The organism is Teichococcus aestuarii (assembly GCF_042651065.1).
Classification (GTDB): domain Bacteria; phylum Pseudomonadota; class Alphaproteobacteria; order Acetobacterales; family Acetobacteraceae; genus Pseudoroseomonas; species Pseudoroseomonas aestuarii.
Map to the genome: position 1 here is coordinate 1 of NZ_JBHSCH010000008.1, position 56,338 is coordinate 56,338.

Genomic DNA, 56,338 nt, shown 5'->3' on the forward strand with positions numbered 1-56,338 from the left:
CGGCGCGGGCGAGGCGGCGGGCGGCCTGCTCGGCAGCCTCACCGGCGCGGGCGTCAGCGAGGCGGATGCGCCCGTCTATGCCGAAAGCGTGCGCCGCGGCGGCAGCATGGTGACGGTGCGCACCGACGACATGCGCGCCGTGGAGGCCGAGACCATCCTCGACCGCCACAGCCCGGTGGATGTGCGCAAGCGCGAGGCGGATTACCGCGCCGGCGGCTGGCAGGGCTACGACCCCGACGCCCCGGTGACCGACATTCCGGGCACGCCCTCCAGCCGCCATGTGGGCGGCGGCACGGCTTCCGGCATGACCGGCGCCGATCCGGCGGACCGCCGGATCTGAAGCATGGCGGGCCTGCCGGCGGCCGGCCCACCGTGCTAGAAGACGCAGCAGAGCCGGGGGAGGTCTTCCCCCGGCTTTCGGCGTTTCAGGCCCAGCCCGCCAGCTCCTGCCCGATGATGGCGCGCAGCAGATGGATGGCGTCCGGCGTGTCGTTCAGGCAGGGGATGAGGGTGAATTCCTCGCCGCCCGCGGCCATGAACTCCTCCCGCAATTCCTGGCCGATCTCGTCCAGCGTCTCGATGCAGTCCGCCAGGAAGCCCGGCGTGATGACGGCGATGCGGCGGATGCCGCGCCGCGGCAGGGCGGTGACGCGTTCATCCGTGTAGGGCTCCAGCCAGCGCTCCCGCCCGAAGCGGGACTGGAAGGTCATCGGGAATTCGCGGGCCGTCATCCCCAACCGCCGGCGCAGCGCGAGCATGGTGCGGTTGCATTCCGCCGGATAGGGATCGCCCGCCTTCACGTAGCGGCGCGGCAGGCCATGGAAGGAAGCGAGCAGCAGCTCCGGCGGCCGCTCCAGCCCGGCCAGGCCGGCGCGGATGGAGCGTGCCAGCCCCTCGATGTAGAGCGGATGGTCGGGGAAGGAAGGCGCGATGCGGAGGGCGGGCTGCCGCCGCATCGTCATCAGCGCGCGGAAGGCGGCGTCGTTCACCGTGGCGGTGGTGGTGGCGCTGTACTGCGGGTAGAGCGGCACCACCAGGATGCGGTCGCACCCCTCGGCCTGCAAGGCCTCCAGCCTGCTGGCGATGGAAGGGCGGCCGTAGCGCATGGCCCAGTCGATGCGCGGCCCATCGGCCGGCAGGGCCTGGCGCAGCAGCTCCGCCTGGGCGCGGGTGTAGGTGCGCAGCGGCGATTCATCGGCCGCCTCGTTCCAGATGCGCCGGTAGGCGGCGCCGCTGCGGAAGGGCCGCGTCGTCAGGATCACGCCCTGGAGCAGCGGCTGCCACAGCCAGGGGTTCACCTCGATCACCCGCCGGTCGGAGAGGAACTCCGAGAGGTAGCGGCGCACATCGCCGTATCGGGTCGAGTCCGGCGTGCCGAGATTGACCAGCAGCACGCCAACCTGCCCGGCCGCGCGGGAGTGACCGGCCGGCGCCGGGCGGAGGGAGAGGGGATGGCGGGTCATGCGAAGAGATCCGCCGGGCTGTCCGCCCGCAGGGAGGCGCCGAGCGCCGCGCCGAGCCGTTCCGCATCGGCCGGGGCGCCGCGCAGCGCGCGGCGCAGCAGGAAGGAGCCATCCTCCCGCGCCACCAGCGCCTCGAGATGCAGGGCGCCATCCGGGATGAGGCTGGCATGTGCGCCGATGGGGGTGCGGCAGGAGCCACCCAGCGCCGCCAGCACGGCGCGCTCGGCCCGGGCGGCGAGATGGGTGGGGCTGTGGTCGATGCCGGCCAGCCGGGCGCGGGTGGCGCTGTCGCCCGCGCGGGCGGTGACGGCGATGATGCCCTGGCCGGCGGCGGGCAGCATCTCCATGGTCGAGAGCGGGCGGGCGGCGTGGGCCTCGAGCCCCAGCCGCTGCAGCCCGGCCATGGCCAGCACCGTGGCGGCGTGGTCGCCCTCCTCCAGCCGGCGCAGGCGGGTCTGCACATTGCCGCGCAGCAGGCCGAAGCGGAGGTCAGGCCGCAGGTGCCGCAGCTGCGCCATCCGCCGGGCCGAGGCGGTGCCGATGCGCGCCCCCGACGGCAGGCCCGGCAGCGGGCCGCGCCGCTCCTCGGGCGGGCAGCCGGGGGCCAGCACCAGCGCGTCCCGCGCATCGGCACGCGGCAGCACGGCGGCGATGATGAGGCCCGGCGGCAGCTCGGTCTCCAGGTCCTTCAGGCTGTGGACGGCGAAGGCCACGCGGCCGTCGAGCAGCGCCTCGTGGATCTCCTTGGCGAAGAGACCCTTGCCGCCCAGATCGGCCAGGCGGCGTCGCTGCTCGGCGTCGCCGCTGGTCTGCATCGGCACGGGCTGCGCCTCGCCGGGCGCGGCGCCGAGGGCCGCCAGCACGCGGCGGGTCTGCGCCAGGGCCAGCGGCGAGGCGCGGGTGCCGGCACGCAGCGGGGCCCCTGGGAAGGAGCGGGCGGGAACCAGGGAGGGGCGCGCCAGCGCCGGGGCGGCCTGGAGGGCAGCGGACATCGGCAGGGATCCAGCAGCGAGGGGGAAAGAAGGGCCGGCCTGCCCGATGAGGCCGGCCGGCCCGCCCCCATGGTGGGCGGCAGGGGGTAGGCGCCGCCCGCGCCATGAGGCTTAGGCGGGAAGGGCACGGGCACGGACGGCCCGGGGGAAGGCCCTTCCCGCGGTCCGGCGCGCCCTATCCGGCGGCGACCTGGCCACCGACATCGGCCGCCGTGGTCGGCGCCGAGGCGGGCGCGGTGTGGATGCGCGCGATCGCCGCCGCCACGCCTTCCGCATAGGCCGGGTCGGCCCGGCGGAAGTGTTCCAGCTGCCGGTCGATGATGAAGCGCGGCACGCCCTGCATGGCGCCTGCGATGTTCTCGAAGAGCTGGCGCTGCTGGTCCGCCGTCATCATCCGGAACAGCGTGCCGGGCTGGGCATAGTCGTCATTGCCCTCGCGGTGGCTGTAGTGGTCGGCGTCGCCGCTGATGCGCAGCGGCGGTTCCTTGGCGGCGGGCGCTTCGGCCGGGCCGCCGAAGGAGTTCGGCTCGTAGTAGTGGTCCGTGCCGCGCGGCGCGTCGAAGCGCATGGCGCCGTCGGCGTGGTAGGTGTTCACGGCCGTGCGCGGGCGGTTCACCGGCAGCGCCTCGTAATGGGTGCCGACGCGGTAGCGGTGCGCGTCCGCATAGGCGAAGATCCGGCCCTGCAGCATCTTGTCCGGCGAGAAGCCGATGCCGGGGACGATGTTGGAGGGCGAGAAGGAGGATTGCTCGATCTCCGCGAAGTAGTGCGCCGCGTTGCGGTTCAGCTCCAGCACGCCGACATCGATCAGCGGATAATCCGCGTGCGGCCAGACCTTGGTGAGGTCGAACGGGTTGTAGGGCGTCTTCTCCGCATCCGCCTCGGGCATGATCTGCACCTGCATTTTCCAGCGCGGGAAGTCGCCGCGCTCGATCGCCTCGTACAGGTCGCGCTGCGCGCTCTCGCGGTCCTCGGCGATGACCGCGTTCGCCTCGCGGTTGGTCCAGGTGCGGATGCCCTGCATCGTCTTGAAGTGGAACTTCACCCAGTAGCGCTCGCCGGCATCGTTCCACAGCGAGAAGGTGTGGCTGCCATAGCCGTTGACGTGGCGGTAGCTCTGCGGCAGCCCGCGGTCGCTGAACAGGATGGTCACCTGGTGCAGGCTCTCGGGCGAGAGCGACCAGAAATCCCACATCGCGGTGGGCGAGCGCAGATTGGTGGCCGGGTGGCGCTTCTGGGTGCGGATGAAGTCCGGGAACTTCAGCGGATCGCGGATGAAGAAGACGGGCGTGTTGTTGCCCACCAAATCCCAGTTGCCTTCCTCGGTGTAGAACTTGATGGCGAGGCCGCGCACGTCGCGCTCCGCATCGGCCGCGCCGCGCTCGCCAGCCACGGTGGAGAAGCGCAGCAGCAGCTCGGTCTGGCTGCCGGGGCGGAACACCTTGGCGCGGGTGTATTTCGAGATGTCGCCGGTGACGGTCAGCGTGCCATAGGCGCCGGAGCCCTTGGCGTGCACCACGCGCTCGGGGATGCGCTCGCGGTTCTGGTGCGCCAGCTTCTCGATCAGCTGGTAGTCCTGGAGCAGCAGCGGGCCGCGCGGCCCGGCGGAGAGGCTGTTCTGGTTGTCGGCGATGGGGGCGCCGGCGGTGGTCGTCAGGACGGGGCGTCGCGTCGGGTCGGACATTCTGGAATTCCTCTCGGCAGGGTCCAGACTGTCTAGCTCGAGGGTATTGATCGGTTAAATCGATCTTCTATGTTGTTGCGATAGGCATGACCGAACGATAATAACCCTCATGACCCTGCACAACATGGCCGGCCTGTCGCTGCGCGACCTGGAATACGCCGTCGCCGTGGCCGATCTGCGCCATTTCGGCCGCGCCGCCGAGCGCTGCCATGTCAGCCAGCCCACCCTCAGCGAGCAGATCCGCAAGCTGGAGGCCCTGCTCGGCGTCGTCCTGTTCGAGCGCCTGCCGCGCCGGGTGGCGGTGACACCGCAGGGCGCGCCGCTGATCGAGCGGGCGCGCGCGATCCTGCGCGAGGCGCGCGGGCTGCTGGACCTGGCGCAGCAGCAGCAGGCCGAGCCGATGAAGGGGCGGCTGCGCATCGGCGTCATCGCCACGCTCGGCCCCTACTACCTGCCCGCCCTGCTGCGGGATGTGCGGGCGCGCTTCCCGCAGCTGGTGCTGCGGCTGCAGGAAGGCCGCACCGACGCGCTGGTGGAGGCGCTGGAGCAGGGCGAGCTGGACGCGGCGCTGATCGCGCTGCCGGCGCCTTCCGCGGCGCTGGAGAGCGCCGAGCTGTTCTTCGAGCCCTTCCTCCTGGCCTTCCCGCAAGGCCATGCCCTGCGGGCGCAGCGCCGCATCTCGCTGGACGCGCTGCAATCGGGAGAGCTGCTGCTGCTGGAGGAGGGCCATTGCCTGCGCGACCAGGCGCTCTCCCTCTGTCCGCTGCCGCGCGAGGGGCGGGAGGAGCGCTTCGCCAGCAGCCTGGAGATGCTGCGCCACATGATCGCCGCCGGCGAGGGCTTCTCCCTGCTGCCGCAGCTGGCGGTGCAGGGCCGCACCGATCTCGGCGGCCTCATCGGCCTGCGGCGGCTGGCGGAGCCGGGGGTGGGGCGGCGGATCGGCCTCGTCTGGCGCGGCACCGACCCCCGGCGGGAGAGCTTCTCCGAACTGGCGGCCTTCCTGCGGCAGATGTCGCCGGTTGGCCAGCCAGAGGACGGAGGCGGCGCTCAGCCGGCGATGGCGTAGGCCGGCCGGCGCGGGTCGGCCGCCGCCAGGCGCAGGCCGCTGGCCGGGTCGGTCATCACCAGCTCGACGCTGCCGGCGAGCCAGGTGGTGCCGGGCCACTCCTTCACCTCGTGACCGCGCGCTGCCAGCGCCTCCCGCACCGGCTGGGGGATGCGGGATTCCACGGCCAGGCGGCGCGGGTAGTATTCGTAGGGCGCGAAGGAGGAGGGGAAGGCGTAGGAGGCGATGCGCGGCGCCTCGACCGCCGCCTGCGGCTCCATGCCGAAATGCAGGATGTTCAGCAGCACCTGCAGCATGGCCTGGATCTGCACGTCGCCGCCCGGCGTGCCGAAGGGCATCACGCCGCCCTCGCGCGTCACGGCCATGGCCGGGTTGGGCGTCAGGCGCGGCCGCCTGCCGGGGCCGACGCCGCTCGGATGCGCCGGGTCCGGGCGCGACTGCGAGCCGCGGCAGGAGGGCACGATGCCGAGCCCCGGCACCACCGGCGCATTCCAGGAGCCGTCGGAGGGCGTGGCGGAGAAGGCGTTGCCCCAGCGGTCCACCACCGCGACATAGGAGGTGTCCGGCTCGATGCCGGGCAGCCCGCCATGGCCCTGGGCCTGCGGCCCGGTGCCCTGGCCCAGCAGCGGCGGCGGCATGTCCGGATGCGCCGCCTCCTCGCGGAAGGCGCGGGCGCGGGCGGCGAGATGCGCCTCGGAGAGCAAGGCATCCACCGGCACCTCCGCGAAGGCGGGGTCGGCGAAATGGTACTCGCGGTCGGCCATGGCCACCTTCAGCGCCTCGGTCAGGCGGTGCAGGTAGTCGGTGCCGTTGTGCGCCAGCCCGTCCAGGCCGAGCTTCTCCAGCAGCAGCAGCGCCTCGATCAGCGCCGGCCCCTGGCACCACGGGCCGCAGGCGATGATCTCGTGCCCGCGCCAGCGGCGGCGCACCACCGGCTCGATGCGGGAGCGGAAATCCGCCAGGTCCTCGCGCGAGAGGTAGCCGCCCTCGCGCTGCTGGAAGGCGACGATCTCGCGGGCGATGTCGCCCTTGTAGAAGGCGTCCCGCGCGGCGGCGAGGCCGGCCATGCGGCCGCCGGCGGCGTCCGCCCGCCGCGCCTCGTCCGCCATGTAGGTGAGGGTTCGGGCGAGGTCGGACTGCACGAAGAGCGAGCCCACCGCCGGCGGCGCGCCGCCGGGCAGGTAGATGGCGGCGTTCTGCGGCCAGCGGGCATATTCGTCGCGGTGCGCGGCGATGGTGTGCGCCAGCAGCGAATTGGTCTGGAAGCCCTCGGCGGCGTAGCGGATGGCGAAGGCGGCGATGTCGGGGAAGGACATCGTGCCGTGCCGCTCCAGCGCGGTGATCCAGGCATCGGGCGCCGCCGGCACCACGGTGCGCAGGATGCCCTCCGGCATCCGCCCGCCATGCTCGCGCATGAAGAGGTCGGGCGGCAGGGACATCGGCCAGTGGCCGAGGCCGGCGATGCTCTCCACCGTGCCGTCCGCCAGCCGGATCAGGATCGGCGCCACGCCGGCCACGTTCACCAGGTCGGGCTGCAGCACGCCGAGGGCGATGCCGGCGGCGCAGCCGGCGTCGATGGCATTGCCCCCCGCCTCCAGGATGGCGATGCCGGCCGTCGCCGCCAGGTAGTGCCCGGCCGAGACGGCGTGGCGTGTGCCGGCGATGGTGGGGCGTCCGGTCGGGGGTGTCTCGGTCATCGGGCGGGCTCCGTGGGGCGGGCGTGGGTGGCCACCAGTTGCTCGTCCATCCGCGGGCTGTAGGCAATCCCCCGCCGCGCGGCGGTGATCGTCACCTGGTTGTAGAGCGGGATGATGGGCAACGCCGCGATGGCTTCGCGCATGGTCTCGCGCAGCGCCGCCTCCCGCCCCGCATCCATCCGGCTGATGCTCGCGGCGATGCGGGCATCGAGCGCCGCGTCGCTGAACTGGCCGCGATTGCCCTGGCCGAAGCCGCGCGCCGGGTCGCGCGTGTGCACGGCGGTGGAGAGGATGTAGCTGGCATCGCGCGAGGAGGAGAGGGAGAGGCCGAACAGCATCAGCGGCAGGTCGTTCCGCCCCACGGCGGTGCGGGGGAAGAACACGGTGCCCGGCTGCGTCTCCACCTTCGCCTGGAAGCCGGCGCGCGTCAGCATCTGCCCCACCGCCTGGCAGACGCGGGCATCGTTGGTGTAGCGGTTGTTGGAGCAGCCGATCGTCAGGCCGAAGCCCTGGGGAAAGCCCGCCTCGGCCAGCAGGCGGCGCGCCGCCTCGGGGTCGGGGCGTGGCGCGGGCAGGTCCGCGTCCCAGCCGCCGAAGCCCTCCGGCACCATCTGGACCGTGGCGATGGCCTGGCCGTCCAGCCCGCGCGCTGCCAGCGCCTCGCGGTCGATGGCGAGGGAGAGGGCGCGGCGCACCCGCGCATCGGCCATCGGGTTGGCGGGGAGGGGGGTGCCGTCCGGCCCCACCAGCAGCGGCAGCGCGCCGGCGCCGAGATGCGGGATCAGGTACATGATCCGGTCCGAGTTGCGCTTGAACACGCTGACCCGCGCATCCTTCTCCAGCCGCGCCACATCGGCCGGCGGCACCTGCTCGATCAGGTCCACGTCGCCGGAGAGCAGGGCGGCGAGGCGCGCCGCGTCATTGCCCATCACCTTCATCTCGACCCGGGCGAAGGCGGCGGGCGTGCCCCAGTAGCCTTCGTTGCGGGAGAGGCTCATCCCTTCCGAGCCGCGGAAGCGCTCCAGCCGGAAGGGGCCGGTGCCGATGGCGGCGCGGCCGCTGGCGAACTCGGCGGTGGAGGCGCCCCACGGGTCCGGCCCGCCCGCCGCCCGCGCCGAGACGATGAAGACGTTGGTGAGCTGCCCCGGCAGGGTGGGGTTGGGCTGGTCCGTGTGCAGGCGGATGGTGTGCGCATCCACCACCTCCACCCGGCTGATGGTGCGCAGGTTGGAGGTGTAGGGGCCCGGGTTGTTCGGCAGGGCCGGGATGCGGGCGAGGGAGAAGGCCACGTCCTCGGCCGTGAAAGGGCTGCCATCCTGGAAGGTGACGCCGCGCCGGAGGGAGAATTCCCAGGTCTGCGCGTCCAGCGCCCGCCAGGCTTCCGCCAGGGCGGGGGTGAAGCGGCTCTCCTCGTCCCGCCCCACCAGGGAATCGTAGATGTGCCGGGACGCCGCCATGTTGGGGCCGAGGAAGAGGAAATGGGGGTCCACGCCGAAGCTGGCCTCCACCCCCATGGTCAGCGTGGCATCGCCGGACGGGGCGGGCGCCTGCCCCCTGGCGGGGCCCGCCCCGGGCAGCAGGGCAAGCGCCAGCGCGGCGGCGGCGAGGGGGTGGCTGCGGCGCATGGCGCGTCTCTCCCGGTCGTTGCGGCGCGGGGAGGGTCCGGCGCGGGGCCGGGCCTGTCAATGCGGGGCGGCGTCAGGCGGATGAATCCGCCATCGCGCTCAATGCCAGGAACGCAGGATCTCGTCGGTCGAGGCGGTCTCGATCTGCTGGCTGAAGCGCTCGTTGTAGAGGGTCAGCAGCGCGTCATGCGTCCGGTCGGAGCCGGAGCAGATGGCGTCGGTCGGGATGACGACGCGGTAGCCGCGGTCCACCGCCCCCAGCACGGCCGCCAGCACGCAGACATCCGTCTCCGCCCCGCTGATCACCAGCGTGTCGATGCCGCGCGAATAGAGATGGTCGTCCAGCGCCGGGTGCAGCCAGGGGGAATAGACCATCTTGTCGATGACCGTGGCGGGCGGGACGAAGCGCTGCAGGGGCTCAAGCAGCTCCAGCATGCCCGTGGGCAGCACATCCTGCGTCACGGAGGACCAGCGCTCGTAGTATTCGCGCCACATGCCGGGTGCGTCCTGCGGCCGCTGGGCGGGGATGAAGCGGGTGAAGATCGTGCGGTCCGGGAAGACGCCGGCCAGCTGGACCACCAGCGGCAGGACGCGCTGCATCCACGGCGTCTCCCACTCCGAGCCGGGCCCGAACAGGTTCTGCATGTCCACGCAGAGATGCGCGCAGCGCGCCGTCAGGGGGCCGCGCTGCAACCCGTTCTTCCAAGCCATGTCGTCATCTCTCCTGCTGCGTGGCCGTGCCGTTCCTGCATAAGCGGCCAGGGGAGCGGCGGTTCCCGGATGGCTCAGCCCTGCGGCACGTTGCGGCGCAGTTCCTCCAGCCAGGCGTTGGCATTGCCATCCGAAGGCGCGCGCCAGTCGCCGCGCGGCGAGAGCGAGCCGCCGGCGGCCACCTTCGGCCCGTTCGGCATGGCGCTGCGCTTGAACTGGGCGAAGCCGAAGAAGCGCTGCAGGAACACCTCCAGCCAGTGGCGGATGGTGGGCAGGTCGTAGGCGCCGCGCTTCCCCTCCGGGAAGCCGGGCGGCCAGCGGCCAGCGGCCGCGTCGCCCCAGGCCATCAGCGCCAGGAAGGCGATCTTGGACGGGCGGAAGCCGTAGCGCAGCGTGTAGAACAGGTGGAAATCCTGCAGCGCGTAGGGGCCGATCTTGGCCTCGGTGCTCTGCAGCTGCTGGTCCTCGCCGGCCGGCACCAGCTCGGGCGAGATCTCGGTGTCCAGCACCGATTGCAGCGTGGCGCCCACCGCCGCATCGAACTGCCCGGAGCCGATGACCCAGCGGATGAGGTGCTGGATCAGCGTCTTCGGCACGCCCGCATTGACGTTGTAGTGCGACATCTGGTCGCCCACGCCATAGGTGCACCAGCCCAGCGCCAGCTCCGAGAGGTCGCCCGTGCCGAGCACCATGCCGCCATGGTGGTTGGCGGCGCGGAACAGGTAGTCGGTGCGCAGCCCGGCCTGGACGTTCTCGAAGGTGACGTCATAGACCGGCTCGCCACGGCCGAAGGGGTGGCCGAGATCGGTCAGCATCTGCTTCGCCGCCGGCCGGATGTCCAGCTCCAGCGCGGTGATGCCGAGCGCCTGCATCAGCGCGTGGGCGTTGGTCTTGGTGCCGGCCGAGGTGCCGAAGCCGGGCAGGGTGTAGCCGATGATGTCGGTGCGCGGCTTGCCCATCCGGTCCATCGCCCGGGCGGCGACGATCAGCGCCTGGGTGGAATCGAGGCCGCCCGAGACGCCGATGACGATCTTGCCGCCGCGCGTGGCGGTGAGCCGCTGCACCAGGCCGGAGACCTGGATGTTGTAGGCCTCGTAGCAATCCTGCTCCAGCCGCGCCGGGTCGGCCGGCACGAAGGGGAAGCGCTCCAGCGCGCGGTGGAAGCCGATGTCGCCCTCCGGCGGCTCCAGCCGGAAGGCCTGGCGGCGGAAGGCGGGGGCATGGCGGCGGCGGTTGTCGTCGAAGGTGCCCTGCCGCGCCCGCTCCTGCCGCAGCAGGTCGAGGTCGATATCGGCCAGCACGATCTGGTCGGCGTCCGGGAAGCGCTCGCTCTCGCGCAGGATGGCGCCGTTCTCGAAGATCGAGACCTGCCCGTCCCAGGCGAGGTCGGTGGTGGACTCGCCCACCCCCGCCGCGGCGTAGAGATAGGCCGCGAGGCAGCGCGCCGATTGCGACTGGCAGAGCAGCCGCCGCGTCTCCGCCTTGCCCACCGTGATGTTGCTGGCCGAGAGGTTGGCCAGGACCAGCGCGCCGGCCAGCGCGCCCTCGGCGCTGGGGGGGAAGGGCACCCAGAGGTCCTCGCACACCTCGGCGTGGATCACGAGGCCCGGCACGTCCTCGGCGTCGAACAGCAGGTCGGGGCCGAAGGGCGCCTCCTGGCCCGCCAGGCGGATCATGCCGCCCTCCGTGCCGTGGCCGGAGGCGAACCAGCGGTGCTCGTAGAACTCCCGGTAGTTGGGCAAATGCTGCTTCGGCACCACGCCGAGCAGCCGGCCGCGCTGGATGGCCAGCGCCGTGTTGTACACCCGCCCCGCATGCCGCACCGGCGCCCCCACCAGCAGCAGCGGCCGCAGCGTGGCGCTGGCCTCCAGCAGCGTGGCGACCGCCGCCTCCACCGCGTCCAGCAGCGTGTCCTGCAGATGCAGGTCGTCGATCGCGTAGCCGGAGAGGCCGAGCTCCGGGAACACCGCGAGCGCGGCACCCTCGGCGTCGCAATGCCGCGCCGCGGCCAGGATCGCCTGCGCGTTGGCGGCAGGGTCGGCCAGGGTGCAGCGGGTGGTGCAGGCGGCCACGCGGGCGAAGCCGTGGCGGTAGATCGACAGGAAGCTCATGCGCCCCAGCCTGCCCCCGCCGCGCCCGCGCGTCCAGCGGGGCGGCGATCAGCAATGGGTCAGCCGGCGGCCGGCCGGACCCTTGCCGCCCGGCGCAACGACCTATATCAAGATTTCAGAAAATACTGAAATTTCCGAATCGGCAGGAATGCATGAACCTCCCTCCCGTCGCCCAGGCCTTCGTGCTGCATTTCGGCGAGATGGGCAGCCGCTGGGGCATCAACCGCACGGTGGGGCAGATCTACGCCCTGCTCTACGTCTCGCCCGTGCCGCTCAACGCCGAGCAGATCGTCGAGGCGCTCGGCGTCTCGCGCTCCAACGTCTCGATGGGGCTGCGCGAGCTGCAGGCCTGGAACCTGATCATCCCCAAGCACATCCCGGATGACCGGCGGGACCACTACACCACCCCCGACGATGTCTGGCAGATCCTGCGAACGCTGGCCGAGGAGCGGAAGAAGCGCGAGGTGGACCCCACCCTCTCGGTGCTGCGCGAGCTGCTGATGCAATCCCCCGGCAGCGAGGCCGAGCGCCACGCCCAGGAGCGCATCGCCGAGATGCACACGCTGATCGAGCGGCTGACCACCTGGTACGACGACGTGAAGCGGCTGGAGACGGAGCGCCTGGCGGCGCTGCTGGCGCTCGGCGCGCGCGTCACGCGCCTGCTGGAGGCCAAGGACAAGATCGTCTCGCTGGCGCGCCCGGCGGCGCGCAACCGGCGCCCGACCCCCACGGAGTAGCCCTCCCATGGACCCGACCCTCCTCGCCCGCATCCAGTTCGCGGCGAACATCTCCTTCCACATCCTGTTCCCGACCGTGACCATCGCGCTCGGCTGGGTGCTGCTCTACTTCAAGCTGCGCTACAGCCGCAGCCGCGACATGGCCTGGATGGAGGCCTACCGCTTCTGGGTGAAGGTGTTCGCCCTCTCCTTCGCGCTCGGCGTGGTCTCGGGCATCACCATGAGCTTCCAGTTCGGCACCAACTGGCCGGGCTTCATGCAGCATGTGGGCAACATCGCCGGCCCCCTGCTGGCCTACGAGATCCTGACGGCCTTCTTCCTGGAGGCCACCTTCCTCGGCATCATGCTGTTCGGCTTCCGCCGCGTGCCGGGCTGGCTGCACACCCTGGCCACCTTCCTCGTCGCCTTCGGCACGACGATGAGCGCCTTCTGGATCATCGTGCTGAACTCCTGGATGCACACGCCGCAGGGCTTCGAGCTGCGCGACGGCGTGGCGCACGCGACGGACTGGGCGGCGATCATCCTCAACCCCTCCATGCCCTACCGGCTGACCCACATGCTGGTGGCCTCGGCGCTGACGGTGGCCTTCCTGATGGCCGGCCTCTCCGCCTGGCGCTGGCTGCGCGGCGACACGGCGCCGGGCGTGCGCAACGCGCTCCGCACCGGCGTGGTGATGGCCGCCCTCCTGGCCCCCACCCAGGCGCTGATCGGCGACATGCACGGGCTGAACACGCTGGAGCACCAGCCGGCCAAGGTGGCGGCGATGGAGGGCAACTGGCGCACCGGAAGCCATGTGCCGCTGCTGCTCTTCGCCGTGCCGGACGAGGTAGCGCGCGAGAACCGCCTGGAGATCGGCATCCCCTCGATGGCCAGCATCATCCTCAGGCACAGCCCCGCGGGCGTGGTGCCGGGGCTGGACCAGTTCGAGGGCAACCACCCGCCGGTGAAGCCGGTGTTCTATGCCTTCCGCGTCATGGTCGGCACCGGGCTGCTGATGATCGGCGCGGGGCTGGCCTCGGCCTTCTACCTCTGGCGGCGCGGCGCGCTGCCGGCGTGGCTGCTGCGCGGCCTGGTGGCGATGACCTTCGCCGGATGGGTGGCGACGCTCGCCGGCTGGTACGTCACCGAGATCGGCCGGCAGCCCTGGCTGGTCACCGGCGTGCTCTCCACCGCCCAGGCGGTGGGGCCGGTGCCGGCGGGCAATATCGGCCTGACGCTGGCCATGTACCTCACCCTCTACGCGGTGCTGCTGGCCGCCTATGTCGCCGCCCTGTTCCGCCTCGCCCGCAAGGGCCGCGCCATGCCGGAGGCGGGGCTGCCCGCCGGCGGCCTGGTCGCCCGCGCCTCCTGAGGACGCCGCCATGACCCCCTTCCTCGACCCCGAGCTGCTGCCGGTGATCTTCGCCGTGCTGATGGCGGTCTCCGTCCTCGCCTATGTGGTGCTGGACGGCTACGACCTCGGCGTCGGCCTGCTGCTGAACGCCACCACCGAGGAGGCGGAGCGCGACCGCATGGTCGCCTCCATCGGCCCCTTCTGGGACGCCAACGAGACCTGGCTGGTGCTGGGCGTCGGCCTGCTGCTGGTGGCCTTCCCCATCGCGCATGGCGCCATCCTCACCGCGCTCTACCTGCCGGTCGCGGTGATGCTGGCCGGGCTGATCCTGCGCGGCGTGGCCTTCGAGTTCCGCGCCAAGGCCGCCTCGGTGCTGGGCAAGCGGGCCTGGGACCACGCCTTCTTCGCCGGCTCCCTGCTGGCCGCGCTCTCCCAGGGCTGGATGCTCGGCCGCTACGTGCTGGGCTTCGCGGGGGGCCTCGCGCCGCAGGCCTTCGCCGCCCTCTCGGCGGTGGGGCTGGCGGCGGGCTATGCCTTCATCGGCGCCTGCTGGCTGATCTGGCGCACCGAGGGCGACCTCCAGCGCCGCGCCGTGGCCTGGGCGCGCCCTACGCTCTGGCTGGTGGGGCTCGGCATCCTCGCCGTCTCGCTGGCCACTCCGCTGGCCTCGCCCCGCATCCTGGCGCGCTGGCTGGAGATGCCGAACCTGGTGCTGCTGGCGCCGCTGCCGGCCACCACCTTCGTGCTGCTGCTCGGCCTGCACAGCCTGCTGAAGCACCTGCCGCTGCCGGACGGCGCCCTGGAGCGGCTGCCCTTCTGGGGCGCCACGGGGCTGTTCGTGCTCTCCTTCACCGGACTCGCCTGGTCTTTCTTCCCCTATATCGTGCCGGACCGGCTGACGCTGTGGCAGGCCGCGGCGTCGCCGGAGAGCCTGACCATCATCCTGGCCGGCGCGCTGTTCGTGCTGCCGGTGATCCTGGCCTACACCCTGCTGGCCTGGCGCATCTTCGGCGGCAAGGCGGGCGAGCTGCGCTACGACTGAGCGTGCCCGCGGGCGGGAGGGGAGGGGGGCGGCAACCCTCCCGCCCGCTTCGGGTTCCGTCCGTGACGGACCACGCCGCCATGGAAGGAGCCGGGCATGCCGGACACCCCCCGCGCCCCCGCCCTCGACGACACCCTGGCCCTGCTGCGCGAGGGCTACACCTTCATCGGCCGCCGCTGCGACGAGCTGGGCACCGACCTCTTCGCCACCCGGCTGATGATGACGCCCGTGCTGTGCATGCGCGGGGCGGAGGCGGCGCGGATGTTCTACGCGCCGGGCCGCTTCACCCGCCAGGGCGCCATGCCGCGCACCACGCTGTGGCTGCTGCAGGACAAGGGCAGCGTGCAGGCGCTGGACGGCGCGGCGCACCGGCACCGCAAGGCGATGTTCATGGCCATGATGTCGCCCGGCGCCATCGCCGGCGCCGCCGACCTGCTGGAGAAGCACTGGCGCGAGGCCCTGCCGCGCTGGGAGGCGGCCGGGGAGGTGGCGCTGTTCGAGGAGATGGGCCTGCTGCTGACGCGCGTGGCCTGCGACTGGGCCGGCGTGCCCCTGCGGGAGGAGGACGCCCCCACCCTGGCCGCCGAGCTCACGGCCATGATCGAGTATTCCGGCCGCGTCGGCCCCGGCACGCTGAACGCGCTGCGCCTGCGCGCCCGCACCGAGCGGCGGATGCGCGCCCTGGTGCGGGAGATCCGCGCCGGCGCGGTGCCGGTGCCCGAGGGCAGCGCGGCGGCGCTGATCGCCGCGCACCGCGCGCCGGACGGCACGCCGCTGGACGAGAAGGCGGCCGCCGTGGAACTGATCAACATCCTCCGCCCGACCGTCGCGGTGGGGCGCTTCATCGCCTTCGCCGCCCTGGCCCTGCATGAGAACCCCGCCTGGCGGGCCCGCTTCGCCGCGGGAGAGGAGGACGGCCTGGAGCCCTTCGTACAGGAGGTGCGGCGCTTCTATCCCTTCTTCCCGATGATCGGCGGGCGGGCCTGCGAGGCCTTCGAATGGCACGGCCACCGCTTCGCGGCGGGCGACTGGGTGCTGCTCGACCTCTACGGCACCAATCACGACCCGCGCCTCTGGCCGGAGCCGCACCGCTTCCGCCCCGAGCGTTTCCACGGCTGGCCGGGCGACCCGGACACCCTCGTCCCGCAGGGGGCGGGTGACCCGTACCAGGGGCACCGCTGCCCGGGCGAGTGGATCACCATCGCGCTGATGGGCCGCGCCGTGCGGCTGCTCAGCCAGGCCATGCGCTATGCCCTGCCGCCGCAGGACCTCTCCATCCGGCTGAACCGGATGCCCGCCATGGCGGAAAGCGGCGTGCGGCTGCGCGAGATCCGCCGCGCCGCCTGAGACAACCCCGGCACAAAGTTATCCCCAGATTCCGTGGAGCGATCTGGGGATAAAACCGGGAGGCCGGTGTGGAAAATCCGGCCAACCCCTTGTCCTGCCTCAGCGTGTCAGGCGGATATCCAGCCCCTTGTAGAGGGCCACGCCATAGATGCCGTGTGGCCGCACCCCCTCCACCCGCTGGGTGGAGACCACCCAGAGCGGCTGGCGCAGCAGCGGCAGCCAGACATTCGCCTCGGCGATGCGCTTCTGCAGGTCGCCCATCACCCGGGCCCGCTCGGCCGGGTCGGTCGCGCCGCGCGCCTGGCGCAGCGCCTCGTCCGTCTCGGGGTCGTTCCAGTTCATCCGGTTCGGTGTCGGGCGGTTGGTGCTCGGGAAGTAGAGCGAGAAGGCGTCGGTGGCCGACATGTAGGGGTAGGACATGACGAAGGCGTCGAATTCCTGCGTCGCCAGCTTGCCCCAGCCCACCGTGGCATCCCACAGCTGCACCCGCAGCTCGATGCCGACGCGCCGCAGATCGGCCTGGATCGCCTGCATCACCGTGCTGTTGACCGCGGTCTGCAGCGCGTAGAGCAGCAGCGAGGCGCGCTGCCCGTCCTTCACCCGCACGCCGTCGGAGCCGGGCGTCCAGCCCGCCTCGTCCAGCACCTTGCGCGCCGCGCTGGCATCGAATTGCGGCACCAGCTTGGCCGCCTCGGGGTTGAAGTCGAGGGCGGCGGGGTTGAGGTAGGCGGTGGCTGCCTCGCCCGCGCCGAAGAAGACGGCCTTGGCGATGGCCTGCTTGTCCACCGCCAGGTTCACCGCCTCGCGGATGGCAGGGTCGCCGCTCACCGGCTTGTCCACCTTGAAGCCGAGGAAGTGGTCGAAGAAGTGCACCGGCTGCTGCTGCAGCTTCAGCGTCGGGATGCGGCGCAGCCCCTCGAGCGCGAAATAGGGAATCCACTGCGTCACGTCGCCCTGGCCGGACTGCACGGCGGCGAGCCGCGTGGTGGCCTCGGGGATGATGCGCAGGATGATGCGCTCCACCTGCGGCGCGGGGTTCTTGTAGATCGGCGGGCCCCAGTTGTAGCGCGGGTGCTTCGTCAGCACCATCTCCTGCCGCGGCGTCCAGGACTGCCAGCAATAGGGGCCGGTGCCGTTGAAGCCCTGCACGCCGAAATTGTCGCCCAGCCGCTCCACCGTCGCCTGGTCGACGATGCTGCCGAAATACTGCGTCAGTTGCAGCAGCAGCTCGCTGAAGGGCTCCTTCAGCTCATAGACCAGGGTGTGGTCGTCCACCGCGCGGATGTCCTGCACCGGGCCGGCGCGCCAGCGCACCGGGCTGCGCGTCGCCGGGTCCACCCAGCGCTTCAGCGAATAGGCGGCATCCTTCGCGGTGAAGGGCTTGCCGTCGCAGAAGGTGACGCCCTGGCGCAGCTTGAAGGTGTAGGTGCGGCCATCCTCGCTGATGCTCCAGCTCTCGGCCAGGCCGGGGCGGATGGTGCGCTGGTCCCAGTCCATCGTCACCAGCGTGTCGGACAGCAGGAACAGCGCCTCGCCCGCCGCGAGGGAGGAGGTGCGGGCGGGGTCGTAGCGGTCGGCGTCGATTTCGCGCAGGACCAGCAGGGCGTCGCGCGGGGCGGATTGCGCGCCGGCCGGCGCGGCGGCGCCGAGCGCGCCTAGCAGGAGGGCGGCGCCCCCGAGCCAGCGCATCATCGGCCGGGTGGCGGTGCGGCGGGATGCCTTGAACATAGGCGGACCTCTCCTCTCCAGGCGGTTGCAAGCCGTCGACCTCGCGCCGTGTCCGGCCCGCCATCCCTGCGGGTGGCCAGCCGTTCGGGGCGGTCTTTCTCCCTGTCGCGCCGGCGGTGGGCATATCCCCTCCGCCCGCCCTTAGCCGGAAGGTCAACAGAATGGCCGCGGAACGTCAACGCCGCGCAATGAGCGGGCCGCCCCCCCGCGCTCGCGGCAGCGTTACCTGACGGCACAACCGGAGCGGGTCACATTCCGGCCGTTCCCGTCTTTCCGGGGACGCGGCGGAGTTCGATCGATGCGCTCACCCTCATCCCGCCATGGCCTGGAGGCACGTCCGGCCATGGCGCATGGCTCGCCGGCGCTGCGTGGCCTGGCCGTCGTGGCCAAGGCGCTGGCCAGCTTCGCCGTCACCTTCATCGAGCTCCTGGCGGAGCTGCTGGCGCCGCTCCTGCTGTTCGTCGGCGCGCTCTGGTGGGGGGCGCTGCGCCTGGTCGGCCAGATCTCGGCCGAGCCGGAACTTCAGGCGATGCTGCACGTTCTGCCGACGCAACTGCAACTGGGCGCCTACGATCTGACCCCCGCCGGGCTGATCCGCCAGGGGCTTTTGCTGCTGGCCGTGGTGGCCGCCTGCCGCACCGTGAACCGGCTGCTGGCCCGGGAATTGTGAGCAGCGCCACCACGCGCCACCCGATGTCTGCGCAGGCGGGCCGGCCGGACGCGGCGCCCGCGAGAGGAGATTGTGCATGAGCGACACGTCACCGGACCGGGAGGAGCGCATCCGCGCCCGTGCCTACGAGATGTGGGAAGCCGAGGGCCGGCAGGAGGGGAAGGCGGAGCACTACTGGCACCGCGCCCGGGAGGAGATGGAGCCGCCTTCCGGCAGCCTGGACGACCAGCTGGCCGATACCTTTCCCGCCAGCGACCCGCCCAGCATGACCAGCCCCAGCTATCCGGAGGAGCCGCTGCCGGCCGTGCCGCAGGACGAGGCGCTCCCCGCCCGGTCGGCCACGGTGGAGGAGCGGCCGGAACCGGCACCGGCCAAGCCCGCCAAATCCGGCAAGCCGAAGCCGCCGCCCAAATCCGCTGCCCAGCCGGCCGCTGCCCAGCCTGCAACTACCCAGCCGGCAACTACCCAGCCGGCCGCCCAGCCCACGCCCGGGCCGGCCGCCAAGCCGAAGGCCAAGCCGGCGCCGCGCGGCAAGGCCTGACAAGGCCGCGCGGAAGGATTGCTGCCACCGTTGAGGCGGGAAGGAGACCGCTCCCTCTGCCCCAGCGGGAGCGGGACGGTGCAGATTGCCGTCTCGCCTTTTCCCGCCTTCGAATTGACAAAAACATTCCTGTTGATCTTGCCTGCAAGACATGAAGCCGATCTTGTGAAAGGGTGGGCTTTACTGCCAGCCAGGAAAGAATAATCTCCGCCACGCCACTGTTTTAACCGCGAGGATCATCATCGATGCGGAACATTATTGTGGCTGCCGCGCTTGCGGCCGCGGCGGCTTCTCCCGCCCTGGCGCAGACCAGCACGACAGCTCCTTCCAGCCCGCCCGTGACCCAGGTGCGCACCGTGGCCGATCTGGCCGCCATCTGCGACCCCGCCCCCGGCCCGCTGCGGCTGGAGGCCATCGCCTACTGCCAGGGCTACATCACCGCGGCGGGCCAGTACCACGCCGCCATGTTCCCGGCCGGCAGCGGCCGCAAGCCGCTCTACTGCGTGCCCAGCCCGGCGCCCTCCGTGGCGCAGACCGGCATCGCTTTCGCCGCCTGGGCGCGGCAGAACGCGCAGTATGCCGCCGAGCCGGCGCTGGATGGGCTGCACCGCTGGGCCCAGGCCACCTATCCCTGCCCGGCCGAGACCACGCCGCCGCGCGCCGGCCGCCCGGCCAGCCGCTAAGAGGGAGCCGTCGCAATGAGCACCACCATCCTGCGTCCCGCCCGCCTCGCCCTGCCGCTGCTGGCGGCGCTGGCCCTCGGCGCCTGCGCCAACATGAACCCGACCACGCGCAACGTGGCCGGCGGCACCGCCGGGGGTGCCGCGCTGGGCGGCATCATCGGCTCCTTCACCGGCGATGCCGGCTTCGGCGCGCTGCTGGGCGCCGGCGCGGGCGCCGCGGGCGGCTATCTCTACGATCAGTCGCAGCAGCAACAGTATCAGAACCGCCGGCCGCCGCGCCGGTACTGAGCCGGCCGACCGGGCGGGGGCCTGTGCGCGGCCCCCGCCCTCCTGGCGCCCGCCGGGCCGCCACGCCTATCTTCGCCGCCCGCGCGTGAGGCCCCGCCCCATGTCCCTGGTCCCCACCTTCGCGACCCCGCCTGGCTTCCTCGGCGTCACCCGCACCGACCGTGGTGCGGATTTCGCCGTGGCCGGCATCCCGCTCGACCTCGGCACCACCAACCGTGCCGGCGCCCGCTCCGGCCCCCAGGCGATCCGCGCCGCCAGCCGCATGTTGGTCGATGGCGCGCACCCGTCGCACTGGGTGGACCCGGCCACCCTCTCGCTGGCGGATCTCGGTGAGTTCTCCATCGCGCTGGGGGACCTGCCCGGCAGCCTGGCGGCGATCGAGGCGCAGGCGGCGGACCTTTCGCACCTGATCGCGCTGGGCGGCGAGCATGGCATCACCCTGCCGCTGCTGCGCGCTCTCTCGCGCCGCCTGGGCAGCCCGCTCGCGCTGGTGCATTTCGACGCGCATGTGGACACCTGGCCGGACAATTTCGGCCAGATCTACGGGCACGGCTCGGTGTTCTACCACGCGCTGCGCGAGGGGCTGGTGGACCCGCAGCGGATGATCCAGGTGGGCATCCGCTCCCCCGTGCAGCGCGAGGTGTGGGACTGGACCCTGTCGCAGGGCGTCACCATCCTCGACGCACAGACGGTGCACGAGGCCGGCCCCGCCGCCGTGGCCGAGCGCATCCACGCGGTGGTGGGCGATGCCCCCGCCTATCTCAGCTTCGACATCGACACGCTGGACCCCGCCTTCGCCCCCGGCACCGGCACGCCGGAGATCGGCGGCCTCGCCTCCTGGCAGGCACAGGCCATCCTGCGCCGGCTCGGCGGGCTGGACTGGCGCGGCATGGACATCGTCGAGGTGGCGCCGGCCTACGACGTGTCGGAAATCACCGCGCTGGCCGCCGCGACCATCGCCTGGGAATACCTGGCGCTCGTGGCCATGCCCAAGCCCCGGGGCTGAGGCACCGAAAACGCGTCCCTGCCGGCGCGGCATGGCTTTAAATAGCTCACCGCGCTGCTTATCTGGCGCATTCGCTGACGCTATCGCACGTGCCGCGAGCCCCGCAGAGCAGGGCACAGCAACGACGTAAACGCGTCCTTCTCGCTCGTGCCGGCCATTCCCGTGGGCCGGCTTCACTGGAAGGAAGTGGCTATGTTCGGTGACCGGACCGCTGCGATGCCAGACCATCGCAACATCGCCTGACGCATCCGCCGGGGCCTGACGCCCCGGTCTGACGCCGTCGCCCGTCTTCTCTTCTCGTCCCGTTCCGCTCCGATGTTGTGGGGGTTCCGTCCATGGGCCTGATCCGCTCGCGTTCCGCCGTGGCGCCGCTGCGCCGTTCCCTGCGTTCCGAGGCGCGCCTGCCCAGCGTGGAGGCGCTGGTCGCCGCCGAGCGCCCGGCCGAGCCGGTGCTCTGCCTGCGCCCGGCTGTCATCGCCGAGGCGGCGCGGGACTTCGTCGGCGGCTTCCCCGGCACCGTGCTCTACGCCGTGAAGTGCAACCCGGAGCCCGCCGTGCTGCGCGCGCTCTGGGAAGGTGGCGTGCGGCACTTCGACTGCGCCTCGGCCGCCGAGGTGGCGCTGGTGCGCAGCCTGTTCCCCGAGGCCGCCATCCACTTCATGCATCCGGTGAAGTCCCGCCCCGCCATCCGCGAGGCGTGGGAGCACCAGGGCGTGCACGACTTCGTGTTGGACGATGCGAGCGAGCTCGCGAAGATCCTGGCGGAGACGGGCGCCGGCGCGGCCGATGGGCTGGGGCTGGTGGTGCGCATCGCGCCGCCGCCGGGGGGCGGTGCGCTGTACGACCTCTCCGGCAAGTTCGGCGCCGGGCTGGAGGAGGCCGTGGCCCTGCTGCGCGCGGCGCGCCCGCACGCGGCGCGGCTCGGCATCTCCTTCCATGTCGGCTCGCAGTGCATGGACCCGCTGGCCTACCGGCGTGCCATCGCGCTGGCGGGCCAGGCGATCCGCATGGCCGGGGTGGCGGTCGAGGTGGTCGATGTCGGCGGCGGCTTCCCCGTAGCCTATCCGGAGATCGAGCCGCTGCCGCTCGGCGCCTATTTCGCCGAGATCGAGGCGGCCTTCGAGGCGCTGGGCCTGCCGCAGGCTGAGCTGTGGGCGGAGCCGGGGCGCGCCCTGGCCGCCGCCGGCGGCTCCGTGGTGGTGCAGGTGCAGATGCGGCGCGGCGGGATGCTGTACGTGAACGATGGCGTCTATGGCAGCCTCTCCGATGCCGGCGCGCCGGGCTTCCGCTTCCCGGCGCGGCTGCTGCGGCCGGAGGGCGGCGCCTCGCCGGTGCGGCGCGGCTTCTCGCTCTTCGGCCCCACCTGCGACAGCGCCGACATCATGCGCGGCCCCTTCGAGCTGCCGGAGGATGTGCGGGAGGGCGACTGGATCGAGATCGGCCAGCTCGGGGCCTATGGCGCCTGCCTGCGCACCGGCTTCAACGGCTTCGACCGGGCCCGCCTGGCCGAGGTGGCCGACCGCGCCATGCTGGGCGACGTGGCGGAGGAACTGCCGCAGGCTGCGTGACGGACAGGAAGAAGATGATGGGGGGCGGGGAAGAAGGAATTCTTCCCCGCTTTTCTTTTTTCATGCCCGCCGCGGCACCAGCGCCCCGCCACGGTGCCGCAGCCTGTCGAGCGCCAGGAAGATGACCGGGGTGGTGTAGAGCGTCAGCAGCTGCGACACGACGAGCCCGCCGATGATGGTGATGCCGAGCGGCTGGCGCATCTCCGCCCCCGTGCCGGTGCCCACCGCCAGCGGCACCGCGCCGAGCAGCGCGGCAAGCGTGGTCATCAGGATCGGCCGGAAGCGGTCCCGGCAGGCGGCCAGGATGGCTTCCTCGCCGCCGATGCCCTTCTCCCGCTCATGCTCCAGCGCGAAATCCACCAGCATGATGGCGTTCTTCTTGACGATGCCCATCAGCAGGATGATGCCGATCAGCGCCATCACCGAGAGCGGGATGCCGGTGATCACCATGGCCAGCAGCGCGCCCAAGCCCGCCGTGGGCAGGGTGGAGATGATGGTCAGCGGGTGGATGAAGCTCTCGTAGAGCACGCCGAGCACGATGTAGATGGCCAGCACCGCGCCCAGGATCAGCAGCGGCTGCGAGCGGCTGAAATCCTGGAAGGCGGCGGCGTTGCCGCCATATTGCGCGCGCAGCGTGCCGGGCAGCATCACCTCGCGCTCGGCCTGCTGCACCAGCGCCGTGGCGTCGCCCAGCGCCAGGCCGGGGCCGAGGTTGAAGCTGATGGTGGTGGCCGGGAACTGGCCGCGATGCGTCACCCGCAGCGGCGCCACGTCGCGCTCCACCCGCGCCACGGCGGCGAGCGGCACCTGCGCGCCGTCCCGCCCGGGGACGAAGATGCGGTCGAGCTGCACCGCGCCCTGCTGCAGGGCAGGGTCGATCTCCAGCACCACCTTGTACTGGTTGCGGGCGCCGTAGAGCGTCGAGATCTGCCGCTGCGAGAAGGCGTTGTTGAAGGCGCTGCTGATGGCGGTGATGGAGACGCCGAGCCGCGCCGCCGCGTCGCGGTCGATGATGACGCGGTTGGTGAGGCCCGAGCGTTCCTGGTCGCTGGAGACATCGGCGATGCCGGGCACGGTGCGCAGCTTCTCGACCATGGTGTTGGTCCAGGTGCGGAGCTCCTCCAGGTCGGTGCCGAGCAGGATGTAGGAGTAGGCGGCATTGCCCGGCCGGCCGCCCACGAACAGATCCTGCTGCGCGCGCAGGAAGGCGTTGACGCCAGGGATGCGGCCGAGCGGGGCGCGCAGCCGCTCGATCACCTGCGCCGCCGAGGCATCCCGCTCGGCGCGCGGCTTGAGCGCGATGTAGAACTGCCCCGTGTTGGTGCCGCCGCTCCAGCTGCTGCCGCCGATCTGCGAGCCGACGCTGGCCACTGCCGGGTCGCGCAGGATGATGCGCGTCAGCTGCTCCTGGTAGCCCACCATGGTGGCGAAGGAGGTGTCCGGCGCCGCCTGGGCGTTGCCGGCCAGCAGCCCGGTGTCCTGCTCCGGGAACAGCCCTTTCGGCACGCTCATGTAGAGCCACACCGTCAGCACCAGGAAGCCGAGGCTGGCCAGCAGCGACAGCCAGCGGAAGCGCAGCACCCAGCCCAGCGACCACATGTAGCCGCGGATGATCCCGTCCATGCCCGCCTCGAAGGCGCGGCCGAAGCGGCCGGGCGGGCGCTCCTCGGCACGGCCGAGATGGGCGGCCAGCATCGGCGTCAGCGTCAGCGCCAGCACCGCCGAGATCAGCACCGCGATCGCCATGGTGGCGGAGAATTCGCGGAACAGCCGGCCGACGATGCCCTCCATCGCCAGCAGCGGGATGAACACCGCCACCAGCGAGAGGGTGATGGAGACGATGGTGAAGCCGATCTGCCGCGCGCCCTCCAGCGCCGCCTCGAAGGGCGCCATGCCGCGCTCGCGCATCCGCGCCATGTTCTCGATCATGACGATAGCGTCGTCGACGACGAAGCCCACCGAGACGATCAGCGCCATCAGCGAGAAGTTGTTGAGCGAATAGCCCATCAGCCAGATGACGAAGAGCGTGCCGAGCAGCGAGAGCGGCACGGTGACGCTGGCCGCGACAACCGGCCCGGTGCGCCGCAGGAACAGCGCCACCACCCCGATCACCAGCGCCACGGTGATCAGCAGCGTCAGCTCCACCTCCTCGACGCTGGCGCGGATGGTGCCGGAGCGGTCGCTCATCGTCTCGATGCGCACGCCGCCGGGCACCCAGCGCTCCAGCTGCGGCAGCATGGCGCGCACGCCGTCCACCACCTCCAGCACGTTGGCGTCGGCCTGCTTGAAGACCATCATCAGGATGGCCGGGCGCTCGTTGAACCAGGCGGCCTGGCGGCGGGAGCGGGTGGCGTCCGTGACGCTGGCGATCTGCGACAGGCGCAGCACGCCCCCCTCCGCGGTGCGGATGACCAGCGGCGCGTACTGCGCGGCGCGGTCCAGCCGGTCGTTCACCGCGAGGCTGGTGGCCTGCTCCGGCCCCTCGATATGCCCCACCGGCTGGGTGATGTTGGCCTGGGTGACGGCGGTGCGGATGTCCTCGAAGGAGACGCCCGCCGCCGCCGCCGCGTCCGGGTTCACCGCGATGCGCACGGCCGGCTGGTCGGCGCCGCCCACCTGCACCTGCGCGACACCCTTCACCTGCGCCAGGCGCTGCGCCACGATGCTGTCGGCCACGTCGTAGAGCGCGCTGGCGCGCAGCGTGTCGGCGGTCATGGCCAGGATCAGCACCGGCGCGTCGGCCGGGTTGATCTTGCGGATGCTGGGCGGGTTGGGCAGGCCGGAGGGCAGGTCCTCCCGCGCCGCGTTCACCGCCGCCTGCACGTCCCGCGCCGCGTCCGACTGGGTGCGGGAGAGGTCGAACTGGATGATGATGTTGCCGGTGCCGGTGCTGGCGAAGGAGGTCATCTCGGTGATGCCCGCCACCTCGCCGATGCGCCGCTCCAGCGGCGCGATGACGGTGGCCGCCAGCGTCTCCGGGTTGGCGCCGGGCTGGCTGACGCTGACGAACAGCGTCGGGATATCGACGCGCGGCATGGCCGAGACGGGCAGCTCGCGCAGTGCCACCAGCCCGGCCAGCGCCAGCCCGACGGCCAGCAGCACCGTGGCCACCGGCCGCCGCAGGAAGGGGGCGGAGATGGAGAACATCGCCTCAGGCCGCCTTTTCCCGGCCGCGCCGGGCCAGCGCGGCGCGCAGGTCCTCCAGCCCCAGATAGACCGCGGGGGTGGTGAACAACGTGACCAGCTGGCTCAGCAGCAGCCCGCCCACGATGGAGACGCCGAGCGGCAGCCGCAGCTCGGAGCCAACGCCCGATTGCAGCACCAGCGGCAGGGCGCCGAGCAGGGCGGCGGCGGTGGTCATCATGATCGGGCGGAAGCGCAGCAGCGCCGCCTCGCGGATCGCGTCGCGCGGGCTCATGCCGTGGTCGCGCTGCGCCTCCAGCGCGAAGTCGATCATCATGATGGCGTTCTTCTTGACGATGCCCATCAGCAGGATGATGCCGATCAGCCCCACCACGGAGAGATCCAGCCCCCACAGCTCCAGCGCCAGCAGCGCGCCGATGCCGGCTGAGGGCAGGGTGGAGAGGATGGTGATGGGGTGGATGAAGCTCTCGTAGAGCACGCCGAGCACGATGTAGATGACCACCACCGCGGCCAGGATCAGCCAGGGCTGCCCCTCAAGCGATGAGGCGAACTCCGCGGCGTCGCCGGCGAAGCGGCCGGCGATGCTGTCGGGCAGGCCGATCTGCTGGCCGGCGGCGGTGATGTCGGCGATCGCTTGGCCCAGCGCCATGCCCGGCGCCAGGTTGAAGCTGATGGTGACGGCGGGGAACTGGTTCTCCCGCGTCACCAGCAGCGGGCCGCTGGTGCGGGTGAAGCGGGCGATCTCGGCCAGCGGCACCTGGGCGTTGTCGGCGCCCGGCACGCGCAGCTGGCCGATGGCGGTGGGGTCCTGCCGCAGCCGGTCGGAGGCTTCCAGCACCACGCGGTACTGGTTGCTCTGGCCGTAGATGGTGGAGATCTGCCGCTGGCCGAAGGCGTTGTAGAGGGCGTTGTCGATCGCCTGCATCGAGACGCCGAGCCGCGCCGCGCGGTCGCGGTCCACCTCGATGGCCAGGCGCAGCCCCTCGTCGCGCTGGTCGGTCGCCACGTCGCGCAGGCCGGGCAGGGCGCGCAGCCGCTCCAGCACGCGCGGCGCCCAGAGGGAGAGGGTGGCGGCGTCGGAATCGGTCAGGGTGTACTGGTACTGGGTGGTGCTGATGCGCGGGCTGATCTGGATGTCCTGCACCGCCTGCGGGTAGGCGACGATGCCCGGCACCTCGGCCAGCTTCGGCTTCAGCCGCTCGATGACGCCCTGCGCATCGAGCCCGCGCTCGGCGCGCGGGCGCAGGATGGCGGTGATGCGGCCGGTGTTCTGCGCCGGGTTCAGCGCGCCGGCGCCGGCCACGGCGGTTACGGAGGCCACGGCGGGGTCGCCTCGCACCACCTCGGCCAGCTTCGCCTGCGCCTCGGCCGAGCGGGCGAAGGAGGCATCCTGCGGCACCTCGGTGGTGATGCTGATCAGCCCCGTATCCTGCACCGGCAGGAAGCCCTTGGGCATGACGACGTAGAGCCAGGCGGTGAGCGCCACGGTCAGCAGCGCCGCCAGCAGGGTCAGCCCCTGGTGGCGCATGGTGACGGCCAGCGCCCGGCCATAGCCGAGGCGCATCCGCTCGAAGCCGTTCTCGAACCAGCGCGTGCTCCAGCCCGGCTGGTGCCCGCCGCGCAGGACGAGGGCGCACATCATCGGCGTCAGCGTCAGCGAGACCACCATGGAGACCAGCACGGCGGCGGTCAGCGTCTCGGCGAATTCGCGGAACAGCCGGCCGATCACCCCCTCCATGAACAGCAGCGGGATGAACACCGCCACCAGCGAGAGGGTGAGCGAGACGATGGTGAAGGCGATCTGCCTGGATCCCTCGAAGGCGGCCTCCAGCGGGCGCATCCCCTTCTCGATCAGGCGGACGATGTTCTCGATCATGACGATGGCGTCGTCGACGACGAAGCCCGTCGCGATGGTCAGCGCCATCAGCGAGAGGTTGTCGAGCGAGTAGCCCATCACCGCCATGATGCCGAAGGTGCCGACGATGGAGAGCGGCAGCGCCACGGCGGGCACCAGCGTCGCCCGCCCGCTGCCGAGGAAGAGGTAGATCACCCCCACCACCAGCGCGATGGCCAGCACCAGGGTGAGCTGCACCTCATGCACCGAGGCGCGGATCGTCTCCGTGCGGTCGGACACCACCTGGAGGCGGGCGCCGGCGGGGATGGCGGCCTGCAACTCGGGCAGCAGGCGCTGGATGCGCTCCACCGTCTGCACGATGTTGGCGCCGGGCTGGCGCTGCACGTCGATCAGCACGGCGGGGCGGCCGTTGAACCAGGCGCCGTTGCGCTCGTTCTCCAGCGTCTCCACCGCCTCGCCCACGTCGCGCAGCCGCACCGGCGCGTTGCCCTGCCAGGCGATGATGACGTCGGCGAACTCGGCGGCCGAGTTGATCTGGTCGTTGGCGAGGATGGAGGAGGCCTGGCGCGGCCCGTCCAGCGAGCCCTTCGGGCTGTTCTGGTTGGCGGCGGTGACGGCGGTGCGCACCGTCTCCATGCTGAGGCCATAGGCCGCCAGCCGGAGCGGATCGACCCGCAGCCGCACGGCGGGGCGCATGTTGCCCTGCACCGTCACGCGCCCCACGCCGCTGGCTTGCGAGAGCTTCTGCGCGATCAGCGTGTCCGCGAGGTCGGAGAGCCGCATGATGGGCAGCGTCTCCGAGGTCAGGGCCAGGGTGATCACCGGCGGGTCGGCCGGGTTCACCTTGGCGTAGACGGGCGGGTAGGGCAGGGAGGAGGGCAGGGTGCCGCGCGCCGCGTCCAGCGCCGCCTGCACGTCCTGCGCCGCCTCGTCGATGCTCTTATCCAGCCGGAATTGCAGCGTGATGCGGCTGACCCCCGGCCCGCTGACGGAGGACATCACCTGCAGCCCCGCGATCTGCGCGAATTGCCGCTCCAGCGGCGCGGTGATCAGCACCGCCGCCGTGTCCGGCGAGGCGCCAGGCAGCTGCGTCGTCACCTCGATGGTGGGGAAGTCCACCTCCGGCAGCGAGGAGACCGGCAGCCGCATGTAGCCGAACAGCCCGGCCAGCAGCACGGCCACCGCCAGCAGCGTGGTGGCGACCGGCCGGGCGATGAAGGGGGCGGCGATGTTCATGGCGTGCCGCCGCCATTGGCCGCCTTGCGGCGCGGGCCGCGCTCGGCCCCGGCGGCGGGCGGCGCGGCACCGGCGGGCGCCTCGGCGCTGGCGGGGACGATGCGGCTGCCATTGTTCAGCCGCAGCCCGCCGGAGGTCACCACCTGCTCGCCGGGCTTCAGCCCCTCACGCACCACCGCCTCGGCCAGGGTCACGGCGCCGAGGGCGAGAGGCCGCTGCTCCACCGAGTTGTCGGGCTTCGCGACGAAGGCATAGGGCCCGTTCGGCCCCTGCTGCACCGCCACCAGCGGGATCACGATGGCGCCCGGCACCGTCTCGATCGCCAGCCGCAGGCTGACGAAGGCGCCCGGCCAGAGCCGCATGTCGTCGTTCGGGAACACGGCCTTCACCCGCACCGTGCCGGTGGTGGCCTCGATCTGGTTGTCGATGGCCAGCACCGTGCCGCGCGCCGGCTGCGCCCGCGCCATGGCGGGCGCGGCGGGCGGCGCGCCGGCCCCGCGCGTGGTGGCCTGGCCGGAGACCGGCTCGGGCAGCGTCTCCACCGTCACCGGCCCTGCCGCCATGGCACGCCGCAGCCGCGCCAGCTCGCCCTGCGGCAGGGTGAAGCTGACGGCGATCGGCCGCATCTGCGTGATGGTGACGATGCCGGTGGCATCGCCGCTGCTCACCAGGTTGCCCGCGTCCACGCCGCGCAGGCCGATGCGGCCATCGATCGGCGCGCGGATGGTGGTGTAGTCAAGCTGGGCGCGGGCGGTGTCGATGGCCGCCTGGTCCTGCGCCACCTGCGCCTCGTACATCGCCACCTGGGCACGCTGCGTGTCCACCTGCTGGCGGGTCACGCCGCTGGCCGAGAGCAGGCCCTGGTAGCGCCGCAGGTCGGCCCGGGCGTTCTCGAGCTGCGCCTGGTCGTAGGCCTTCTTCGCCTCGGCCTGGGCCAGGGCGGCGGCGTAGGTGCGGTCGTCGATGCGGGCCAGGATCTCGCCGGCCTTCACCTCCTGCCCCTCCTGGAAGCGCACCTCCATCAGTTGCCCGCTCACCTGGGAGCGGACGGTGATGCTGTTCAGCGCCTGCACCGTGCCCAGCGCGTCGAGCGTCAGCACGAGGTCCTTCTGCGCCGCCGCCGCGAGGGTGACGGGGATCGGGATGCCGCCCGCCCCCGGCCCGCGCCGGCCGCCCGGGGATCCGGGCGCGGTCTGGGCGGCGCTCTGCCCGGCCGGGGCGGCGGCCTCCTGGCGTTGCTTCCAGAGGTAGTAGCCGCCGCCACCCGCCCCGAGGACGAGCAGCAGAAGAAGGAGAAGGCGGGAGCGGGACATCATGCGTTCCAGGGCTCTATCGCCAGCCGCCGCCCAGCGCGCGGAACAGCGCGACGGCGGCCTGCAGCCGGGCGAGCCGCGCCTGCACCAGGCTGACGCGGGTGGAGAACAGGGATTGCTGCGTGTTCAGCAGGGTGATCAGGTTGATGGTGCCGGCGCGCAGCTGCGCCTCGGCGATGCCGAAGGCGCGCTCGGCGCGCGCATTGGCCTCGGCCCGCAGCGCCTCCTGCGCCGTGGTCTCGCGCAGCGCCACCAGCGCGTCCTCCGTGTCCTGCAAGGCGGCGACGATGGCGCGGCGGTACTCGATCAGCAGCTCCTCCGCCTGTGCCTGGCTCAGCGCCACCTGGCCGCGCCGGGCGCCGCCGTCGAAGATGGTCTGCGCCAGCCCGGCGACGAGGGAGAAGAACTGCGCCTCCGGCCGCAGCAGCGTGCCCAGCGCCGCCGACTGGAAGCCGCCCTGGGCGGAGAGGCTGATGCTGGGCAGCAGCGCCGCGCGGGCGGCGGCCACATTGGCGTTGGCGGCGGCCAGGCCGGCCTCGGCGGCCAGCACGTCCGGCCGGCGGGCCAGGAGGTCGGCCGGCTGGCCGGGCGCCGCCTCGGGGATGCGGAGCCGGTCGAAGGCGCCGGCGCCGATGGTGAAGCTCTGCGGCGGCTGGCCGGTCAGCAGGGCCAGGGCGTTGCGGTTCTGCGCCGCGCTCTGCCGCAGGCCGGGGATGTTGGCCTCCACCTGGGCCACCACCGTCTCCTGCTGCGCGAGGTCGAGCCCCGTGGCCACGCCGAAGTTCACCTGCTGGCGGATCACGCCCAGGGTGCGGCGCGCCGCGTCCAGGTTGGCCTCCTGCACGCGCAGCTCCTCCTCGGCGGCGAGGAGGTTGAAATAGGTGTTGGCCACCGAGGCCTCGGTGGTCAGCAGCACCGTGCCGGCGTCGAAGCGGGTGGCGCGGGCATTCTGCGCGGCGGCCTCGGCGGAGGCGCTGTTGCGGCCCCAGAAATCGATCTCGTAGCTGGCGGAGAGGGTGGCGTCGTAGCGCGTCGCGTTGCGGTTGCGGGAAAGGCCGGAGGCGGTGCTGCGGGACTGGGTGACGCCGCTGTCCACCGCCAGCGTCGGCAGCAGGGCGGCGCCGGCGATGCGCAGCTGCGCATCGGCCTGCCGCACCCGCGCGGCGGCGGCGGCGAGGTCGAAATTGCCCGCCATCGCCGCCTGCATCAGCGTGTCCAGCGCGGGGGCGTTGAAGCCGCGCCACCATTCCGGCTCCGGCCAGCGCACCGGCGCCGCGGCGGCGGGGTCGAGGAAGCGGCCGGGCAGGTCGAGGCCGGAGAGCGCCGGCTCCGGCTTCGGGCCGCAGGCGGCCAGCAGGGCCAGCAGCGCCAGGGGGTACCATGCCGTGGCGCGGCAGGCCTTCCGGCTCAGGGATATCGGCATGGTCAGTTCCGCTTCTCCCGGCCGCGCTGCTCATGCGCCGCCATGTCGGCCGCGATCAGCCGCCGCCCCTCGGGCGAGAGGGCGGCCAGGCCGTTCGCCAGGCTGTCGTCATACTGCACGCTGAACTCCTGCCAGCGCTGGCGCGAGCGGGCCATGGCGGCCCGCAGCGCCGCGGCGTCGAAGGGCTCGCGCGCCAGGGCCTCGCGCACCGCCGGGCGGCTCTCGCGCAGCGCCTGCAGCAGCGGCTCGTAGCGCGGCCGGCCGGCCTCCAGCGCCTGGCGGAACAGGGCGCGGTCCGCCTCCGGCAGGGCGCGCTCGATCTGCGCCTGCATGCGGCTGATGCTGGGGCCGCCGCCGCCCGCCGGGCGGGAGAGCAGCACGCCGCCCAGCACGAGGTTCAGCGCCAGGGAGGCGCCGAGCGCCCCCTTCAGCCAGGGCGACCAGTCGGTGGGTCTCATTCAGGCAGTTCCACCATGGCGAGCAGGGGCGGCGCGCCGAGCCAGGGCTGCGCGGCGGGGCCGGGGGCGAGGTTCAGCCAGAGCAGGCAGGCGGCCAGCGTCACCAGCGCGCCGCAGCCGGCGGGCCAGAGCGGGCGCAGCCAGGCCCAGGGGGAAGAGGCACCGGCCGGCTCGGGCGGCGGCGTGGCGGCGGCGGCCTGGGCCAGCCGCGCGCGCATCCGCGCCAGGGCCTGGGCATCCGGGCCGGGCAGGCTCTCGTCGAGCCGCGCGGCCAGGGCCTCGTCGCGGCGGTGCACGGCCCGGGCCTCGGCCGATTCCGCCAGCAGCCGCCGCGCCGCCGCGGCCTCGGCGGGCGGCCAGCGCGCGGGGTCGGCCCCGTGGGTGTCGAGCAGCCCGGAAAACGTCTCGAGGCGCATGGGCGTCACTCCAGGATGCCGCGCAGCCGGCTGGCGAGCAGGAAGCGCGCGCGGCGCAGCAGCCCCTCCAGGGCGCGGGTGGAGATGGAAAGGGCCGCGGCGGCCTCCGCCCCGCTCAGCCCCTGGTCGTGCGAGAGGGCGAGGGCGGCCCGCTGGCGGGGCGGCAATTCGCGCAGGGCGGCGCCCAGCAGGGCCTGCCGCTCGCGCGCGGCCAGCGCCGCCTCCGGGTCGGGCGCCGGGTCGGCGGTCTCGGGGGCGGCGTCCAGCGGCAGGGGGGTGGCGCGGCGGGCACGGTCGATCGCGGCGTGGCTGGCGATGCTGTACAGCCAAGTGCCCACCTGGCCCCGCGCCGGGTCGAAGCGCGCGGCGTTGCGCCAGGCGCGCAGCAATGCCTCCTGCGCCACCTCCTCCGCCTCCGCCGCGCTGCCGGTGATGCGCAGCCCGATGCGGTAGAGCGCCGGCAGGTGGCGGGTGGCGAGCTGGTCGAAGGCCAGCCGGTCGCCCGCCGCCGCCCAGCCGAGCAGCGCCGCGTCCGCGGCCGCCGCGCGGTCGCGGGCCAGCGGCGGAACCACGCCTGCCTTGGGGGCCGCGTCGGGGGAGGACCGCTCGGTGATTGGGGCCTCCCAGCCGGCGATGGAGAGAAGGGCGTTCGGCATGGGTCTCGCGTCGTGTCCCCCCTGATACGGACGGGGCGGCGCGAACCCACGCGGGAGATAGGGAATTTTTTGCGGGCGGACAGACGAAAAGAGCCCGGGGGAGTGAATTCCCCCGGGCTCTTTCCCGTTTCCGGCCGCCGAGGCGCCGGTCAGACGGTCTGGTAGGTGACCTTGATCTCGCCCACGCCCTCGCAGACGCCGTGCAGCGCATCGCCCGGCTTCACGGCGCTGACGCCGGAGGGGGTGCCGGTCATCAGCAGGTCGCCCGGCAGCAGCTCCACGTAGCGGGAGAGGTAGGCGATCGATTCCGGTACGGTCCAGATCATCTGGTTGAGGTCGCCGGTCTGCTGCACCTTGCCGTTCACCGTGACCTCGATCTTGCCCTTCTCCGGGTGGCCGATGCGGGCGGCGGGCACGATCTCGCTGATCGGGCAGGACTGGTCGAAACCCTTCGACAGCTCCCAGGGGCGGGAGAGCTTCTTGGCCTCGGCCTGGATGTCGCGCCGCGTCATGTCGAGGCCGATGGCATAGCCATAGACATGGGAGAGGGCGTCCTCCACCGCGATGTCGCGGCCGCCCTTGCCGATGGCCACGACCATCTCGATCTCGTGGTGCAGGTCCTTGGTCTGCACCGGGAAGGGCAGGGTGCCGCCGCCCGGCACCACGGCGCTCGCCGGCTTGGCGAAGAAGAAGGGCGGCTCGCGGTCCGGGTCATGGCCCATCTCGCGCGCATGGTCGGCGAAGTTGCGGCCGACGCACCAGATGCGGCGGACGGGGAACACGCCCTCCTCGCCCTGGACCGGCACCACGGCCTCCGGCGGCGGCTCGACGACGTAGCGCATGGGCGTAACCCTCCTCCTGGCGCGCCGCCCTTGCGGCGCGAAACCAATTCGCCGATTGGTTAGAAGGGTCGGGGCGGCGCGTCAACCGCCCTTGGTGCGGCCGGGCGCCGTGCCCTAAAGGCAGGGGCCATGCGGAACGAGCGTGACGAGAGCGGTGCGGCGGGGCAGGGCGGCGCGCCGGTGCTGACCCTGCTGCAGGCCTATCTGGCCAAGGCCAGCCTGCCGGCCAGCGGCCGCCTGCCGCCCGAGCGGGCCCTGGCGCAGGAGCTGGGCGTCTCCCGCGCCGAGCTGCGCCAGGCGCTGGCGGCGCTGGAGCGGGACGGGCAGCTCTGGCGGCATGTCGGCAAGGGCACCTTCCTGGGATCACGGCCGCTGGCTGCCATCGGCGGGGTGGCGGAACTGGCGGCGCGGAGCAGCCTGGAGGAGGTGCGGCAGGCCCGGCTGGTGCTGGAGCCGCAACTGGCCGCCCTGGCCGCCCGCCACGCCACCCCGCGCCAGCACGCCGCGCTGCGCGCCGCGCTGCGCGATGGCTGCGCGCCCGGCCAGTCCTGGCGCGGCTTCGAGGGGCAGGATGCGCGGCTGCACCGCGAGATCGCCGCCGCGGCCGGCAACCTGGCGCTGCTGCACCTGTTCGACCAGCTCGCCACGCTCCGCCGCACCCTGACCTGGGACCGGCAGCGCCTGCGTCCTGGCGGCCCGCCGCCCGACCACCCCTCCTTCGCCGAGCACGCCCGCATCGTCGGGGCGATCGTGGAGGGCGATGCCGAGGGCGCGTCGGCGGCGATGGCCGGGCATGTCGGCCATGTGCACCGGCTGATCGAGGCGGAGCCGCCACGCACGGCGCCTTGACGCCAGTGTGTTCGGATTTGTGAAAATTTGGTGGCGGAGCGATTTACAGCCCGGAAGGCTGTGACTATGAGGGCGGCACCGTACCGGTCATGCACAAGTTTTAACACCGCGAGGTTCCGCCATGCCGCCCAGCAACGCCTACCATGTCTGTGTCGTCGGGCTGGGCTCGATGGGGATGGGGGCGGCGCGTTCCTGCCTCGCGGCGGGGCTGCACACCTACGGGGTGGACCTGAACCCGGCCGCCACCAGCGCGCTGCGCGAGGCGGGTGCCGCCGAGGCCGGCACCAGCGCCCTGCCCTTCGCGGAGAAGCTGGACGCGGTGCTGCTGCTGGTGGTGAACGCCGCGCAGTGCAAGGCCGTGCTGTTCGGCGAGGACGGGCTGGCGGCGAAGCTGCGCCCGGGCACCGGCGTCATGGTCTCCGCCACCATCTCGGCCGAGGACGCGAAGGAGATCGCCGCCGGCCTCACGGCGCATGGCCTGCTGCCGCTCGATGCCCCGGTCTCGGGCGGCGCCGTCAAGGCGGCGGCGGGGCAGATGACGGTGATGGCCTCCGGCTCCCGCGCCGCCTTCGACCGGCTGCGCCCGGTGCTCGATGCGGTGGCCGGCAAGGTCTACGAGATCGGTGAGGAGATCGGCCTCGGCGCCACGGTGAAGATCATCCACCAGCTGCTGGCCGGCGTGCACATCGCGGCGGGGGCGGAGGCGATGGCGCTGGCCGCCCGCGCCGGCATCCCGCTCGGCACCATGTACGAGGTGGTGACCAACGCCGCCGGCAACAGCTGGATGTTCGAGAACCGCATGAAGCACGTGGTCGATGGCGACTACACGGCCAAATCGGCGGTGGACATCTTCGTCAAGGATCTCGGCCTCGTCACCAAGACGGGGCTGGCGATGAACTTCCCGCTGCCCCTCGCCACCACCGCCTACACCATGTTCGCCAACGCCTCCAACGCCGGCTACGGCAAGGAGGACGACGCGGCCGTCATCAAGACCTTCGCCGGCATCCAGCTTCCCGGCGTGAAGGGGGAGAAGTGAGCATGCGCCTCGGCGTCATCGGCGACGACTTCACCGGCTCCACCGACATCGCGGGCTTCCTGGTGGCCAACGGCCTGCGCACCGTCCAGCTCAACGACGTGCCGGACGACGCGCTGCAGGTGGAGGCCGATGCGGTGGTGATCAGCCTCAAGACCCGCTCCTGCCCGCCGGAGCAGGCGGTGGAGCAGAGCCTCGCCGCGCTGCGCTGGCTGCAGGCGCGCGGCTGCCCGCAATTCTTCTTCAAGTACTGCTCCACCTTCGACAGCACGCCCAAGGGCAATATCGGCCCGGTGACGGATGCGCTGCTCGCCGCGCTGGGCGAGGATTTCACGGTGATCTGCCCGGTGCTGCCGGTGAACGGCCGCACCATCTACAACGGCTATCTCTTCGTGAACGGCGTGCCGCTGCATGAATCCGGCATGCGCCACCACCCCGTTACGCCAATGACGGACAGCAACATCATGCGCGTGATGGAGGCGCAGTCCGAGGGCCGCGCCGGCAACGTGCCGAGCACAGTGATGGACCAGGGCCCCGAGGCGGTGTGCGCTGCCCTGGCGAAGCTGAAGGCCGAGGGCGTCCGCTACGCCGTGCTGGACGCGCTGAACGATGCCCACCTCGTCACCATGGGGCAGGCCGTGGCGGGGATGAAGCTCGTCACCGGCGGCTCCGGCCTCGCCGACGGCATGGCCCGCGCCTGGACGGAGCTGCGCGGCGACGCGGCGCAGGCGGCCGAGGCCGGCCGCCCGGTGGCCGGGCGCGCCGTGGTGCTCTCCGGCTCCTGCTCGCAGATGACCAACGCGCAGGTGGCGGCCTACCGCGCCGAGGCGCCGTCCCTGGCCGTCGATGTCGCGCGCTGCCTGGAGGATGCAGGCTATGCCGCCGAGCTGGCCGCCTGGGTGCAGGCGCAGCCGCGCGAGGGCCTGGCGCCGCTGGTCTATGCCACCATGCCGCCCGATGAACTGAAGGCGGTGCAGGAACGCTTCGGCGCCGCCCGCGCCAGCGAGGCGGTGGAGCACACCTTCGGCGCCTTGGCGAAGCTGCTGGAGGCGGCGGGCTTCGGCCTGTTCATCGTGGCGGGCGGCGAGACCTCGGGCATCGTCACGCAGTCGCTCGGCATCCGGGGCTTCGCCATCGGGCCGCAGATCGCGCCCGGCGTGCCCTGGGTGCGGGCGGTGGGCAAGCCGCTCTCGCTGGCGCTGAAGTCCGGCAATTTCGGCCAGGAGCGCTTCTTCTTCCAGGCGCAGGAGATGGTGGCGGACGCCACCTGACGCACCGCCGCGCATGATCCCCGCCGAGCGCCAGAACCTGATCGTCTCCCGGCTGGAAAGCCGCGGCGTGCTCAGCATCGCCGAGCTGACCGAGCTGCTGGGCGTGTCGCACATGACGGTGCGGCGCGACCTGCAGCAGCTGGAGCGGGCGGGGCGCGTCACCACCGTGGCGGGGGGCGTGCAGCTGCCGGAGAAGATCCTCACCGAGCCCTCGCACCTGGCCAAGGCGCGGCTGCGGCACGGGGAGAAGGTGGCCATCGGGCGGCTCGCCGCTGCCATGGTGCGCCCCGGCGCCGTGGTCTATCTGGATGCCGGCACGACGACGCTGGAGATCGCCCATGCCCTGGCCGGGCGCGACGACATCTCGGTCGTCACCAACGACTTCGTCATCGCCTCGCACCTGATGCGCAACGCCGCCTGCCGCCTCTACCACACCGGCGGCGAGGTGGAGCGCGAGAACCGCTCCTGCGTCGGCGACCCGGCGGCGGAGGCGGTGCGGCGCTTCAACTTCGACATCGCCTTCATCTCCACCTCCTCCTTCGGCATGCGCGGCGTCTCCACGCCATCCGAGAACAAGGTGGCGGTGAAGCGCGCCATCGTGCAGAGCGCGGATGAGAGCGTGCTCGTCACCGACAGCACGAAGTACGGCAAGCTCGGCACCTTCAACGCGGTTCCGCTGGAGGCGCTCTCGGCCATCGTCACCGATGCCGGCCTGCCCGACACCGTCCGGGACGCCATACGGCGCGCCGGCATCACCCTGCACATCGCCGGGTAGCCCGCGCCATGCCGGCCGCCCGCAGGACCTCCTGACAGGACAACACGCATGAAGATCATCGTCACCGGCGGTGCCGGCTTCCTGGGCACGCGGCTGATCAAGGCGCTGCTGGCGCGCACCGGCCAGGTGGAGGGGCTGCCCGCCTTCGATGCCATCGTCTCGGTGGACCTGGCGCCCTGCACGGTCGAGGACCCGCGCGTCACCTCCGTCACCGGCAATGTCTCGGACCCCGCCTTCATCCGCGCCGCGGTGACGCCGGACACGGTGGCCGTCTATCACATGGCCGCCGTGGTCAGCGGCCAGGCGGAGGCGGATTTCGACCTCGGCATGAGCGTGAACCTCGACGGCACCCGCGCCCTGCTGGAGGCCTGCCGCGCCCTCGGCACCGCGCCGCGCTTCGTCTTCGCCAGCTCCCTCGCCGTGTTCGGCGGGCCGATGCCCGAGGTGGTGCCGGAGGATCTGGCGCTGCTGCCGCAATCCTCCTACGGCGCGCAGAAGGCGATCGGCGAGCTGCTCGTCAACGACTATTCCCGCAAGGGCTTCATCGACGGCCGCGTCTGCCGCCTGCCCACCATCGTGGTGCGGCCGGGCAAGCCGAACGCGGCGGCCTCCTCCTTCGCCAGCGGCATCATCCGCGAGCCGCTGAACGGCGAGGCCTCCAACTGTCCGGTGCCGCCGGAGACCCGCATGTGGATCTCCTCGCCGGCCACCGTCATCGACAACCTCGTCCACGCCATCACCGTGCCGGGCGGGAAGTTCGAGGGGCGGCGCACGCTGAACCTGCCCGGCCTCTGCGTCACCGTGGCCGGGATGCTGGAGAGCCTGGAGCGCGTCGGCGGCGCCGCGGCGCGCGCCCGCGTCACCGCGCAGCCGGAGCAGCGCATCATCGACATCGTCTGCAGCTGGCCGGGCGATTTCGACGTGGCGCGCCCGCTGGCGCTGGGCTTCACCCGCGACACCGATTTCGACGCGGTGGTGCGCCAGTACAAGGACGAGTTCATCGGCTGAAGGGCCGGGCGGGGGAAAGGGCCGGGCTTCTTCCCCCGCGCAAGGATACGGACGCGCGGCGGGCGTGGGTCGCCCGCCGCCAATGACGAGAACGTTATCGGAGAAGAGTCCCCATGAACGGTGCGGCTAGCACAGTCGGCCCGGCGGCGATCGTCGGCCTTGTCTTCGGCATCGCCCTGCTGATCTTCCTGGTGCTCCGCACCAAGATCCACGCCATCCTGGCGCTGGTCATCGCCGCCTCCATCGCCGGCCTCTCCGCCGGCATGGCGCCGGACGCGGTGGTCGGCTCCATCACCAAGGGCTTCGGCGCCACCCTCTCCACCATCGGCCTCGTCATCGGCTTCGGCGTGATGATGGGCCGCATCCTGGAGGTGACGGGCGCGGCGGAGCGGCTGGCCATCACCTTCGTCCGCTGGCTCGGCGAGAAGAAGGAGGAATGGGCGATGATGGCCACCGGCTACATCGTCTCCATCCCGATCTTCTGCGACAGCGCCTTCGTCATCCTCAACCCGCTGGCCCGCGCCCTGGCGCGCAACTCGGGCAAGTCGGTGCTGACCATGGGCATCGCGCTGGCCGGTGGCCTGATGCTGACGCACCACGCGGTGCCGCCGACGCCGGGGCCGCTCGGCGCCGCCGGCATCTTCGGCGTCGACATCGGCATGATGATCCTGTGGGGCATCGTGCTGACCCTGCCGGCCACCTTCGTGCTGATCTGGTACGCCCGCGCCATGGGCCCGCGCATCGAGGCGATGATCCTGCGCGACACGGGCGAGCCCCTGGGCGGCAACGCGGCGGCGGCCTTCGGCCAGTTCAAGGAGGCGGCGGCGAAGCGCGAGAGCGAGCTGCCCTCCCTGACCCGCTCGGTGCTGCCGATCCTGGCGCCGATCCTGCTGATCTTCGTCAACACCGTCGTCACCGGCATCGCCAAGGCGAGCGGCGACCCGGCGATGGCGCAGTCCACCCTGGTGCAGCTCTGCGCCTTCATCGGCAATCCGGTGATCGCGGTCGGCATCGGCGTGGCGCTCGCGGCCTATGGCCTGGCCGGCCACATGACGCGCGACGAGGCGGTGGGCGAGATGGAGAAGGGCGTCGAGAGCGCCGGCATCATCATGCTCGTCACCGGTGCCGGCGGCGCGCTGGGCGGCGTGCTGCGCGACAGCGGCACCGGCCAGTACATCGGCGAATGGGTGGCCACGCTGCCGCTGCCGGCGATCCTGATCCCCTTCGTCATCGCCACGCTGGTGCGGCTGATCCAGGGCAGCGGCACGGTGGCCATCATCACCGCCGCCTCCATCTCGGCGCCGATCCTGGCGCAGATCGAAGGGGTGAACCTGGCGCTGGCGGCGCAGGCGGCCTGCATCGGCTCCATGGTGTTCGGCTACTTCAACGACAGCTACTTCTGGGTGATCAACCGCATCCTCGGCGTGAAGAACGCCAAGCACCAGTTGCTCACATGGTCGGTGCCCACCACGCTGGGCTGGGCCACGGCGCTGGTCACGCTGCTGGTGGCCAACGCCATCGTCGGCTGAGGCGGGGCGGAGAGCGGCGGCGGGCGGGCGGGGCGAAGGTCCCGCCCGCCTTTTTCATGGGCTTTCCGCTTCCGCCCCGGCTGTTACGCTGCGGCCCGACCCCATCCCCGCGCGAGGACGCCGCACCGCATGACAGACACCACCCCCTATGATGTCATCATCGTCGGCGCCGGCTCGGCGGGCGCGCCGCTGGCGGCGCGGCTCTCCGAGAACCCGGCCCGCCGGGTGCTGCTGCTGGAGGCGGGGCGGGACTGGCGGGCCGCTGAGGCGCCGCACGCGCTGCGCAGCGCCAACATCGTTCCCTTCATGCACGACCCGGCGCACCAGGCGGACTGGCAATGGCCGGGGCTGATGGCGCGCCGCACCGCCGCACAGGCGCCGCGCTTCTACTGGCGCGGCCGCGCCCTCGGCGGTTCCTCCACGGTCAACGCGCAGATCGCCATACGCGGCGTGCCCGCCGCCTTCGACGCCTGGGCCGAGGCCGGCTGCGAGGGCTGGTCCGCCGCCGAGGTGATGCCGCTCTTCGGCGCCATCGAGGACGACCCGGAGATGGGCCGCCCCGGCGGCCCGCTGCCGGTGCACCGCGCGCCGCCCGCCGAATGGGGCGCGGTGGACCGTGCCTTCCGGGATGCGGCGCTGGCCGCCGGCTACCCCTGGAAGCCTGACCAGAACGCGCCGGAGGGCGAGGGCGTCTCCTGCCATCCGATCAACAGCCGCGACGGCCGGCGCGTCACCACCAACGACGCCTATCTGGAGCCGGCGCGCGGCCGCCCCAACCTGGAGATACGCGGCGGCGCACTGGTGGACCGCGTGCTGTTCGACGACGCCCGGCGCGCCCGTGGCGTGCGGCTGCGCTTCGAGGGGGAGGGGGGCTGGCGGGAGATCGCGGCGCGGGAGGTGGTGCTCTGCGCCGGCGCCATCCACAGCCCGGCCATCCTGATGCGCTCCGGCATCGGCCCCGCCGCGGCGCTGCGCGCGCTCGGCCTGCCGGTGCTGCACGACCAGCCCTCGGTCGGCCAGAACCTGATGGACCACCCGATCCTGCGCGCCGGCTTCGCCCTCGCGCCGGAGCACGCGGCGCGCGGCGCCGATGCGCGCCACACCAACTGTGCCCTCACCTACAGCAGCGGCCTGGGTGGCGGCGGCGAGCGGGACATGATCATGGTGGCCTACAACCATCGCGGCCTGTCCGGGGCGGAGCCGGCGCCGGCCGGCGCGGTGGCCGTGGCGCTCTACGACGCCTTCTCGCGCGGCGCGCTGCGCCTCGTCTCGCCCGACCCGTCGGCGCAGCCCGAGGTGGAGGAGAACATGCTCTCCCACCCCGCCGACCGGCTGCGCCTGCGCGACGGGGTGCGGCGCCTGGCCGCGCTGCTGCGCCAGCCGGCGCTGGCCGCCCTGGCCCCCGCGCCGGAATTCGGCGAGAGCGGCCTGCCCTTCGCCGAGGCCGCTGCCCTGCCCGACGATGCGCTGGACGCGCTGATGCTGCGCGAGGCGGGCGATATCCAGCACGCCGCCGGCACCTGCCGCATGACCGCGCATGAGGACCCGCGCGGCGTGGTGGACCCCGAGCTGCGCGTGCGCGGCGCCGAGGGGCTGCGCGTGGCGGATGCCTCGATCATGCCCACCGACTGCCGCGCCAACCTGCACTTCACCTGCGTCATGATCGGCGAGGCGCTGGCGCGGCGCATGGGCTGAAAGGTTTAACGGCGGCGCGGTGGTGGCCGCCGGCTGCCTTCCCCTACACTGCCCGTCCGCCGGCCCTGCCGGCGGACGCCCGAAACCGGCTGGAGTTCCGCATGGCCCGTATCCTTCCCGTCGCCTCCTTCGACTGCGTCGTGTTCGGCGCGACCGGCGACCTGACCATGCGCAAGCTGCTGCCGGCGCTCTACCACCGCTTCCGCGACCGGCAGTTTCCGGAGACGAGCCGCATCATTGGCGCCGCCCGCACCGCCATGGACGAGGAAGCCTATCGCCGCATGGCCGAGGACGCGCTGCGCCTGCACGTGCCGGCCACCAGCCTGGACGCGGCGGTGCTGCAGGATTTCCTGCGGCTGGTGCACTACCGCCAGGTGGATGGCGCGGGCGAGGAGGGCTGGCCCGCCCTGATCGCGCTGCTGGAGGAGCGGCCGGAGCAGGTGCGCCCCTTCTACCTCGCCACCTCGCCCGACCTGTACGGCGCCATCTGCCAGCGCCTCGCCCGCCACGGGGCGCTCGGGCCGCTGTCCCGCGTGGTGCTGGAGAAGCCCATCGGGCGCGACCTGGCGACGGCGCGCGAGATCAACCAGGCCGTGGGCCAGGTGCTGCCCGAGGCGCAGATCTTCCGCATCGACCACTATCTCGGCAAGGAGACGGTGCAGAACCTGCTGGCGCTGCGCTTCGCCAACCCGATCTTCGAGCGGCTCTGGCACGCCGACATGATCGACCACGTGCAGATCACGGTGGCCGAGGAGGTGGGCGTCGGCGGCCGCGGCGGCTACTACGACCGCGCCGGCGCGCTGCGCGACATGGTGCAGAACCACATCCTCCAGCTTCTCTGCCTGCTGGCCATGGAAAGCCCCATCTCCCTCGACGCAGACGCGGTGCGCGACGAGAAGGTGAAGGTGCTGCGCGCGCTGCGCCCCATCGCCCCGCACGAGGCGCACCTGTTCAGCGTGCGCGGGCAGTACACGGCGGGCGCCATCGCCGGGCAGCCCGTGCCGGGCTACCGCACCGATCTGGGGCTGGAGGCGCCGAGCCTGACGGAATCCTTCGTCGCGCTGAAGGCGCAGGTGAATTCCTGGCGCTGGGCGGGGGTGCCCTTCTACCTCCGCACCGGCAAGCGCATGCCGCGCAAGATGTCCGAGATCGTGCTGGAGTTCCGCACCCCGCCCTTCAGCATCTTCCCGCGCGAGGCGGCGGGGATGCAGCCCAACCGCCTGCTGATCCGGCTGCAGCCGGAGGAGGGGATGCGCCTCGAGATGATGACCAAGGAGCCGGGGCCGGGCGGGCTGCACCTGCGCCCCACCGGCCTCGACATCAGCTTCGAGAAGACCTTCGGCCAGCGCTACCCGGATGCCTATGAGCGGCTGCTGATGGATGTGGTGCGCGGCAACGCCACCCTGTTCATGCGGCGCGACGAGGTGGAGACCGCCTGGCAGTGGGTGGAGCCGATCCTGCAAGGCTGGGAGGACCGCCCCGAGGCGCCGCGCCCCTATGCCGCCGGCAGCTGGGGGCCGAGCGCCGCCATCGCCATGATCGAGCGCGACGGCCGCACCTGGTACGAGAGCCTGGAGTAAGGCGGCTCAGCCGCAGCCGCGCAGCAGGCGCGAGGGCGGCGGGGCGCCGCGCAACGGCTCGGGTGCGACGGGGGGGCGGGGCGCTGTGCTGTCCAGCAGGCGCCGCAGCGCCCCGCCCAGCGCGCCGGAGGCCAGCGGCTTGCGCAGCAGCGCGGTGCGCCCCTGGCCGTCGCCCGCCGCCCAGCCGCCCGGCATCTCCCCGTAGCCGGTGACGAACAGCACCGGCACGCCGCGCCGCACCAGCAGGTCGGCCACCGGGAAGGCGGCCTGGCCACGCAGATTGACGTCCAGCACCGCGAGGTCGAGCGGCGCCTGCTCGGCCAGCTGCATCGCCTCGGACAGGCTGGCGGCCGGGCCGGACACCACGCAGCCCAGCGCCGTCAGCGTCTCGGCCAGCTCCAGCCCCACCAGCGCCTCGTCCTCGGCCAGCAGCACGCGGCGGCCATGCAGCACCGTGGCCAGTGAGGCTGCCTCCTCCACCGGCGCGGGAGGAGACAAGGGCGGGAGGGGGGCGCGCGCCTGGCGGATCGAGACGCGGTCCGGCGCCACGGTCAGCACGCAGGCCAGCCCGGTGGGGCGCCAGTCGAAGGCCAGGCTGCCGCCCAGCTGCCCGGACACCGCCACCTTGATCATGCGCGAGCCGAAGCCGCGCCGCGTAGGCTGGCCGGCGACAAGCGCCGGGCCGCCCAGCTCGGTCCATTCCAGCCGCAGCGCCCCTCCCGCGGCGCGCTCCCAGGACAGCGTCACGCGCCCCTGCGGCGTGGAGAGCGCGCCATGCCGCGCCGCGTTGGAGGCCAGCTCGTAGAGCACCATCGACATCGGCTGCACCACCTCCGGCGCCAGCCGCACCACGGGCCCGGAGAGGGCCACCCGCCCGCCCGCCGCATAGGCGGCCAGCTCCGCCTCGGCCAGCTCGCGCAGGTCGCTGCCGGCCCAGCGTTCGCGCGCCAGCAGGGTATAGGCCCGCGCCAGCGCGCCGACACGGCCCTCCACCGCATCGGCGAAATCCGCCGGATGGTCCGCCCGCGTCAGGCGGATGATGGACTGCACCAGGGCCAGCGCGTTCTTGGCGCGGTGGTCCACCTCCTGCATCAGCAGCACCTGCCGCTCCTCGCTGGCGCGGCGCTCCGTGATGTCCTCGCCCGAGGCGAGCAGGGCCAGGAAGTTCCCCTCCGGGTCGCGCAGCGCCGTGCTGCGCCAGGCGACCAGGCGCTCCTCGCCATCGGGCCGCAGCACCGGCAGCAGGTCGGGCTCCGGCGCGTCCTCGGCCCCCTCGTTGATGGCCCGGAAGGCGGCGCGGGCACGCGCCTGCCAGCGGGCCGCGACAAAGCCGGCGAACCAGTCCTGGCCCAGCACCTCCGCCTCCTCCGCCAGGCCCAGGATCTCCAGCCCATGGCGGTTGATGCCCTGCACGGCGCCTTCCGGGCTCAGCACCAGCAGCATGGTGCCGGCCGCGTCGAAGTAGAGCCGCGCCCGGTCGCGCTCGGTGCGCAGCGCGGCCATCATCTCCAGCGCGGCGGCGGCGCGCCCCTCCGCCATGGCGCGCGCCCGCATCGCCGTGGTGGCCTGGCCCATGGCCTGGCGCAGCGTCTCGAACTCGGCGACGGTGAAGGGGGAGGAGGCGGCGGGGACAGGGCGGCCGGCGGCCACCGCCTCGGCCTCGGCGGTCAGCGCGTCCAGCGGCGCCAGGAAGCGGCGCGCCCGCCATGCGGCCAGCAGCATCGCGGCCAGCAGCAGCGCCAGGCCGCCCAGCGCCAGATTCAGCAGCGGGCTCTGCCACGCCATGTCGTAGGCCTGGCGCGGCATGGTGACGGCGGCTGCCCAGGGCACGCCCTCGAGCCGCTGGAAGGCGAGGACGATGCCCGCCCCCTCGATCGAGGGCCCGGCCGTGACCCCTCCCTCTTCCCTGGCCAGGGCCTCCGCCACCCAGCGCGGCGCCACCTGGCCAACCTGGCTCTCATGCGCGACGGAGCGCGCCACGATGCGCCCGCTCTCCACCTCGATCAGCCCGGCGATCTGCCCCTCGCGGATCTGCCCCAGCAGCGTGGCCAGCCGCGCCGGCTCGAAGGCCAGGATCAGCACGGTGCGGGGGCCGGCATCCTCCCGCAGCGGTACGAACGCCGCCAGGATCGGCCGCTGCACCGTGCCGCCGGTGAACAGGCGGTCGCTGAGCACCGCCTCGCCGGTCTCCAGCGCGCGGGTGATCCAGGGCAGGCCGCGCGCCCGTGGCAGGGGCTGGCCCAGCGGATGCAGGGTGTTGAGCAGCTGGCTGCCATCGGCCTGCGCCAGCACCACCCAGCCGCCGAAGGCCTCGCCCACGGCACGGGCCTGGGCGTAGAAGCCGGAGAGGGCGGCAGGGCCGCCCGGCGAGCGGTCCAGCGAGCCGGCCAGGGTGACCGCGGCGGTGATGGCGGTGGTGAGCTGCTGGTCGATGGCGGCGGCCGTGGCGCGGGCGGTGCCGCGCAGCCCCGTCTCCGAGGCCTGCCGGTAGGCGGCGCCGAGTTGCCAGGCCGTCAGCCCTCCTGCCAGGAGGGCCGGCAGCAGAAGGGCCAGGCACATGAGCACCAGATGCAGCCGCAGGCCCAGAAGGGTGGCGCGATATCCGGGATGCGGCGCCGCGACACCGTTCGGGCCGCCCCCCTTCTGTTCATTCACGATGAGCCGGCCCCCGATGCACCATGCGCCATGCGGGCGCTGATGCACCCTGTTTCTCCGTCGGAGGATGACAAAGGAAACGTTGGGGGGGCAATGAATTCATAGTCATCAAAATGTACGAAGTATTATTTTTTTGCTGAACTTTCCGGGAGGATTTCACCTGTAATCCATATTCGCATTGCCCCTTTCGCGCTGGGAACGGGGCTGTTCCGTCACGATACTGGCGCAGGACACAAGTTCAGGGCGGACTTTCCACGGAAGGCGCCCCGGGGGGCGCTCCGCACCGCTCAGAGCAGGGTGCGATCGACGGGGTTGAACGGCGTCGGGAAGACGCCGCGCGGGGCGATCATGGCGTAGGGCCCGCGCGGCAGGAACTGCCCGTGCCCCTCGGCACCGACCAGCGCGCCGCCCTCCACCACCGGCACGCCGCGCACCAGCGTCACCTCGGGCCAGCCGGTCACCTCCATCCCCTCATAGGGGGTGTGGTCATTGTCGTGCAGCATCAGCGCGTTGGTCAGCGTCACCTTGCGGGTGGGGTCCCAGATGGCGATGTCGGCATCGGCGCCGACCGCGATGCTGCCCTTGCGCGGGTCCAGGCCGAACAGCCGCGCCGGGTTGGTGGCGGTGATGGCCACGAAGGTCTGCAGGTCGATGCGCCCCTTCGACACCCCCTCGCTGAACAGCAGCGGCATGCGCGCGGCAAGGCCCGGCAGGCCGTTCGGTATCCGGGTGAAGGGGGCGTCCTCGCCGAAGGCCGTCTTGCCGTCCGGCCCGGCATAGCGGGTCGGCGCGTGGTCGGAGGTGACGTTGGAGAGCACGCCGCGCCGCAGCGCCTCCCACAGCGCCTCCTGGTCGGCCACGGTGCGCGGCGCCGGGCTGCACAGGAACTTGGCGCCCTCGAGGCCGGGGCGGTCGAGGTCGTCGGCGGTGAGGACGAGGTATTGCGGGCAGGTCTCGGCCCACACCTTCAACCCGCGCGCCTGGGCGCGCTCGATCTCGGCCGCGCTCTCGGCGCCGCTGACGTGGAAGATCTGCACCGGCGTGTCCAGCGCCTCGGCCATGGCGCAGACGCGGTGGACGCATTCGCGCTCCACCACCATCGGCTTGGCCCAGGCATGGTGCTTCGGCAGGGTCAGCCCGGCGGCGAGCAGCGCCTCGGTGTAGAAGGCGATCATCTCGTGGTGCTCGGCATGCACGCAGACCAGCGCGCCGAGCCGGCGCCCCGCCGCCAGCACGCGCAGCGCCTGCGCGTCGGTGATGCGCGCGCCCTCATAGGTGAGGAAGATCTTCAGGCTGCGGTGCCCGGCCTCGACCAGGGCGGGGAGCTGCCGCTCCAGCACCTCCGGCGTCGGATCGGTCAGGATGATGTGGAAGGCGTAGTCGATGCGGCTGCGCCGGGCGCGCGCCATGTGCTCGGCCACCGCGTCCGTGGCGGACCTGGCGGCGCTCTGGCGTGCGAAGCAGATGACGGTGGTGGTGCCGCCCGCCGCGGCCGAGGCGCTGGCGCTGGCGAAGCTGTCGGCGCTGGCGGTGGGCGGGCTGCGCGGCTCCTCGATATGGGTGTGGGTGTCCACCCCGCCCGGCAGCACCAGCCTGCCGCCCGCCTCGATCTCCCGCGCGCCGGGGCCGAGGCCGCGCGCCAGGGCCGCCACCTGCCCGTCGCGCACGCCGATATCGGCCTGGAACACGTCGCTCGCCGTCGCCACGGTGCCGTTGCGGATGACGAGATCGAATTCGGGCATGCTTGGCCTCCCCCCAGGGTTCGCGTCCCGGGGCCGCCCCCTGGCGGCCGCGGTGACTCCAGGGCCGGCGCGGCAACCCGCATGCCGGCCCACGCGGCAGCCTGCGGGTGGCGGGGCGGGGGCGCAAGGCCGCGCCCCCCCCGCAGGGCCTCAGGGCATGGGTGGCCTCAGGGCATGAACTGCCCGCCATTCACGTTCAGCACCTGGCCGGTGATGTAGCCGCTGCAGGCGTGCGAGGCGAGGAACAGGAAGGCCGGCGCGCATTCCTCCGGCCGGCCGAAGCGCCCCATCGGGATGCCCTTCGAGATGTTCGCCTTCACCTCCTCGGACTTGTCGGCGTGGAAGGCGGTGTCGAAGGTGCCGGGCGATACGGTGTTGAAGCGGATGCCGTCGGCGGTGTGGAAGTTCACCCAGTTCTTCTGGATGTTGTGCAGGAAGGCCTTGGCGGCGCCGTAGAGGCTGGCGCCGGGGCCGCCGCCGGCATCGGCCGCGATCGAGCCGACGAGGATGACGGCGCTGGTCTGCCCGCTCTGCGCCGCCGCGGCCTTCAGGCGGGGCAGGGCGGCGCGCGTCACGGCGAGGGCCGAATAGGCGTTCACGTCCATCACCGTCTCGTAGAAGGCGCGGTCGATCTCGGCCAGCGGCTTGCGGCCGACCAGCCCGCCGGCATTGTTCACCAGCACGTCGATGCCGCCGAAGCGGGCGGCGAACGCCTCCACCATCGACTGCGCCGCGCCCTCATCGGCGGCATCGCCCTGAAAGAAGGCGGCCTCGCCCTCCAGCGCGTTCAGCCGCGCCAGCGTGGCCTCGAGGTCGGCCGGCACCTTGCGGCCGTTCAGCCCGACCTTGGCGCCGGCGCGCACGAAGGCCTCGGCCGCCGCCAGGCCGATGCCCTGGGTGGAGCCGGTGATCAGGACGCGGCGGCCCTTCAGGTCGTGGAACATGCTGCTCTCCATGCGCTGCGGCCCGGCGCGGAACGGCGGGCATCGGGTGGTGCGGCGGAACGGGCGAACCCATTTTCCTCGCCGGAACTCTCAAATAGTGGTAATAGCATAAATTATATGAGGCATAGCTAGGCGGCTGGCCAGAGGGCCGTCAAGCGCAAGCCGCGGCCCAGCCACCCCGGCGGGCTGCGGAATCAGGGAGGATGGGAGATAAACTCCCACTATTTGGAACATGTATCATCTATTTGACACAACAATCCCACTGCGCCTAAGCAGCCGGCGTCATGGCAATGGCTGAACCGGTGGACGGCACGAGGATGGAAAGCGAGGCCGGGCGGCCCCAGGCCGCCGGCACGCAGACCCTGCTGCGCGGGCTGAAGGTGCTGGAATGCGTCGCCGGCGGCATCTGCGACGTGCAGGGCATCGCCGCCGCGCTGGGCACGCCGCGCAGCACGACGCACCGCATCCTCAACAGCCTGGTGACGGCGAAGTACCTGCACCACCTGCCGCACAAGGGCTACCTGCTGGGCCCGATGCCGATCCATCTCGGCAACCGGGCGCTGGAGCAGCGGCCGCTGGTGGCGCTGGCGCAGCCGCATTGCGAGGCGCTGGCGCGGCAGACCGGAGACACGGTGCATCTCGGTGTGGCGGACGGCGCGGAGGTCGTCTACCTCGTCAAGATCACCAGCACGCGCGGCTTCGAGATGCGCTCGCGCGTCGGGCAGCGCATGCCGCTGGCCACCACGGGCATCGGCAAGGCGCTGATGCTGGGCGTGCCGCCGCAGCGCTGGCGCGCGCTCTACGACGCCGCCATCGCGCTGAACGCGCGCCACCCCGAGCGCCCCGCGCCGACCCCCTGGCCGCTCTACGAGGAGCGGATGCGCGCCTATCTGGCGCGCGACGTGGTGTTCGACCTGGAGGAGAACGAGGTGGGCATCCGCTGCGCCGGCGCGCCGGTGCGCGAGGTGGGCGGGCGCGTCAGCGCCGCCATCAGCGTCGCCAGCGCCATCCCCTTCATGCCGGAGGAGCGGCTGGAGGAGATCGCGCCGCTGGTGCGCGCCGCCGCCGATGACATTTCCCGCGAGCTGGGCTGGAGCCGCTGATGCCGCCAACCGTCGATCCCGTCCTGATCGCGCTCGACTGGGGCACGTCGAGCTTCCGCGCCTTCCTGATGGGTCAGGGCGCCACGGTGCTGGACCAGCGCGGCAGCGCCGAGGGCATCACCAACCTGCCGCGCCCCGGCGCGGAGGGCTTCGTGGACGTGTTCACCGCGCAGTGCGGCGCCTGGCTGGCGCGCTGGCCGGGCCTGCCGGTGGTGGCCGGCGGCATGGTGGGCAGCGCCCAGGGCTGGCGCGAGGCACCCTACGCCGAATGCCCCGCCGACCTCTCCGGCCTGGCCCGCGCGGCGGTGGAGGTGGCGGCGCCCGGCGCCCGCATCCTGATCGCCCCCGGCGTGCTCAGCGCCCCGGCGTACGGTGCGCCGGACGTCATCCGCGGCGAGGAGATCCAGGTGGCCGGCGCGCTGCAGGCGCATCCGGCGCTGGCGGCGCGGGCGCGCTTCCTGATGCCCGGCACCCATTCCAAATGGGTGTCGCTGGAGGCTGGCCGCATCACCGGCTTCGCCACCTACATGACGGGCGAGCTGTTCGCCGTGCTGTGCCGCCACTCCCTGCTCGGCCGGCTGATGCCGGAGGGGGAGCAGGCCGCGCCGGAGGCGGCGGCGGAAGCCTTCGCCCTCGGCCTGCGCATGGCGCGGGAGAGCGGGCCGGGCGACCTGGCGCACCAGCTCTTCGCCACCCGCACCCTCGGCCTGACGAAGCGCCTGCCCCCCGCCGCCCTGGCCGATTTCCTCTCCGGCCTGCTGATCGGGCACGAGGTCGTCTCCGGCCTCGCCCATACCGGCGCGGCCGAGGCGGGGCTGCCGCTGGCGCTGATCGGCGAGGGCACGCTCTGCCGCCGCTACGCCGCCGTGCTGGAGAGCCTCGGCGCGCCGCCCGCCCTGCTGCTCGGCAACACCGCGCCGGCCGGCCTGTTCCAGTTCGCCATCGCCGCCGGGCTGGTCCGGCCCGCGCCCGCCGCCAACACGGCCGAGGAGGCCGCGCCATGACCGAATCTTCTCATGCCCCCCGCTTCGACGCGGCGCTGGCCAGCCTGCCCCTCATCGCCATCCTGCGCGGCCTGCGGCCGGAGGAGAGCGAGGCGGTGGCCTCGGTGCTGTACGAGGCCGGCTTCCGCCTGATCGAGGTGCCGCTGAACTCGCCCGAGCCGTTCGACAGCATCGCGCGGGTGCGCCGCCTGCTGCCGCCGGACGCGCTGGTGGGCGCCGGCACGGTGACGCGGGTGGCGGAGGTGGAGCGCCTCGCCGCCCTCGGCGCCGAGCTGGTGGTGATGCCGCATGCCGACACGGCGGTGATCGGCGCGGCGGCGCGGGCCGGGCTGCTCTGCACCCCCGGCATCGCGACGCCGACCGAGGCCTTCGCGGCGCTCGCCGCCGGCGCGGCCGCGCTGAAGCTGTTCCCCGCCGAGCTGGTGGGGCCGCCGGTGCTGAAGGCGATGCGCGCCGTGCTGCCGCGCGGCACGCGGCTGCTGCCGGTGGGGGGCATCACCCCCACCACCATGCGGCCCTTCCTGGCCGCCGGCGCCGCCGGCTTCGGCCTCGGCTCGGCGCTCTACGCGCCCGGCATGACGGCGGCGGAGGTGGCGGAACGCGCCCGCGCCTTCACTGCCGCCTGGCGGCAGGAAGCCGCCACGCCCTGAAACCCCGCCCGGCCGGCATGACGGCAGCAGGCCCAAGACCTGCGGGCCGGCCGGGCTTCCCCTCCTTCGCCCTCGCTTTCCACGAGGGCCCCACTGCTTCCGGGAGATGATTTCCATGGAACTGACCCACCGCTCCAAGCTCAAGCTGCTGGCCGGCCTCGGCGCCGCCGCCATCCTGCCGGCCGGCCCCGCCCTGGCCCAGGGTTACCCGCGCCGCCCGGTCGAGCTGATCGTGCCCTTCGCCCCCGGCGGCGGCACCGACCTCGTGGCGCGCGCCTTCGCCGATGCCGCCAAGGCGCATCTGGAGCGCGGCATCGGCGTGGTGAACCGCACCGGCGGCGGCGGCGCGGTGGGCCTGTCGGAAATCATGGCGGCGCGGCCGGATGGCTACAAGATCGGCCTCGGCACCGTCGAGCTGGCGATGCTGCCGCATATGGGGCTGGTCCGCTTCTCGGCCGACGACTTCCTGCCCGTCGCCCGGCTGAACGCCGAGCCCAGCGCGGTGACGGTGAAGGCCGACGCCCCCTGGAAGACCCTGGGCGAGTATCTGGAACACGCCAAGGCCAACCCGGGCAAGATCCGCGTCGGCAATTCCGGCACCGGCGCCATCTGGCACCTGGCCACCGAGGCGCTGGCCGACAAGCTCGGCCTCCGCTTCAACAACATCCCCTATGAGGGCGCGGCCCCGGCGGTGACGGCGCTGCTCGGCGGCCATATCGAGGCGGTCGCGGTCAGCCCGGCGGAGGTCTCGGCGCAGGTGCAGGCAGGCCAGATGCGCATCCTCGGCGTGATGGCCGAGCAGCGGCTGGAGGCCTTCCCGGACGTGCCGACCTTCCGCGAGAGCGGCACGGACCTCGCCATCGGCACATGGCGCGGCATCTTCGTGCCGAAGCGCACGCCGGCGGAGGTGGTGGAGACGCTGCGCCAGGTGGCGCGCCGCACCGCCGAGGAGCAGGCCTTCCGCGACACGCTGAAGAAGCTGAACCTCACCTGGGCCTATCTCGACGGCCCGCAATTCGCCGAGCAGGTCAAGGCGGAGGACGCCACCTTCAAGGCCCTGATGACCCGCATCGGCCTCGCGCGCTGAAGGCGGCGCCGCCCGCGCCGGCCCTGCCGGCACGGGCGGCGTTCCCAGGAGGGTTACCCATGAGCGACCAAACCGCCCCGCAGGACGGCGCCGCCGTCCAGAGCCGGGCCGACCGGCTGGCGCATCTCGTCATCGTGGCGCTGGTGGGCGCCGTGGCCGTCGGCGTGATCGTCACCGCGCTGGGCTTCCCCGCCTCGCCCGATCCCAACGACGTCGGCCCCGCGCGCTTCCCCATCCTCTACGCCACGGGGCTGCTGGGGCTGCTCGGCATCCTGCTGGCGCAGACGCTGCGGCAGCCGGTGGCCGAGGTGGCCGCGCCGGAGCGGCGGCATTACGGCCGCGTCGCCCTCGGCATGCTGCTGATGCTGGGCGCGCTGCTGGCGATCGGCACGGTCGGCTACTTCCCCACGGCCTTCGTGCTGCTGGCCGGGCTGATGGCGCTGATGGGCCAGCGCAGCCTGGTGTGGAACCCGGTGCTGGCCCTGGCCATCACCGCCGCCATCTACATCCTGTTCGACTACGGCCTGAACGTCCCGCTGCCGCCCGGCAGCCTGTTCGAATAGCGGCACCCCCACGCACCGCCCGGGAACCATCTGTCCATGGACAACCTGCACCTGCTGTGGGGGGGCGTGCAGACCCTCGCCACCCACCCGACGGCCATCCTGCTCTCCATCTTCGGCGTTGCGGCCGGCATCGTCATCGGCGCCCTGCCGGGGCTGACGGCGACGATGGGCGTCGCCATCCTGCTGCCCTTCACCTTCAGCATGGACCCGGTCTCCGGCCTGCTGATGATCTCGGGCGTGTTCTTCGGCGGCATCTATGGCGGCTCCATCCCCGCCATCCTGCTGCGCATCCCCGGCACCCCGGCGGCGGCGGCCACGGCGATCGACGGCTACGCCCTGGCGCAGAAGGGGCAGGCGGGGCTGGCGCTCGGCGTCGCCACCATCTCCTCCTTCATCGGCGGCACGCTCAGCGTGCTGATCCTGATCTTCCTGGCCCCCATCCTGGCCGGCTTCGCGCTGAAGTTCAGCGCCTCGGAAACCTTCGCGCTCGCCGTGTTCGGCCTCTCCATCATCGCCAGCATCTCGGGTGATTCCCTGGTGAAGGGGCTGATCGCGGGCTTCGCCGGGCTGCTGGTGGCCAGCATCGGGCTGGATCCGATGGGCGGCTTCCCGCGCTTCACCGCCGGCTACACGGAGCTGTTCACCGTCCCCTTCATCCCGGTGATGATCGGCCTCTTCGCCGCGGCCGAGGTGTTCAAGTCGATGGAGGAGGGCGAGCTGCGCGCCCGCGCCATGGCGCAGATCGGCCGGCTGCTGCCGAGCTGGCCGCAGCTGCGCGGCCTGACCGGCACGCTGCTGCGCTCGAGCGGCCTTGGCGCCTTCATCGGCGCGATCCCTGGCGCCGGCGCCGACATCGCGGCCTATGTCAGCTACAACGAGGCGCGCCGCTTCAGCCGCACGCCGGAGAATTTCGGCAAGGGCGAGATCGCCGCCATCTCCGCCTGCGAGGCCGGCGGCAATGCCTGCACCGGCGGCGCGCTGATGACGATGATGACGCTCGGCATCCCGGGCGACGCCGTCACCGCCGTGATGATGGGCGCGCTGGTGGTGCAGGGGCTGCAGCCCGGCCCGCTGCTCTTCACCGACCATGCCGAGCTGGTCTTCACCCTGCTGGCCGGCATGCTGTTCTGCTACCTGGTGCTGCTGGCGCTCGGCCTCGGCTCGCTGCGCTTCATCGGCCGCGTGCTGATGATGCCGCGCTCGGTGCTGATGCCGCTGGTGCTGCTGCTCTGCGTCGTCGGCGCCTATGCCATCAACAACAGCGTCTTCGACATCGGCATCATGCTGGCGGCAGGCGTCGTCGGCTATTTCATGCAGCGCTGGGGCTTCCCCGCCTCGCCGGTGGTGCTGGCGCTGATCATGGGGCCGATGGCCGAGGCCAGCTTCCGCCGCGCCCTCTCCCTCTCCAATGGCAGCTACGACTTCCTCTGGACGCGGCCGATCACCGTGGCGCTGCTGGCGCTGGCGGCGGTGACGCTGCTGCTGCCGCTGCTCCGCCGCCGCAAGGGCGGCGGGCCGGGCGGCACGCCGGAGGCGCTGCCGGCCACCGCCGCAGGCAAGGAATGAGCATGACCGTCGATATCCTGGAAATCGGCCCCGAGGCGCTGCTGCCGGGCCTCCGCAACGGCACCGGCGAGAGCCCCGTCTGGGACGCCACGCGCGGCCGCTGGTACTGGACCGACATCCCCAACCGCATCCTCTACCGGCTGGACCCGGAGAGCGGCGCGCTGCGCAGCTGGCGCCTGGCCGAGGTGGCGGGCTGCCTGGCCCTGCGGCCGGATGGCGCGCAGCCCGGCCCCAACCCCTCCCTGGTCTGCGCCTGCCAGAGCGGCCTCTTCGCGGTGGAGCTGCCGGATGCGGAGGGTGCGGAGGAGGCGGTGATGACCCGCCTCGCCAGCGTCGCCCACCCGCGCGAGGGGATGCGCTTCAACGACGGGCGCTGCGACCGGCAGGGCCGCTTCCTCGCCTCCACCATGGTGGGCGACATCTCGCTCGCCGATCCCTCCGGCCGCTGGTACCGCCTCACCAGCGAGGGCGGGCTGGAGGAGGCCGGGCTGGGCGGGCTGATCGTGCCCAATGGCTCCGCCTTCAGCCCGGATGGCCGCACCTTCTACGCCTCCGGCACCCACCCGACGGAGCGCATGGTCTGGGCCCTCGACTACGACACGGAGACGGGCGCCCTCTCCAACCGCCGCGTCTTCGTCGACATGCGCGGCATGGTCGGGCGGCCGGACGGCGCCACGGTCGATGCCGAGGGTGGCTACTGGAGCTGCGCGCTGGACGAGGGCTGCATCAAGCGCTTCACGCCGGACGGCGTTCTGGACCGCATCGTCCGCGTGCCGATGAAGAAGCCCGCCATGTGCGCGCTGGGCGGGGCGGACGGGCAGACCATGCTCGTCACCTCGCTCAGCCGCGGCGGCGCCGACCTGGAGACGGACCCGGAGGGCGGCCGCGTGGCACTGTTCCGCCTGCCCGGCGTGCGCGCCATCCCCGAGCCGCGCTTCGCCGGCTGAGGCGCGGGCGGCGGGGGGCTTGCCTCCCGCCGCGGAAGGGCGGAGAGCTTGCGGCACCGCATCCGCCAGGGGAAGCCGCCCGATGTCCAGCCGCCGCAAGATCATGTTGCTCACCGGGGCCAGCCGGGGCATCGGCCATGCCACGGTGAAGCGCTTCCAGGCGGAGGGGTGGCGCATCCTCACCGTCTCCCGCCAGCCCTTCTCGGAGGAGTGCCGCTGGCCGGAAGCGCGGGAGAGCCACATCCAGGCCGACCTGTCCGACCCCGCCGCGGTGGAGCGGCTGGTGGAGGAGGTGCGGGAACGCCTGCCGCAGGGCGAGCTGCACGCGCTGGTCAACAACGCCGGCATCTCGCCCAAGGGCGCGGGCGGCAGCCGCCTCGGCGCGCTGGACACCGACTACGCCACCTGGATGACGGTGTTCAACGTCAACCTGATCTCCACCGCCCTGCTGGCGCGCGGCCTGTTCCGGGAGCTGAGCGCGGCGCATGGCAGCGTGGTGAACGTCACCTCCATCGTCGGCTCGCGCGTGCATCCCTTCGCGGGCGCGGCCTATGCCTGCTCCAAGGCAGCGCTGGCGGCGCTGACGCGGGAGCTGGCCTTCGAGTTCGGCGCGCATGGCGTGCGGGTGAACGCCATCGCCCCCGGCGAGATCGACACCGCCATCCTCTCCCCCGGCACGGAGGAGATCGTCGAGCGGCAGAT

At 72.7% G+C, this 56,338-nt stretch carries 46 protein-coding genes and 1 pseudogene (1 of these 47 cut by a window edge); 28 read left to right on the top strand and 19 right to left on the bottom strand.

Annotated elements, in window-relative coordinates; translation table 11 throughout:
• Positions 1-340, top strand: a pseudogene (locus tag ACFOY6_RS05765) (hypothetical protein); the annotation flags it as partial.
• An 85-nt stretch (positions 341-425) separates the two neighbouring features.
• Here the strand turns inward: ACFOY6_RS05765 and hemH are convergent.
• The 3 genes from hemH to ACFOY6_RS05780 all read right to left on the bottom strand — a co-directional run bounded on the left by hemH (position 426) and on the right by ACFOY6_RS05780 (position 4,139).
• Entirely contained in the window at positions 426-1,463 is a 1,038-nt protein-coding gene (gene hemH / locus ACFOY6_RS05770; RefSeq protein WP_379636481.1) for a ferrochelatase, read from the bottom strand.
• Positions 1,460-2,455, bottom strand: a complete 996-nt coding sequence (hemC, locus tag ACFOY6_RS05775; RefSeq protein ID WP_379649459.1) for a hydroxymethylbilane synthase — start codon at positions 2,453-2,455, stop codon at positions 1,460-1,462. The genes hemH and hemC overlap by 4 nt, the downstream gene beginning before the upstream one ends.
• A gap of 175 nt (positions 2,456-2,630) precedes the next feature.
• Positions 2,631-4,139 (bottom strand): catalase, encoded by a 1,509-nt coding sequence (locus ACFOY6_RS05780; RefSeq protein ID WP_379649461.1) that lies wholly within the window; start codon positions 4,137-4,139, stop codon positions 2,631-2,633.
• A 109-nt stretch (positions 4,140-4,248) separates the two neighbouring features.
• Here ACFOY6_RS05780 and ACFOY6_RS05785 point away from each other — a divergent pair, with 109 nt between their 5' ends.
• Positions 4,249-5,205, top strand: coding sequence for a LysR substrate-binding domain-containing protein (locus ACFOY6_RS05785; protein ID WP_379636479.1), 957 nt, complete (start codon positions 4,249-4,251; stop codon positions 5,203-5,205).
• Here ACFOY6_RS05785 and ACFOY6_RS05790 read toward each other — a convergent pair.
• The 4 genes from ACFOY6_RS05790 to ACFOY6_RS05805 form a co-directional block, all read right to left on the bottom strand.
• Positions 5,187-6,902 (bottom strand): gamma-glutamyltransferase family protein, encoded by a 1,716-nt coding sequence (locus ACFOY6_RS05790; protein ID WP_379649463.1) that lies wholly within the window; start codon positions 6,900-6,902, stop codon positions 5,187-5,189. The two genes, ACFOY6_RS05785 and ACFOY6_RS05790, sit on opposite strands and share 19 nt — an antisense overlap.
• Complete coding sequence (locus ACFOY6_RS05795; RefSeq protein ID WP_379649465.1) at positions 6,899-8,527, bottom strand: ABC transporter substrate-binding protein; 1,629 nt, start codon at positions 8,525-8,527, stop codon at positions 6,899-6,901. The genes ACFOY6_RS05790 and ACFOY6_RS05795 overlap by 4 nt, the downstream gene beginning before the upstream one ends.
• Before the next feature lie 99 nt (positions 8,528-8,626).
• Complete coding sequence (locus ACFOY6_RS05800) at positions 8,627-9,238, bottom strand: cysteine hydrolase family protein (protein ID WP_109518104.1); 612 nt, start codon at positions 9,236-9,238, stop codon at positions 8,627-8,629.
• 74 nt (positions 9,239-9,312) lie between these two features.
• Positions 9,313-11,349: an NAD(+) synthase gene (locus ACFOY6_RS05805; protein WP_379649467.1), complete on the bottom strand. Its 2,037-nt coding sequence runs from the start codon at positions 11,347-11,349 to the stop codon at positions 9,313-9,315.
• Between the two features lie 152 nt (positions 11,350-11,501).
• Here ACFOY6_RS05805 and ACFOY6_RS05810 point away from each other — a divergent pair, with 152 nt between their 5' ends.
• The 4 genes from ACFOY6_RS05810 (at position 11,502) to ACFOY6_RS05825 (ending at position 15,808) form a co-directional block, all read left to right on the top strand.
• Positions 11,502-12,086 (top strand): GbsR/MarR family transcriptional regulator, encoded by a 585-nt coding sequence (locus tag ACFOY6_RS05810; RefSeq protein WP_109518106.1) that lies wholly within the window; start codon positions 11,502-11,504, stop codon positions 12,084-12,086.
• 7 nt (positions 12,087-12,093) lie between these two features.
• Positions 12,094-13,437, top strand: coding sequence for a cytochrome ubiquinol oxidase subunit I (locus ACFOY6_RS05815; RefSeq protein WP_379636471.1), 1,344 nt, complete (start codon positions 12,094-12,096; stop codon positions 13,435-13,437).
• Positions 13,438-13,447: 10 nt separating this feature from the next.
• Entirely contained in the window at positions 13,448-14,461 is a 1,014-nt protein-coding gene (locus tag ACFOY6_RS05820) for a cytochrome d ubiquinol oxidase subunit II (RefSeq protein ID WP_109518108.1), read from the top strand.
• A 96-nt stretch (positions 14,462-14,557) separates the two neighbouring features.
• Complete coding sequence (locus ACFOY6_RS05825; protein WP_379649470.1) at positions 14,558-15,808, top strand: cytochrome P450; 1,251 nt, start codon at positions 14,558-14,560, stop codon at positions 15,806-15,808.
• A 99-nt stretch (positions 15,809-15,907) separates the two neighbouring features.
• Here the strand turns inward: ACFOY6_RS05825 and ACFOY6_RS05830 are convergent, their stop codons facing one another.
• The gene (locus tag ACFOY6_RS05830; RefSeq protein WP_379649472.1) at positions 15,908-17,536 is read right to left on the bottom strand and encodes an ABC transporter substrate-binding protein; all 1,629 of its coding nucleotides are present in this window, start codon (positions 17,534-17,536) and stop codon (positions 15,908-15,910) included.
• Positions 17,537-17,834: 298 nt separating this feature from the next.
• Between ACFOY6_RS05830 and ACFOY6_RS05835 the strand changes: the two genes are divergently transcribed.
• From ACFOY6_RS05835 to ACFOY6_RS05860, 6 genes are all read left to right on the top strand, one after another.
• Positions 17,835-18,206, top strand: coding sequence for a hypothetical protein (locus tag ACFOY6_RS05835; protein ID WP_146201928.1), 372 nt, complete (start codon positions 17,835-17,837; stop codon positions 18,204-18,206).
• 76 nt (positions 18,207-18,282) lie between these two features.
• Positions 18,283-18,747, top strand: coding sequence for a DUF2934 domain-containing protein (locus ACFOY6_RS05840; protein ID WP_379636458.1), 465 nt, complete (start codon positions 18,283-18,285; stop codon positions 18,745-18,747).
• 260 nt (positions 18,748-19,007) lie between these two features.
• A complete protein-coding gene (locus tag ACFOY6_RS05845) occupies positions 19,008-19,430 on the top strand; it encodes a Rap1a/Tai family immunity protein (protein WP_379636457.1) in 423 nt (140 codons plus the stop codon).
• Positions 19,431-19,445: 15 nt separating this feature from the next.
• Positions 19,446-19,718 carry a glycine zipper domain-containing protein gene (locus ACFOY6_RS05850; RefSeq protein ID WP_109518113.1) on the top strand — a complete coding sequence of 91 codons (273 nt, stop codon included), beginning with the start codon at positions 19,446-19,448 and terminating at the stop codon, positions 19,716-19,718.
• A 100-nt stretch (positions 19,719-19,818) separates the two neighbouring features.
• Positions 19,819-20,724: an agmatinase gene (gene speB / locus ACFOY6_RS05855; protein ID WP_379649474.1), complete on the top strand. Its 906-nt coding sequence runs from the start codon at positions 19,819-19,821 to the stop codon at positions 20,722-20,724.
• Between the two features lie 335 nt (positions 20,725-21,059).
• A complete protein-coding gene (locus tag ACFOY6_RS05860; RefSeq protein WP_379649476.1) occupies positions 21,060-22,292 on the top strand; it encodes a type III PLP-dependent enzyme in 1,233 nt (410 codons plus the stop codon).
• A 60-nt stretch (positions 22,293-22,352) separates the two neighbouring features.
• On the opposite strand, the gene ACFOY6_RS05865 is transcribed toward ACFOY6_RS05860, so the two are convergent.
• The 8 genes from ACFOY6_RS05865 to ACFOY6_RS05900 all read right to left on the bottom strand — a co-directional run bounded on the left by ACFOY6_RS05865 (position 22,353) and on the right by ACFOY6_RS05900 (position 33,635).
• A complete protein-coding gene (locus ACFOY6_RS05865) occupies positions 22,353-25,439 on the bottom strand; it encodes an efflux RND transporter permease subunit (RefSeq protein ID WP_379649480.1) in 3,087 nt (1,028 codons plus the stop codon).
• 4 nt (positions 25,440-25,443) lie between these two features.
• The gene (locus ACFOY6_RS05870) at positions 25,444-28,527 is read right to left on the bottom strand and encodes an efflux RND transporter permease subunit (RefSeq protein ID WP_379649482.1); all 3,084 of its coding nucleotides are present in this window, start codon (positions 28,525-28,527) and stop codon (positions 25,444-25,446) included.
• A complete protein-coding gene (locus ACFOY6_RS05875; RefSeq protein ID WP_379649484.1) occupies positions 28,524-29,840 on the bottom strand; it encodes an efflux RND transporter periplasmic adaptor subunit in 1,317 nt (438 codons plus the stop codon). The genes ACFOY6_RS05870 and ACFOY6_RS05875 overlap by 4 nt, the downstream gene beginning before the upstream one ends.
• Before the next feature lie 16 nt (positions 29,841-29,856).
• Entirely contained in the window at positions 29,857-31,263 is a 1,407-nt protein-coding gene (locus ACFOY6_RS05880; protein ID WP_379649486.1) for an efflux transporter outer membrane subunit, read from the bottom strand.
• A 2-nt stretch (positions 31,264-31,265) separates the two neighbouring features.
• The gene (locus ACFOY6_RS05885) at positions 31,266-31,721 is read right to left on the bottom strand and encodes a periplasmic heavy metal sensor (protein ID WP_379649488.1); all 456 of its coding nucleotides are present in this window, start codon (positions 31,719-31,721) and stop codon (positions 31,266-31,268) included.
• A complete protein-coding gene (locus ACFOY6_RS05890) occupies positions 31,718-32,137 on the bottom strand; it encodes a hypothetical protein (protein WP_379649490.1) in 420 nt (139 codons plus the stop codon). The genes ACFOY6_RS05885 and ACFOY6_RS05890 overlap by 4 nt, the downstream gene beginning before the upstream one ends.
• Before the next feature lie 5 nt (positions 32,138-32,142).
• Positions 32,143-32,793: a sigma-70 family RNA polymerase sigma factor gene (locus tag ACFOY6_RS05895; RefSeq protein ID WP_379649492.1), complete on the bottom strand. Its 651-nt coding sequence runs from the start codon at positions 32,791-32,793 to the stop codon at positions 32,143-32,145.
• Between the two features lie 149 nt (positions 32,794-32,942).
• Positions 32,943-33,635, bottom strand: coding sequence for a fumarylacetoacetate hydrolase family protein (locus tag ACFOY6_RS05900; protein WP_379636445.1), 693 nt, complete (start codon positions 33,633-33,635; stop codon positions 32,943-32,945).
• Positions 33,636-33,764: 129 nt separating this feature from the next.
• Here ACFOY6_RS05900 and ACFOY6_RS05905 point away from each other — a divergent pair, with 129 nt between their 5' ends.
• The 8 genes from ACFOY6_RS05905 (at position 33,765) to zwf (ending at position 43,375) form a co-directional block, all read left to right on the top strand.
• Positions 33,765-34,484, top strand: coding sequence for a FadR/GntR family transcriptional regulator (locus ACFOY6_RS05905; RefSeq protein ID WP_379649494.1), 720 nt, complete (start codon positions 33,765-33,767; stop codon positions 34,482-34,484).
• 121 nt (positions 34,485-34,605) lie between these two features.
• On the top strand, positions 34,606-35,520 hold the full coding sequence (ltnD, locus tag ACFOY6_RS05910) for an L-threonate dehydrogenase (protein WP_379636441.1): 915 nt from the start codon (positions 34,606-34,608) through the stop codon (positions 35,518-35,520).
• A gap of 2 nt (positions 35,521-35,522) precedes the next feature.
• Positions 35,523-36,788, top strand: coding sequence for a 3-oxo-tetronate kinase (gene otnK, locus ACFOY6_RS05915; RefSeq protein WP_379649496.1), 1,266 nt, complete (start codon positions 35,523-35,525; stop codon positions 36,786-36,788).
• Between the two features lie 13 nt (positions 36,789-36,801).
• Positions 36,802-37,563 carry a DeoR family transcriptional regulator gene (locus tag ACFOY6_RS05920; RefSeq protein WP_379649498.1) on the top strand — a complete coding sequence of 254 codons (762 nt, stop codon included), beginning with the start codon at positions 36,802-36,804 and terminating at the stop codon, positions 37,561-37,563.
• Positions 37,564-37,611: 48 nt separating this feature from the next.
• Positions 37,612-38,571: a D-erythronate dehydrogenase gene (denD, locus tag ACFOY6_RS05925; RefSeq protein WP_109518127.1), complete on the top strand. Its 960-nt coding sequence runs from the start codon at positions 37,612-37,614 to the stop codon at positions 38,569-38,571.
• Between the two features lie 113 nt (positions 38,572-38,684).
• Positions 38,685-40,100 carry a GntP family permease gene (locus ACFOY6_RS05930; RefSeq protein ID WP_379649501.1) on the top strand — a complete coding sequence of 472 codons (1,416 nt, stop codon included), beginning with the start codon at positions 38,685-38,687 and terminating at the stop codon, positions 40,098-40,100.
• A 129-nt stretch (positions 40,101-40,229) separates the two neighbouring features.
• On the top strand, positions 40,230-41,795 hold the full coding sequence (locus tag ACFOY6_RS05935) for a GMC family oxidoreductase (RefSeq protein ID WP_379649503.1): 1,566 nt from the start codon (positions 40,230-40,232) through the stop codon (positions 41,793-41,795).
• A 101-nt stretch (positions 41,796-41,896) separates the two neighbouring features.
• Positions 41,897-43,375 (top strand): glucose-6-phosphate dehydrogenase, encoded by a 1,479-nt coding sequence (gene zwf / locus ACFOY6_RS05940; RefSeq protein WP_379649505.1) that lies wholly within the window; start codon positions 41,897-41,899, stop codon positions 43,373-43,375.
• 6 nt (positions 43,376-43,381) lie between these two features.
• Here zwf and ACFOY6_RS05945 read toward each other — a convergent pair whose 3' ends face one another.
• The 3 genes from ACFOY6_RS05945 to ACFOY6_RS05955 form a co-directional block, all read right to left on the bottom strand.
• Complete coding sequence (locus ACFOY6_RS05945) at positions 43,382-46,030, bottom strand: HWE histidine kinase domain-containing protein (RefSeq protein WP_379649507.1); 2,649 nt, start codon at positions 46,028-46,030, stop codon at positions 43,382-43,384.
• A gap of 287 nt (positions 46,031-46,317) precedes the next feature.
• Positions 46,318-47,772 carry a dihydropyrimidinase gene (hydA, locus tag ACFOY6_RS05950; RefSeq protein ID WP_379649509.1) on the bottom strand — a complete coding sequence of 485 codons (1,455 nt, stop codon included), beginning with the start codon at positions 47,770-47,772 and terminating at the stop codon, positions 46,318-46,320.
• A gap of 167 nt (positions 47,773-47,939) precedes the next feature.
• The gene (locus ACFOY6_RS05955) at positions 47,940-48,716 is read right to left on the bottom strand and encodes an SDR family NAD(P)-dependent oxidoreductase (RefSeq protein WP_379649511.1); all 777 of its coding nucleotides are present in this window, start codon (positions 48,714-48,716) and stop codon (positions 47,940-47,942) included.
• A gap of 284 nt (positions 48,717-49,000) precedes the next feature.
• Here ACFOY6_RS05955 and ACFOY6_RS05960 point away from each other — a divergent pair, with 284 nt between their 5' ends.
• The 8 genes from ACFOY6_RS05960 to ACFOY6_RS05995 form a co-directional block, all read left to right on the top strand.
• A complete protein-coding gene (locus ACFOY6_RS05960; protein ID WP_456316931.1) occupies positions 49,001-49,819 on the top strand; it encodes an IclR family transcriptional regulator in 819 nt (272 codons plus the stop codon).
• On the top strand, positions 49,819-50,823 hold the full coding sequence (locus tag ACFOY6_RS05965; RefSeq protein ID WP_379649513.1) for a 2-dehydro-3-deoxygalactonokinase: 1,005 nt from the start codon (positions 49,819-49,821) through the stop codon (positions 50,821-50,823). Before ACFOY6_RS05960 ends, ACFOY6_RS05965 begins: the two co-directional genes overlap by 1 nt.
• Complete coding sequence (locus tag ACFOY6_RS05970; RefSeq protein WP_109518135.1) at positions 50,820-51,473, top strand: 2-dehydro-3-deoxy-6-phosphogalactonate aldolase; 654 nt, start codon at positions 50,820-50,822, stop codon at positions 51,471-51,473. Before ACFOY6_RS05965 ends, ACFOY6_RS05970 begins: the two co-directional genes overlap by 4 nt.
• A 115-nt stretch (positions 51,474-51,588) precedes the next feature.
• Positions 51,589-52,560 (top strand): Bug family tripartite tricarboxylate transporter substrate binding protein, encoded by a 972-nt coding sequence (locus ACFOY6_RS05975; protein ID WP_109518136.1) that lies wholly within the window; start codon positions 51,589-51,591, stop codon positions 52,558-52,560.
• Positions 52,561-52,619: 59 nt separating this feature from the next.
• Positions 52,620-53,123 carry a tripartite tricarboxylate transporter TctB family protein gene (locus tag ACFOY6_RS05980; RefSeq protein WP_379636409.1) on the top strand — a complete coding sequence of 168 codons (504 nt, stop codon included), beginning with the start codon at positions 52,620-52,622 and terminating at the stop codon, positions 53,121-53,123.
• Positions 53,124-53,159: 36 nt separating this feature from the next.
• The gene (locus tag ACFOY6_RS05985; protein ID WP_109518138.1) at positions 53,160-54,689 is read left to right on the top strand and encodes a tripartite tricarboxylate transporter permease; all 1,530 of its coding nucleotides are present in this window, start codon (positions 53,160-53,162) and stop codon (positions 54,687-54,689) included.
• A gap of 2 nt (positions 54,690-54,691) precedes the next feature.
• On the top strand, positions 54,692-55,636 hold the full coding sequence (locus tag ACFOY6_RS05990; protein ID WP_379649516.1) for an SMP-30/gluconolactonase/LRE family protein: 945 nt from the start codon (positions 54,692-54,694) through the stop codon (positions 55,634-55,636).
• A gap of 82 nt (positions 55,637-55,718) precedes the next feature.
• A protein-coding gene (locus ACFOY6_RS05995; RefSeq protein ID WP_219929775.1) for an SDR family NAD(P)-dependent oxidoreductase crosses the window boundary here: on the top strand, positions 55,719-56,338 show its 5' portion. It continues 121 nt past the right edge of the window; 620 of the gene's 741 nt are visible here — the first part of the coding sequence; it begins with the start codon at positions 55,719-55,721; its stop codon lies beyond the right edge, outside the window.

Coding starts and splice junctions, on each gene's coding strand:
- speB (WP_379649474.1), top strand. CDS start 19,819: ATGTCCCTGGTCCCCACCTTCGCGACCCCGCCTGGCTTCCTCGGCGTC.
- ACFOY6_RS05815 (WP_379636471.1), top strand. CDS start 12,094: ATGGACCCGACCCTCCTCGCCCGCATCCAGTTCGCGGCGAACATCTCC.
- ACFOY6_RS05955 (WP_379649511.1), bottom strand. CDS start 48,716: ATGTTCCACGACCTGAAGGGCCGCCGCGTCCTGATCACCGGCTCCACC.
- ACFOY6_RS05900 (WP_379636445.1), bottom strand. CDS start 33,635: ATGCGCTACGTCGTCGAGCCGCCGCCGGAGGCCGTGGTGCCGGTCCAG.
- ACFOY6_RS05810 (WP_109518106.1), top strand. CDS start 11,502: ATGAACCTCCCTCCCGTCGCCCAGGCCTTCGTGCTGCATTTCGGCGAG.
- ACFOY6_RS05820 (WP_109518108.1), top strand. CDS start 13,448: ATGACCCCCTTCCTCGACCCCGAGCTGCTGCCGGTGATCTTCGCCGTG.
- ACFOY6_RS05890 (WP_379649490.1), bottom strand. CDS start 32,137: ATGCGCCTCGAGACGTTTTCCGGGCTGCTCGACACCCACGGGGCCGAC.
- ACFOY6_RS05920 (WP_379649498.1), top strand. CDS start 36,802: ATGATCCCCGCCGAGCGCCAGAACCTGATCGTCTCCCGGCTGGAAAGC.
- ACFOY6_RS05865 (WP_379649480.1), bottom strand. CDS start 25,439: ATGTTCTCCATCTCCGCCCCCTTCCTGCGGCGGCCGGTGGCCACGGTG.
- ACFOY6_RS05935 (WP_379649503.1), top strand. CDS start 40,230: ATGACAGACACCACCCCCTATGATGTCATCATCGTCGGCGCCGGCTCG.
- ACFOY6_RS05895 (WP_379649492.1), bottom strand. CDS start 32,793: ATGCCGAACGCCCTTCTCTCCATCGCCGGCTGGGAGGCCCCAATCACC.
- ACFOY6_RS05970 (WP_109518135.1), top strand. CDS start 50,820: ATGACCGAATCTTCTCATGCCCCCCGCTTCGACGCGGCGCTGGCCAGC.
- ACFOY6_RS05800 (WP_109518104.1), bottom strand. CDS start 9,238: ATGGCTTGGAAGAACGGGTTGCAGCGCGGCCCCCTGACGGCGCGCTGC.
- hemC (WP_379649459.1), bottom strand. CDS start 2,455: ATGTCCGCTGCCCTCCAGGCCGCCCCGGCGCTGGCGCGCCCCTCCCTG.
- ACFOY6_RS05990 (WP_379649516.1), top strand. CDS start 54,692: ATGACCGTCGATATCCTGGAAATCGGCCCCGAGGCGCTGCTGCCGGGC.
- ACFOY6_RS05795 (WP_379649465.1), bottom strand. CDS start 8,527: ATGCGCCGCAGCCACCCCCTCGCCGCCGCCGCGCTGGCGCTTGCCCTG.
- ltnD (WP_379636441.1), top strand. CDS start 34,606: ATGCCGCCCAGCAACGCCTACCATGTCTGTGTCGTCGGGCTGGGCTCG.
- ACFOY6_RS05975 (WP_109518136.1), top strand. CDS start 51,589: ATGGAACTGACCCACCGCTCCAAGCTCAAGCTGCTGGCCGGCCTCGGC.
- ACFOY6_RS05850 (WP_109518113.1), top strand. CDS start 19,446: ATGAGCACCACCATCCTGCGTCCCGCCCGCCTCGCCCTGCCGCTGCTG.
- ACFOY6_RS05825 (WP_379649470.1), top strand. CDS start 14,558: ATGCCGGACACCCCCCGCGCCCCCGCCCTCGACGACACCCTGGCCCTG.
- ACFOY6_RS05790 (WP_379649463.1), bottom strand. CDS start 6,902: ATGACCGAGACACCCCCGACCGGACGCCCCACCATCGCCGGCACACGC.
- ACFOY6_RS05830 (WP_379649472.1), bottom strand. CDS start 17,536: ATGTTCAAGGCATCCCGCCGCACCGCCACCCGGCCGATGATGCGCTGG.
- zwf (WP_379649505.1), top strand. CDS start 41,897: ATGGCCCGTATCCTTCCCGTCGCCTCCTTCGACTGCGTCGTGTTCGGC.
- ACFOY6_RS05805 (WP_379649467.1), bottom strand. CDS start 11,349: ATGAGCTTCCTGTCGATCTACCGCCACGGCTTCGCCCGCGTGGCCGCC.
- ACFOY6_RS05885 (WP_379649488.1), bottom strand. CDS start 31,721: ATGAGACCCACCGACTGGTCGCCCTGGCTGAAGGGGGCGCTCGGCGCC.
- ACFOY6_RS05965 (WP_379649513.1), top strand. CDS start 49,819: ATGCCGCCAACCGTCGATCCCGTCCTGATCGCGCTCGACTGGGGCACG.
- ACFOY6_RS05780 (WP_379649461.1), bottom strand. CDS start 4,139: ATGTCCGACCCGACGCGACGCCCCGTCCTGACGACCACCGCCGGCGCC.
- ACFOY6_RS05960 (WP_456316931.1), top strand. CDS start 49,001: ATGGCAATGGCTGAACCGGTGGACGGCACGAGGATGGAAAGCGAGGCC.
- denD (WP_109518127.1), top strand. CDS start 37,612: ATGAAGATCATCGTCACCGGCGGTGCCGGCTTCCTGGGCACGCGGCTG.
- ACFOY6_RS05930 (WP_379649501.1), top strand. CDS start 38,685: ATGAACGGTGCGGCTAGCACAGTCGGCCCGGCGGCGATCGTCGGCCTT.
- ACFOY6_RS05905 (WP_379649494.1), top strand. CDS start 33,765: ATGCGGAACGAGCGTGACGAGAGCGGTGCGGCGGGGCAGGGCGGCGCG.
- ACFOY6_RS05870 (WP_379649482.1), bottom strand. CDS start 28,527: ATGAACATCGCCGCCCCCTTCATCGCCCGGCCGGTCGCCACCACGCTG.
- otnK (WP_379649496.1), top strand. CDS start 35,523: ATGCGCCTCGGCGTCATCGGCGACGACTTCACCGGCTCCACCGACATC.
- ACFOY6_RS05840 (WP_379636458.1), top strand. CDS start 18,283: ATGAGCGACACGTCACCGGACCGGGAGGAGCGCATCCGCGCCCGTGCC.
- ACFOY6_RS05980 (WP_379636409.1), top strand. CDS start 52,620: ATGAGCGACCAAACCGCCCCGCAGGACGGCGCCGCCGTCCAGAGCCGG.
- hydA (WP_379649509.1), bottom strand. CDS start 47,772: ATGCCCGAATTCGATCTCGTCATCCGCAACGGCACCGTGGCGACGGCG.
- ACFOY6_RS05860 (WP_379649476.1), top strand. CDS start 21,060: ATGGGCCTGATCCGCTCGCGTTCCGCCGTGGCGCCGCTGCGCCGTTCC.
- ACFOY6_RS05785 (WP_379636479.1), top strand. CDS start 4,249: ATGACCCTGCACAACATGGCCGGCCTGTCGCTGCGCGACCTGGAATAC.
- ACFOY6_RS05835 (WP_146201928.1), top strand. CDS start 17,835: ATGCGCTCACCCTCATCCCGCCATGGCCTGGAGGCACGTCCGGCCATG.
- hemH (WP_379636481.1), bottom strand. CDS start 1,463: ATGACCCGCCATCCCCTCTCCCTCCGCCCGGCGCCGGCCGGTCACTCC.
- ACFOY6_RS05880 (WP_379649486.1), bottom strand. CDS start 31,263: ATGCCGATATCCCTGAGCCGGAAGGCCTGCCGCGCCACGGCATGGTAC.
- ACFOY6_RS05875 (WP_379649484.1), bottom strand. CDS start 29,840: ATGTCCCGCTCCCGCCTTCTCCTTCTTCTGCTGCTCGTCCTCGGGGCG.
- ACFOY6_RS05985 (WP_109518138.1), top strand. CDS start 53,160: ATGGACAACCTGCACCTGCTGTGGGGGGGCGTGCAGACCCTCGCCACC.